General features: G+C 59.1%; 50 protein-coding genes, 1 tRNA gene and 1 pseudogene (1 of these 52 only partly in view). 21 read left to right on the forward strand and 31 right to left on the reverse strand.

What is annotated here, in order from left to right:
* Window positions 1–88 precede the first annotated feature (88 nt).
* A complete protein-coding gene (locus tag ACYU70_RS03485) occupies window positions 89–298 on the forward strand; it encodes a hypothetical protein (RefSeq protein WP_342301482.1) in 210 nt (69 codons plus the stop codon).
* Window positions 299–327: 29 nt separating this feature from the next.
* Here ACYU70_RS03485 and ACYU70_RS03490 read toward each other — a convergent pair whose 3' ends face one another.
* Both ACYU70_RS03490 and ACYU70_RS03495 read right to left on the reverse strand, forming a co-directional pair.
* Window positions 328–960, reverse strand: a complete 633-nt coding sequence (locus ACYU70_RS03490) for a M23 family metallopeptidase (protein ID WP_342301484.1) — start codon at window positions 958–960, stop codon at window positions 328–330.
* A 252-nt stretch (window positions 961–1,212) separates the two neighbouring features.
* Window positions 1,213–2,208 (reverse strand): tryptophan 2,3-dioxygenase family protein, encoded by a 996-nt coding sequence (locus ACYU70_RS03495; protein WP_342301485.1) that lies wholly within the window; start codon window positions 2,206–2,208, stop codon window positions 1,213–1,215.
* A gap of 269 nt (window positions 2,209–2,477) precedes the next feature.
* Here ACYU70_RS03495 and sdaAB point away from each other — a divergent pair, with 269 nt between their 5' ends.
* From sdaAB to ACYU70_RS03530, 7 genes are all read left to right on the forward strand, one after another.
* Window positions 2,478–3,158, forward strand: coding sequence for an L-serine ammonia-lyase, iron-sulfur-dependent subunit beta (gene sdaAB, locus ACYU70_RS03500; protein ID WP_342301487.1), 681 nt, complete (start codon window positions 2,478–2,480; stop codon window positions 3,156–3,158).
* Window positions 3,159–3,231: 73 nt separating this feature from the next.
* Window positions 3,232–4,776 (forward strand): TolC family protein, encoded by a 1,545-nt coding sequence (locus ACYU70_RS03505; protein ID WP_460615886.1) that lies wholly within the window; start codon window positions 3,232–3,234, stop codon window positions 4,774–4,776.
* 115 nt (window positions 4,777–4,891) lie between these two features.
* Entirely contained in the window at window positions 4,892–6,301 is a 1,410-nt protein-coding gene (locus ACYU70_RS03510; protein ID WP_342299804.1) for an efflux RND transporter periplasmic adaptor subunit, read from the forward strand.
* Between the two features lie 237 nt (window positions 6,302–6,538).
* Complete coding sequence (locus ACYU70_RS03515; RefSeq protein ID WP_342299806.1) at window positions 6,539–7,528, forward strand: NAD(P)H-dependent glycerol-3-phosphate dehydrogenase; 990 nt, start codon at window positions 6,539–6,541, stop codon at window positions 7,526–7,528.
* An 84-nt stretch (window positions 7,529–7,612) separates the two neighbouring features.
* Window positions 7,613–7,924, forward strand: a complete 312-nt coding sequence (locus ACYU70_RS03520) for a GIY-YIG nuclease family protein (protein ID WP_342299807.1) — start codon at window positions 7,613–7,615, stop codon at window positions 7,922–7,924.
* 70 nt (window positions 7,925–7,994) lie between these two features.
* Entirely contained in the window at window positions 7,995–8,867 is an 873-nt protein-coding gene (locus tag ACYU70_RS03525) for a glycosyltransferase family 2 protein (RefSeq protein ID WP_342299808.1), read from the forward strand.
* A 4-nt stretch (window positions 8,868–8,871) separates the two neighbouring features.
* Window positions 8,872–9,303, forward strand: coding sequence for an EamA family transporter (locus ACYU70_RS03530; protein WP_342299810.1), 432 nt, complete (start codon window positions 8,872–8,874; stop codon window positions 9,301–9,303).
* A 3-nt stretch (window positions 9,304–9,306) separates the two neighbouring features.
* On the opposite strand, the gene ACYU70_RS03535 is transcribed toward ACYU70_RS03530, so the two are convergent.
* The 4 genes from ACYU70_RS03535 to pdxH form a co-directional block, all read right to left on the reverse strand.
* Window positions 9,307–11,073 (reverse strand): hypothetical protein, encoded by a 1,767-nt coding sequence (locus ACYU70_RS03535; protein WP_342299812.1) that lies wholly within the window; start codon window positions 11,071–11,073, stop codon window positions 9,307–9,309.
* Between the two features lie 56 nt (window positions 11,074–11,129).
* Complete coding sequence (locus ACYU70_RS03540) at window positions 11,130–11,720, reverse strand: Maf family nucleotide pyrophosphatase (protein WP_342299814.1); 591 nt, start codon at window positions 11,718–11,720, stop codon at window positions 11,130–11,132.
* A complete protein-coding gene (locus ACYU70_RS03545; RefSeq protein ID WP_342299816.1) occupies window positions 11,717–13,045 on the reverse strand; it encodes a DUF1015 domain-containing protein in 1,329 nt (442 codons plus the stop codon). Before ACYU70_RS03545 ends, ACYU70_RS03540 begins: the two co-directional genes overlap by 4 nt.
* A gap of 95 nt (window positions 13,046–13,140) precedes the next feature.
* Window positions 13,141–13,791 (reverse strand): pyridoxamine 5'-phosphate oxidase, encoded by a 651-nt coding sequence (gene pdxH, locus ACYU70_RS03550; RefSeq protein WP_342299817.1) that lies wholly within the window; start codon window positions 13,789–13,791, stop codon window positions 13,141–13,143.
* A gap of 240 nt (window positions 13,792–14,031) precedes the next feature.
* On the opposite strand from pdxH, the gene ACYU70_RS03555 reads away from it, so the two are divergent.
* From ACYU70_RS03555 to ACYU70_RS03565, 3 genes are all read left to right on the forward strand, one after another.
* Window positions 14,032–14,586: a YqgE/AlgH family protein gene (locus ACYU70_RS03555; protein ID WP_342299818.1), complete on the forward strand. Its 555-nt coding sequence runs from the start codon at window positions 14,032–14,034 to the stop codon at window positions 14,584–14,586.
* A gap of 90 nt (window positions 14,587–14,676) precedes the next feature.
* A complete protein-coding gene (locus ACYU70_RS03560) occupies window positions 14,677–17,145 on the forward strand; it encodes a DUF349 domain-containing protein (protein ID WP_342299820.1) in 2,469 nt (822 codons plus the stop codon).
* A gap of 122 nt (window positions 17,146–17,267) precedes the next feature.
* Window positions 17,268–17,343: transfer RNA gene (locus ACYU70_RS03565), tRNA-Thr, on the forward strand.
* A gap of 185 nt (window positions 17,344–17,528) precedes the next feature.
* Here the strand turns inward: ACYU70_RS03565 and ACYU70_RS03570 are convergent.
* The gene (locus ACYU70_RS03570) at window positions 17,529–18,353 is read right to left on the reverse strand and encodes a phosphatase PAP2 family protein (RefSeq protein ID WP_342299821.1); all 825 of its coding nucleotides are present in this window, start codon (window positions 18,351–18,353) and stop codon (window positions 17,529–17,531) included.
* 136 nt (window positions 18,354–18,489) lie between these two features.
* Between ACYU70_RS03570 and ACYU70_RS03575 the strand changes: the two genes are divergently transcribed.
* From ACYU70_RS03575 to ACYU70_RS03595, 5 genes are all read left to right on the forward strand, one after another.
* A complete protein-coding gene (locus ACYU70_RS03575; protein ID WP_342299822.1) occupies window positions 18,490–19,137 on the forward strand; it encodes an HD domain-containing protein in 648 nt (215 codons plus the stop codon).
* A gap of 67 nt (window positions 19,138–19,204) precedes the next feature.
* Window positions 19,205–19,435 carry a hypothetical protein gene (locus tag ACYU70_RS03580; protein WP_342299823.1) on the forward strand — a complete coding sequence of 77 codons (231 nt, stop codon included), beginning with the start codon at window positions 19,205–19,207 and terminating at the stop codon, window positions 19,433–19,435.
* A 225-nt stretch (window positions 19,436–19,660) separates the two neighbouring features.
* The gene (gene gyrA, locus ACYU70_RS03585; RefSeq protein WP_342299825.1) at window positions 19,661–22,306 is read left to right on the forward strand and encodes a DNA gyrase subunit A; all 2,646 of its coding nucleotides are present in this window, start codon (window positions 19,661–19,663) and stop codon (window positions 22,304–22,306) included.
* A gap of 185 nt (window positions 22,307–22,491) precedes the next feature.
* Entirely contained in the window at window positions 22,492–23,649 is a 1,158-nt protein-coding gene (locus tag ACYU70_RS03590) for a tetratricopeptide repeat protein (protein ID WP_342299826.1), read from the forward strand.
* A 912-nt stretch (window positions 23,650–24,561) separates the two neighbouring features.
* Window positions 24,562–25,608: a hypothetical protein gene (locus tag ACYU70_RS03595; protein WP_342299828.1), complete on the forward strand. Its 1,047-nt coding sequence runs from the start codon at window positions 24,562–24,564 to the stop codon at window positions 25,606–25,608.
* 49 nt (window positions 25,609–25,657) lie between these two features.
* Here ACYU70_RS03595 and hisIE read toward each other — a convergent pair whose 3' ends face one another.
* The 9 genes from hisIE to rpe form a co-directional block, all read right to left on the reverse strand.
* Window positions 25,658–26,326 carry a bifunctional phosphoribosyl-AMP cyclohydrolase/phosphoribosyl-ATP diphosphatase HisIE gene (gene hisIE, locus ACYU70_RS03600; protein ID WP_342299830.1) on the reverse strand — a complete coding sequence of 223 codons (669 nt, stop codon included), beginning with the start codon at window positions 26,324–26,326 and terminating at the stop codon, window positions 25,658–25,660.
* Between the two features lie 27 nt (window positions 26,327–26,353).
* Window positions 26,354–27,109 (reverse strand): imidazole glycerol phosphate synthase subunit HisF, encoded by a 756-nt coding sequence (gene hisF / locus ACYU70_RS03605; protein WP_342299831.1) that lies wholly within the window; start codon window positions 27,107–27,109, stop codon window positions 26,354–26,356.
* Window positions 27,110–27,148: 39 nt separating this feature from the next.
* Window positions 27,149–27,865, reverse strand: a complete 717-nt coding sequence (locus tag ACYU70_RS03610; protein WP_342299833.1) for a 1-(5-phosphoribosyl)-5-[(5-phosphoribosylamino)methylideneamino]imidazole-4-carboxamide isomerase — start codon at window positions 27,863–27,865, stop codon at window positions 27,149–27,151.
* A 32-nt stretch (window positions 27,866–27,897) separates the two neighbouring features.
* Window positions 27,898–28,485 carry an imidazole glycerol phosphate synthase subunit HisH gene (hisH, locus tag ACYU70_RS03615; protein ID WP_342299834.1) on the reverse strand — a complete coding sequence of 196 codons (588 nt, stop codon included), beginning with the start codon at window positions 28,483–28,485 and terminating at the stop codon, window positions 27,898–27,900.
* Between the two features lie 87 nt (window positions 28,486–28,572).
* On the reverse strand, window positions 28,573–29,679 hold the full coding sequence (gene hisB, locus ACYU70_RS03620; RefSeq protein WP_342299836.1) for a bifunctional histidinol-phosphatase/imidazoleglycerol-phosphate dehydratase HisB: 1,107 nt from the start codon (window positions 29,677–29,679) through the stop codon (window positions 28,573–28,575).
* A 50-nt stretch (window positions 29,680–29,729) separates the two neighbouring features.
* Entirely contained in the window at window positions 29,730–32,135 is a 2,406-nt protein-coding gene (gene hisD / locus ACYU70_RS03625; protein WP_342299838.1) for a histidinol dehydrogenase, read from the reverse strand.
* An 11-nt stretch (window positions 32,136–32,146) separates the two neighbouring features.
* Complete coding sequence (gene hisG / locus ACYU70_RS03630; RefSeq protein ID WP_342299840.1) at window positions 32,147–32,998, reverse strand: ATP phosphoribosyltransferase; 852 nt, start codon at window positions 32,996–32,998, stop codon at window positions 32,147–32,149.
* A 446-nt stretch (window positions 32,999–33,444) separates the two neighbouring features.
* A complete protein-coding gene (locus ACYU70_RS03635; protein WP_342299842.1) occupies window positions 33,445–36,015 on the reverse strand; it encodes a TonB-dependent receptor in 2,571 nt (856 codons plus the stop codon).
* A gap of 72 nt (window positions 36,016–36,087) precedes the next feature.
* Window positions 36,088–36,801 (reverse strand): ribulose-phosphate 3-epimerase, encoded by a 714-nt coding sequence (rpe, locus tag ACYU70_RS03640; RefSeq protein WP_342299844.1) that lies wholly within the window; start codon window positions 36,799–36,801, stop codon window positions 36,088–36,090.
* A 143-nt stretch (window positions 36,802–36,944) separates the two neighbouring features.
* On the opposite strand from rpe, the gene ACYU70_RS03645 reads away from it, so the two are divergent.
* Window positions 36,945–37,541, forward strand: coding sequence for a hypothetical protein (locus ACYU70_RS03645; RefSeq protein ID WP_342299845.1), 597 nt, complete (start codon window positions 36,945–36,947; stop codon window positions 37,539–37,541).
* A gap of 91 nt (window positions 37,542–37,632) precedes the next feature.
* On the opposite strand, the gene trmB is transcribed toward ACYU70_RS03645, so the two are convergent.
* The 10 genes from trmB to holA form a co-directional block, all read right to left on the reverse strand.
* Window positions 37,633–38,298 (reverse strand): tRNA (guanosine(46)-N7)-methyltransferase TrmB, encoded by a 666-nt coding sequence (gene trmB, locus ACYU70_RS03650; protein ID WP_342299847.1) that lies wholly within the window; start codon window positions 38,296–38,298, stop codon window positions 37,633–37,635.
* A gap of 42 nt (window positions 38,299–38,340) precedes the next feature.
* On the reverse strand, window positions 38,341–39,654 hold the full coding sequence (locus tag ACYU70_RS03655; protein WP_342299849.1) for a bifunctional folylpolyglutamate synthase/dihydrofolate synthase: 1,314 nt from the start codon (window positions 39,652–39,654) through the stop codon (window positions 38,341–38,343).
* Window positions 39,655–39,768: 114 nt separating this feature from the next.
* The gene (locus ACYU70_RS03660) at window positions 39,769–40,653 is read right to left on the reverse strand and encodes a hypothetical protein (RefSeq protein ID WP_342299851.1); all 885 of its coding nucleotides are present in this window, start codon (window positions 40,651–40,653) and stop codon (window positions 39,769–39,771) included.
* 33 nt (window positions 40,654–40,686) lie between these two features.
* The gene (locus ACYU70_RS03665; protein WP_342299853.1) at window positions 40,687–41,106 is read right to left on the reverse strand and encodes an ExbD/TolR family protein; all 420 of its coding nucleotides are present in this window, start codon (window positions 41,104–41,106) and stop codon (window positions 40,687–40,689) included.
* 115 nt (window positions 41,107–41,221) lie between these two features.
* Window positions 41,222–41,920 (reverse strand): MotA/TolQ/ExbB proton channel family protein, encoded by a 699-nt coding sequence (locus ACYU70_RS03670; protein ID WP_342299855.1) that lies wholly within the window; start codon window positions 41,918–41,920, stop codon window positions 41,222–41,224.
* A gap of 8 nt (window positions 41,921–41,928) precedes the next feature.
* On the reverse strand, window positions 41,929–43,158 hold the full coding sequence (locus tag ACYU70_RS03675; RefSeq protein WP_460615887.1) for an HU domain-containing protein: 1,230 nt from the start codon (window positions 43,156–43,158) through the stop codon (window positions 41,929–41,931).
* A gap of 152 nt (window positions 43,159–43,310) precedes the next feature.
* Window positions 43,311–45,113 carry a TonB-dependent receptor gene (locus ACYU70_RS03680; protein WP_460615888.1) on the reverse strand — a complete coding sequence of 601 codons (1,803 nt, stop codon included), beginning with the start codon at window positions 45,111–45,113 and terminating at the stop codon, window positions 43,311–43,313.
* 36 nt (window positions 45,114–45,149) lie between these two features.
* Window positions 45,150–48,410, reverse strand: coding sequence for a tetratricopeptide repeat protein (locus ACYU70_RS03685; protein ID WP_460615889.1), 3,261 nt, complete (start codon window positions 48,408–48,410; stop codon window positions 45,150–45,152).
* Window positions 48,411–48,656: 246 nt separating this feature from the next.
* A complete protein-coding gene (locus ACYU70_RS03690; protein ID WP_460615890.1) occupies window positions 48,657–48,866 on the reverse strand; it encodes a hypothetical protein in 210 nt (69 codons plus the stop codon).
* Window positions 48,867–48,923: 57 nt separating this feature from the next.
* On the reverse strand, window positions 48,924–49,985 hold the full coding sequence (gene holA / locus ACYU70_RS03695; protein WP_460615891.1) for a DNA polymerase III subunit delta: 1,062 nt from the start codon (window positions 49,983–49,985) through the stop codon (window positions 48,924–48,926).
* 159 nt (window positions 49,986–50,144) lie between these two features.
* Between holA and tyrS the strand changes: the two genes are divergently transcribed.
* Window positions 50,145–51,452, forward strand: a complete 1,308-nt coding sequence (tyrS, locus tag ACYU70_RS03700; protein WP_460615892.1) for a tyrosine--tRNA ligase — start codon at window positions 50,145–50,147, stop codon at window positions 51,450–51,452.
* A gap of 218 nt (window positions 51,453–51,670) precedes the next feature.
* On the opposite strand, the pseudogene ACYU70_RS03705 reads toward tyrS, so the two are convergent.
* Window positions 51,671–51,841: pseudogene (locus ACYU70_RS03705) on the reverse strand (histone H1); the annotation flags it as partial.
* 252 nt (window positions 51,842–52,093) lie between these two features.
* A complete protein-coding gene (locus ACYU70_RS03710) occupies window positions 52,094–53,341 on the reverse strand; it encodes an aminotransferase class I/II-fold pyridoxal phosphate-dependent enzyme (RefSeq protein ID WP_342301037.1) in 1,248 nt (415 codons plus the stop codon).
* Between the two features lie 289 nt (window positions 53,342–53,630).
* On the opposite strand from ACYU70_RS03710, the gene accC reads away from it, so the two are divergent.
* A complete protein-coding gene (gene accC / locus ACYU70_RS03715; protein WP_342301035.1) occupies window positions 53,631–55,142 on the forward strand; it encodes an acetyl-CoA carboxylase biotin carboxylase subunit in 1,512 nt (503 codons plus the stop codon).
* Between the two features lie 63 nt (window positions 55,143–55,205).
* Here the strand turns inward: accC and ACYU70_RS03720 are convergent, their stop codons facing one another.
* From ACYU70_RS03720 to parS, 3 genes are all read right to left on the reverse strand, one after another.
* Entirely contained in the window at window positions 55,206–55,436 is a 231-nt protein-coding gene (locus ACYU70_RS03720) for a hypothetical protein (RefSeq protein ID WP_342301034.1), read from the reverse strand.
* Window positions 55,437–55,474: 38 nt separating this feature from the next.
* Window positions 55,475–55,927: an RES family NAD+ phosphorylase gene (locus ACYU70_RS03725; RefSeq protein ID WP_342301033.1), complete on the reverse strand. Its 453-nt coding sequence runs from the start codon at window positions 55,925–55,927 to the stop codon at window positions 55,475–55,477.
* A gap of 123 nt (window positions 55,928–56,050) precedes the next feature.
* Complete coding sequence (gene parS / locus ACYU70_RS03730) at window positions 56,051–56,494, reverse strand: type II RES/Xre toxin-antitoxin system antitoxin (RefSeq protein ID WP_342301032.1); 444 nt, start codon at window positions 56,492–56,494, stop codon at window positions 56,051–56,053.
* A gap of 172 nt (window positions 56,495–56,666) precedes the next feature.
* Here parS and ACYU70_RS03735 point away from each other — a divergent pair, with 172 nt between their 5' ends.
* Window positions 56,667–57,086, forward strand: a complete 420-nt coding sequence (locus ACYU70_RS03735; protein ID WP_342301030.1) for a secondary thiamine-phosphate synthase enzyme YjbQ — start codon at window positions 56,667–56,669, stop codon at window positions 57,084–57,086.
* Between the two features lie 243 nt (window positions 57,087–57,329).
* Window positions 57,330–57,671, forward strand: the 5' portion of a protein-coding gene (locus ACYU70_RS03740) for a Crp/Fnr family transcriptional regulator (RefSeq protein ID WP_342301028.1). The gene runs 255 nt beyond the window's last position; only the first 342 of its 597 coding nucleotides appear in the window; its start codon is at window positions 57,330–57,332; its stop codon lies beyond the right edge, outside the window.

Below are 57,671 nucleotides of genomic sequence, written 5' to 3' on the forward strand. Positions count from 1 at the left end.
TGCTTGCAAACTCGTCGGCAGTGGTTTGATGCTGTTTGCTGGCGTTTGTCAGCTTACTCATTCGTTCTGTCACTAAACTATTTCAGCCATGAAATCCCTAATGAAGTCCCCGTACGTTTCCACCATGCGGCTTTTGCTGGTCACCACGTTGATGTTTCTGGCGGGCATTGTGGCCTGGTGGAGCTGGACGCAAACCGGCCAGGGTGGATTCCGCTACGCCACGATAGGGCTGGTCATAGTTGCCGCAGCGGTTGCTTTTTTTGGCCGGTGGAAAATGTACGGCACCAACCGACGGTAGCGGAAGCTGGTTGGGCATTCGGCCTAATACTAGTGGAAGCGGACGATTTTGTCGTCTACCCGGAAAACGGCCGGCACTGCTATTGGATAGATTGCGCCGGGATATTCCACCGTGAAATAGAAGCCTGCGTTTTGCTTAGTTCCGCCGTAGTAGCTCAGCAAATCTCCCTCGGCCACCTGCTGCCCGATGCGAACGGCCACACTTTCGTGCTTTAGATTTTGATACCACGCGTAGCTGCCGTCCGCGTGGTACACAATGATATAATTTGCCTTGGGCCCTTTATTGCCTTTCAAATCCTGCCTGATGCTGGCTACAATTCCGGCACGGCTTGCGTGAATAGGTGTGCCTTTGGCTAAACTGAAAAAGTAGGGATGCGGGTTTCCGGGAAGGTCTTTATTATTGGTGTTGCAGTTAGGCATTTGCTCGCCAGTTCGCCGCTTGAAAGGCAGCGCGTAGACGTAGCTCGTATCGGGTTGCAAGCCGGTATATGCCCCAATCTGGTAGGGGCAATCGTAGCGGAACGATGACGTTTGATTGGGCTCAGGAGTAAGCCTAGCTAACAAAACCGACTGTTTTCCTGGATATACTACGATTTTGGCGGGCAGTACCACGCTACTGGTCATATGCACCAGTTTGGCATTCAGCGCCACCGTATAGGGCACGAAACCCGCGTTGCTTCCAAATACCGATACGGTTCCGTCCTCGTTATACCGATACGGTTCCGTCCTCGTTATACCGATACGGTTCCGTCCTCGTTTTGCACGTGGTAGACATTGGCAAGCTGCGACTGGCAATGGCCCGGCAGCCGCAGTGCCAATGCGCAAGCAATAGTGAGGATGGTTCGCATAGCCGGAAAATTAGCGAGGGGTTACGGAACTGCCTTGCGGCAGTCCATAACCCCTCGTTTTAGTTTTCTACGCGCTTACGCCGGTTTCTTCCAGCACGCTTTCGACCCAGCCTTTGCCCCAGTCTTCGAGCTCCTGGGCGCTCCAGAGCTGGGGGTAGAAGATGCGGCGCTGGAACTTGGGAGGCAGGTAGCTGCGCCAATTGGTGCCGCCCGTGGCAGCCACGTCGGTGGGGTTGCGCTGCAGGTAGCGCACTGCCGATTTGAAGTGCATCAGCGGCCAGTTCACATTCACGCTGATGTCGAGCTGGCGCAGGGCGCGCAGCAGGCGCGGGTGGTTGCGGTCCTCTTCGGGCAGGCGTTGCACCACGGCCCACACGTTACGGTGGTGGAAGGCTTCGGCGTGGCGCACCAGGTCGGCGGTGTACTTGCGCTCGAATTCGATGAGGGTAAGAGCTTTGGCGCCGCTGGCTTCGATGGTGGCCCCGGCTTTCCAGTAGATGCAGCCCAGCAGCTCGTCGTAGTCGTAGGCCGAGGCCTTGCCCAGGGCCTGGCGCTTGGCCTCGTCGGTGAGGTTTTCGAGGCTGGTGCTGGCAATCTCAATCATGCGGTACTGCACGCTCTGGAAGCCCGAGGCGGGCATCAGGGCCATGCGGAAATCGAGGAACTGCTGCTTGTCCATGCCGTCGACCATCACATCGAACGAGTCGATGAGGTTATCGAAATAGCGGTTGATGCGGCCGATGCGCAGCACAACTTCGCCCAGCGTAGGCTGCTTGAGGTCGCCGATTTGCTCGTATTCACACAGGCAGAGCTTGAAATACAGCTCCGAAATCTGGTGGTACATGATGAAAATCCGCTCATCGGGAATATTGGTGAGCGGGCGTTGGAGGGAGAGTAGCGTGTCTAACTCGATATAATCCCAGTAGTTAACGTATTTGGCGTGGTACAGACCTTCGAGGTAGGCGGCGAGGTCCTGGCCGTCGGGGGCGTATTTCTCCTGGAGCCGGCGCAGCTGCATCAGCACGGCGGGAGAGAACTCCTCCTGGGTGGGAGAGGGTGACATGAAAATGGGAGTGAGGTGGGATGGTGGGAACAGGCTGGGTGGCCCGCAACAAATATCGTTAAAAAGCTGACTTTACAAAGTGGGTTTTTACGCGGCGTGCCGAACAATTCGCAACCAAAACGGTTGGGGCGCATCTTTGCCCTCGAATACCGGATGAAAAGAATTTGCGCCGGAAATTTATTGTGTGAATAGTGCCAGGCTGAATAACCGCATAGTCCGCCACGCAACCGCTACTTTTAGCCTTCCAAACCGACCGAAGGTACCTTTCTATGGCTGAAAAATCCAGCATTTTTGATATGATTGGGCCCGTGATGATTGGGCCGAGCTCGTCGCACACGGCCGGCGTGGTGCGCATTGCGCGGGCCGCCATCCGCATTCTGGGGGCCGTCCCCACCGAGGCGGTGGTCACGTTTTACAACTCGTTTGCTCGCACGTATGAGGGCCACGGCTCGGACCGCGCCATCGTGGCCGGCCTGCTGGGCTACGCGCCCGACGACACCCGCATCCGCACCGCGTTCGACCATGCCGAGGCCGCCGGCCTGCGCTATACCTTTCAGAGTGTGGGCAATGCCTCCACCATGCACCCCAACACCATCAAGCTGAACCTGCTGGATGGGGCCACCGGCCGCCGCGTGGAAGTGGTGGGCCAGAGCCGGGGCGGCGGCGTGATTCGCATTGTGGAAGTGGACGGCTTTCCGGCCGATTTTTCGGGTGCGCTGCACACGCTCATTATCGATGCCGACGATGTGCCCGGCTCCATTGCCTTCATCGCCTCCGTCATCGCCCACGACCAATGCAACATCGCCACCATGATGGTGAGCCGCAAGGGCCGCAACGACGCCGCCCGGCAGTTTATCGAAATGGACAGCCCGATTAAAGAAATAACCCTGGCCTACCTGCGTCAGCTGAGCTGGGTGCAGGGCATCACCTACATTCCAACGCTGGAATAAGGCCTGGCCGTGTAATAAAACGGCCGGCCAATCGATTACACTCCTACCACCGAAGCACCAATTTTTCTGCGCAATGAAACGAAGGAATACGTCATTTTTTCATCTGGCGCGGCCCCGGCCCTTGGGGCTGGTGGTCGTGGGCACGCTGCTGGCCACGGCCAGCGCCCAGGCCCAGACTACGCCCGCGCCGCCGGCGGTGTTGGGCCAGCCCGCCGCCGCCCCCAGCGGCCCCTGGACGCTGCAAGCGGCCGTTGACTACGCCGTGGCGCACAACCTGACCGTGCGCCAAAGCGAGCTCACCGCCCAGCAGCAGGCCGCCGTGACGCGCCTAAACCGCGCCGCGCTGCTGCCCACCGCCGCCCTCAACGGCACCCAGAGCTTCAGCTTCGGCACCAACAAAGACCCCTTCACGAACCAGTTCCAAGCCGTGAACGTGCGGGCCAACAACTTTTCGGCGCAGGGCCAGGTGACGTTGTTTTCGGGCTTCCAGCTTCGCAACACCATTAAGCAGGGCGTGCTTGATGCGCAGGCCACGCTGGCCGACGTGGAAAAGGCGCGCAATGACTTGTCGTTGAACGTGGCCTCGTCGTTCTTGCAGTTGCTGCTGGCGCAGGAGCTTATCCGGGCATCCGAGGCGCGTATGAGCACCGTGCGCGAGCAGGTGAGCCGCAGCGAAAAGCTGCTGAAAGCCGGGGCCGTGGCCGAAGGCAACGTGCTCGACAGCCGCGCCCAGCTGGCCGGTGAGGAGCGCACCCTCGTGACGGCCCAAAACCAGCTGGCCCTGGCCCAACTGGCCCTGGTGCAGCAAATGAACCTCGACCCGGCCACCGCCCGCCGCTTCGAAGTGGTGGTGCCCACGCTGCCGGACCCTTCTACACTCACCACCGCATCGGGCGAGCTGGACCCCAACGCCACCTACGAAATAGCCCGCCAGAAGCTGCCCGAAATCAAGGCGGCCGAGCTGCGTGTGCTCAGCTCGCAGCGCAACCTCGACATTGCCAAGGGCGGCTACTACCCGCGCCTGACCATGGCCGGGGGCATTTCGACCGGTTTTTCGTCGGTGCGGAATCAGTCGGTTTTGCGCACGGATAAGTTCAACCTGACGCCCGTGTACCAGGTGGACCCGGCCGCGCCGCTTGGCTACTCGCCCACCACCTATATCATCCCGCAGCCGGCGTTTGATGTGCTGCCCTACCGGTTTCTGGACCAGCTGCGCGACAACCGGGGCGAATTTCTGCAATTCACGCTGCAGGTGCCCATTCTCAATGGCCTGCAAACGCGGGTGGGCGTGCAGCGGGCCCAAATCAACATTCAGCAAAGCGAGGTGCGCGCCGAGCAGACGCGCTTGCAGCTGCGCCAGTCCATCGAGCAGAGCTATGCTGATGCGCTGGCGGCCCAGCGCCGTTTCGCGGCCAGCTCGCGGCAGGTGGAGGCGCTGGCCCTGGCTTTCCGCAACGCCGAAATCCGCTTCAACAACGGCCTGCTGAACGGAACCGATTTCAACATCGCCCGCAACAACCTTACGGCTGCCGAATCGGACATGATTCAGGCCAAGTACGAATTCTTTTTCCGCCGCAAGGTGCTCGACTTTTACCAGGGCAAGCCGCTGGCGCTGTAGGCTGGTAATCAATCGGTATTGGGTATTCAGTAGTCGGATGACGACTGGCCCAGCCGATGTTTTTCCCCGCCGAAACCAATCTCACTACTGAATACCTGATACTGACTACTTCTTCATGAAAAACAACCGTTTACTGTACATTCTGCTGGGTTTGGTGCTCGTGCTCATCGTGGGCTACACCGTGGCGAAAAAGAAGGGCTGGGTGGGCAAAGTCCCCGGCGTGGAAGTGCTGGTGGCCAAGGCCGGCCCCGCCAATATCGTGGAGAAAGTGAGCGCCTCGGGCAAGGTGCAGCCCGAAACCGAAGTAAAAATCTCGCCCGACGTGTCCGGCGAAATCACCGAGCTTTACGTGCAGGAAGGCGATTCCGTGCGCAAGGGCCAGCTTTTGCTCCGAATCCGCCCCGATAACTACCAGGCCCAGGTGGCCATGCAGAGCGCCCAAGTGGGCACCCAGCGCGCCAACGTGGGCCAGGCACAGGCTCGCCTCCAGCAGCTCATGGCCTCGGCTAAGCAAACGGAGCTGACCTTCCGCCGCAACGCCTCGCTGTATAAGCAGAAGGTGATTTCGCAGGCCGACTACGAAGCCAGCCAGGCCGCCTACAACGCCTCGCAGGAGGAAATCAACAGCGCCAAGCAAACCATCCGGGCCTCGCAAAGCACCGTGAGCGCCGCTTCGGCCTCGCTGGAAGAAGCCCGCAAAAACCTCAACAAAACCACGATTTACGCGCCCGTGAGCGGCACTGTGAGCAAGCTCAACGTGAAGAAGGGCGAGCGTGTGGTGGGCACCACCCAAATGGCTGGCACCGAAATCATGCGCATTGCCAACCTCAACAACATGGAGGTGCGCGTGAATGTGAACGAGAACGACGTGAACAACGTGAGCATCGGCGACTCGGTGGAAGTGGAGGTGGACGCTTACAGCAACAAGGACGAGAAATTTCGGGGCCTCGTGACCAACATCGCCAACACGGCCAAGGACGCTCTGACGGCCGAAGCCGTGACCGAGTTCGAGGTGCGCATCCGCCTGCTGCCCGAGAGCTACCAGCACCTGCTGCGCAACGTGCGCGGCCACATCGTGGTGCCGTTCCGCCCGGGCATGACGGCCTCCGTGGACATCATCACCGACCGTAAGAGCGGTGTGCTGAGCGTGCCGCTGGCCGCCGTGACCACCCGCTCCGACTCGGCCAAAACCGGGGATGCCAAGAACGGACCCCGCGTGAGCAGCAATCGGGGCAACGGTACCGCCACCGTCGTGGACCCGAGCGCAAACGCGAAAAAAGCCGATATCCAGGAAGTGGTATTCGTGATTAAGGATGGCAAGGCCGTGATGACGCCCGTGAAAACCGGTATCAGCGACTTCCAGAACATTGAGATTCTGAGTGGCGTGCCGGCCGGGGCGCAGGTGGTGAGTGGGCCGTTCCGGGCCGTGGCCAAAACCCTGAAAGATGGCGCGGTGGTGGACATCAAGGACGAGAAATCACTAAACAAGGAAGCGCTGAAGGAAGGCCCGGACGAAGGCAAGTAAGAACAGAGACTCCCCTCCTCAGCTGAGTAGGGGACATTTCAGCAAGGCTGAAATTGGGGTGGTTGACCTCGTTGAACGATATCCGAACGATGCTTTTTGCGAGCCGTTCTTTCATCGTTCAACGGGTTCACCACCCCAATTTTGCTTTCAGCAAAATGTCCCTTCCTTAAAAAAGGAGGGGAGTTGCCGTTCTTTGACGCTTCAACTTCCCACCGCAACACTATTTCGCCACCCACTTTGGAAAAAATTGCCATGCTCGGCGGCGGCTCCTGGGCCACCGCACTCACCAAAATCCTCAGCGAAAACGGCGCCCGCGTGGACTGGTGGCTGCGCTCGAAAGACGATGTGCAGCACCTGCTGCGCACCCGCCACAACCCGCGCTACCTCTCGGCCGTGCAGTTCGACCTGAACCGCGTGTACCCGACTACCGACCTAGAAGACGCCATCGAGGAAGCCGACTGGCTGGTGCTGGCCGTGCCGGCCGCCTTCGTGCAGCCCGTGCTCGACAAGCTGGACCGCGACACGCTGAAGCATAAAAACGTGATTTCGGCCATCAAGGGCATGATTCCGGGAAAAAACCAGCTTGTGACCGACTACGTGGCCGAGCGGTTCCGGCTGCCGCGCACGCAGCTGGGCGTGATTGCCGGGCCGTGCCACGCCGAGGAAGTAGCCCTCGAAAAGCAGAGCTACCTCACCATCGGCTCGCCCGATGCGGGGCTGGCGCTGGCCTTCTGCGAGATGCTGCGCAACCGCTTCGTGAGCGCGCACCCGGCCACCGACCTCGACGGCATCGAATACTGCGCGGTGATGAAAAACATCATTGCTCTTACCGGCGGCATCGCCCACGGCCTGGGCTACGGCGACAACTTCCTGGCCGTGCTGGTAAGCAATGCGGTGCAGGAAATTCGCCGCTTTTTGCAGGCCATCAACCCGCAGCCGCGCGACCTGTCGGCCTCGGCCTACCTCGGCGATTTGCTGGTGACGGCCTACTCGCAGTTCTCGCGCAACCGCACCTTCGGCAGCATGGTGGGCCGCGGCTACTCGGTGAAATCGGCCCAGCTGGAGATGAATATGGTGGCCGAAGGCTACTACGCCGTAAAGTCCATCCACGAGCTGAACAAGAAGCTCAAAGTGAGCATGCCGATAACGGAGGCGGCGTATAATATTTTATACGAGCGGATTTCGCCGGCTGTGGAACTGGAGATTCTCAAGGAGAAGCTGCGGTAAAGCTGTCATTCCGAACGCAGTGAGGAATCTGAGTCTAGCTTGCCAGCTCAATCATCCAGATTCCTCACTGCGTTCGGAATGACAATGAATACTTATTACGTCTACCTGCTGACAAATCCCACGCGAACCGTGCTTTACACTGGTGTAACCAACGATTTGGCCCGCCGCCTAGATGAGCATATCGAGAGCGAAAATGGCCGCCGCACATTCGCAGGCCGTTATTTTTGCAACCTGCTTATGCATTGGGAAGAGTTTCAGGATGTAAACCAGGCCATTGCCCGGGAAAAGGAAATCAAAGGCTGGCGGCGGGAGAAAAAAGATGCTTTAGTGGCCAATGCTAATCCTGAATGGAAGGATTTGAGTGTGCTCATATTTGGCGATGATGCAGTTATTTAATCCTGATATTAGACTTGTTTGGTCCTAAGTAGAACTCAGATTCCTCACTGCGTTCGGAATGACACATTGTATGAAAGTAGTCGGTTTTACCTTCGTCCGAAATGCCATCAAGTACGATTACCCCGTACTAGAAAGCATCAATTCCCTGCTGCCGCTCTGCGATGAATTAATAGTAGCCGTAGGCAATTCAGAAGATGATACGCTGGGCCTGATTCAGAAAATCAACTCTCCCAAAATCCGTATTATTGAAACCGTGTGGGACGACTCCCTGCGTGAGGGCGGCCGGGTGCTGGCCGTGGAAACCGACAAGGCGCTGGCCGCCGTGCCGGCCGATGCCGACTGGGCCATTTACCTGCAAGCCGATGAGGTGCTGCACGAGGCCGATTACGCGGCCATCCGGGCCGGAATGGAGCGCTGGAAGGATGATAAATCCGTGCAAGGGCTGCTGCTGAACTACCGGCACTTCTACGGCTCTTACGATTACGTTGGCGATTCCTACCGTTGGTACCGGCGCGAAATCCGCATCGTGCGGCCTGGTATTGGGGTGGCTTCTTACCGCGACGCGCAGGGCTTCCGGCTGGCCGATAACAGCAAGCTGCGCGTGAAGCTGCTCGATGCTACCGTGCACCACTACGGCTGGGTGAAAACGCCCGCTGCCATGCAGCGCAAGCAGGAAACCTTCAATAAGCTGTGGCATTCCGATGAGTGGGTAGCCCAGAACGTGGCCCCCGCCGAGGAGTTCGACTACAGCCAGGTCGATTCGCTCCAGCGCTTTGCCGGCACACATCCGCAGGTGATGCTGGGGCGCATCCGGCAGCAAAACTGGCGCTACGAGCACGACATGAGTCGCAACCAGCACCGCTTCAAGGATAAATTCAAGCGCTTTCTGGAGCAGCTGACGGGCTACCGGCTGGGCGAGTATCGCAACTACAAACTCGTCTAGCCCCATGATGAACTGGCTGCCGCTGGCGCTGCTCACGGCCCTGTGCCTGGCGCTCTACAACTTCTTCATCAAACTGGCCGCCGACCATGTGCCGCCGGCCGTGGGCGCGGTGGTGCTGCAACTGGTAGCTGCCGCCCTCGGGGCCGCGTGGCTGCTGAAACTGAAGCTGCAGGGCCAGCCGCTGGCCGTGTCGGGCAAGGGGCTGGCCTGGGCGGTGCTGGCCGGTTTGGGCGTGGGCCTGGCCGAAATCCTCACGTTCGTGGTGTTTCAGCGGGGGGTGAATTCCTCCGTGGGCACGCCCGTGATTGTGGGCGGCTCGGTGCTGCTCACGGCCGTGCTGGGCCTGGTGGTGCTGCGTGAAGCGCTGACGATGCCCCAGGCCGGCGGCCTGCTACTGATTGTAGCTGGCATCGCGCTGCTGGCGCGAGGACATTAGTTGCTACTCTACCAAATGCCAATAGGAGGGAAGCGCCCCCGCCGCGCTGGCCGAGTCAGCCACAGCCGGGTTTAGCTGGTATATCTCAACCTGCTCATTGTGAAAAACGGGTGGGAAGGTAAACCGGGGCTGAAACCAGCCGTGCAAATCGGGAAAAGCCAGCACGTAGGTGTAAGTGATGCCCGGTTGAGGGAAGTGGTCGATGGGCCAGCGCTGGCCGGGGCGCTCCGAATGCAGGTACATCCGCACAAACAAGCTGTGGGTTGATTCAGGCATGAGCGTGGGCGCTTTGGGGTGCTGGTCGAGCCACTGGAAGGCTTGGTACAAGGCTTCGTTGCGGCGGCGCGGGCGTTGGTTGTCGCGCCACAGGCTATTTATTTCGTAGCCGAACCAGAGCAGCGCCACTAGGCCCAGGGCTGGGCGCAGCCAGCGTTGCAAGGCACTGGGAGCCGTTTCCAGGAGCCATTCCACCACCAGCGCCAGTAGCAGAAAAAAGAAAAAGGCTTTATAGAGCACCGCGCGGCCCGGGGCGAATACCCGTTGCGCTGCCATCATGGCGTAGGGAAAAGCCATGAACCACAGCGCCGCCGGAACCAGCCGCTGCCAAGGCTGTCGGAGTGCGGCTGGCCACTGCGTCACTCGGCGCCAGAGCAGCCCTATTAAAACCAATACGCCCAGTACCAGTAGTCCCCCGACCTTGGCCTGCCCGGCGAGAAATCCCTCCGTTTCCCAGAGGTAAGCCGGCAGGCCGCGCCAAAATTGCCCGAATGCTTTTGGGGCCACAAAACCATTACTGAAGAAAATAGCCGGCCCTGATACGAAAAGCAGCGGCGCGTAGAGCAGCAGGCTGCCCGCCACCACCACCGCCCCCAAAGCCGCGAGTCGCGCAATCGCCGGCCAGTTGCGCTGCTTCAGATAACTCAGTCCCAACCACGAAAAAGCTGACCCTAATACCAGCGCAAACGTGGGCACCGTGTACAAACCTAGCACGCCGCCCACTATCAGCCCTGCCCAAGCGGCGCGGGGCTGACGCGTGCCATTTGCTAGTGCCAGTGAGCCGAAAAAGGCCACCACCGCCATCAGCGTCAGCAGCCAGTAGCCCCGGCCCACGGCTACGTGGTAGAGGCTAAGCTGTGCCAAACTGAACAGCAGCGTACTCAGCCACGCCACCCGAAAGCTGGCCCGCGCCCACAGCAGGCCCATAAATAGCAGCACGGTGGCCACGGTGGCGGCCAGCACCACGGGCAGCCGCATGGTAAACCAAAAGCCTGGGTTCACATGATAAAACATCCAACTGATGGAGTTGGACAGCACATGGTTATTGGGTACCGGGTAGTAGCCCGAAACGGCCAGCAGGCTCTTACTGGCAAACATTTCGTACGACGGCACGTCATCATAGCCCGGCGTCACAGCCGGCAAACTGATGAGGAGCCTAAAAGCCGTGAGGACCAGTAGGAGCAGGGCCGCCCCGCGCCGCTGGGCAGTGGGTAATGCCGCCAAAACGCGGCGCAGGCCGATTACTACAGCGCGCAATTCGTGGCCCCATTGGCGGCACTCGGCCCGGCCGGCGGGAGGAAAAATGAAGGCTGCTGCCGCTAATGCAAACACAGCCGCGACAGCCGTGAGCAGTTGCCCGGCGTGGGAATATTCCTCGGCTGAAAACAGCCGAATGCGCCATTTGTAGAACGGAAAAATGGCATCGAGCTGCCGTGCTTCGGCCCAGGTGGAACTGTGCAGCACCAGCGCCGCATAGCCTGCGCAAAGCGCCAAAAGCCCAACCGACAAAATGCCAAAAAACCTTGCCCCAGGTAGCTTCGCCACCGGACTCATCGTAGCTGCACGCTGCCCGGCAGTGCTCCCAGCGCTTCCAACTCGGCCCAAACGCGGTGGGTGGGCAGGCCCATTACGTTGAAATAGGAACCTTCGAGCCGGGTGATGGCGGCCATGCCCAGCCAGTCCTGTGCGCCGTAGGAGCCGGCCTTGTCGTAGGGCTGGTAGGTGTCGATGTAGTAGCCGATTTCGGCCGGACTCAGCGGGCGAAAGTGCACGGTGGTCTGGTCCGAGAACACGACCTGGCGGCCGTCGCCGGCCAGCAGGCACACGCCCGTGAACACGTCGTGGGCGCGGCCCTGCAGGCGGGTTAGCATGGCGGTGGCTTCGGCGTGGTCGGCGGGCTTGTTGAGCACGTCGTTTTCGAGGCAGACGATTGTGTCAGCGGTTATCACCAGCTCGTCAGGGGCCAGGTCGGGGGCGTAGGCGGCGGCTTTGTGGGCGGCGAGGTATTCGGCGACTTCGGCCCGGCGCAGGTGGGCGGGAAAGTCCTCGTCGACTTCGCGCAGGCGTATTTCGTAGGGCAGGCCCATGTCCGTCAGCAGCTGCCGGCGGCGGGGCGAGTTAGAGGCTAGAATCAGTTTCACGCGGGGGTGGCCTGGAAATGCTCGGCGAAAGCGTTGCCGGCTTCCTCATCGGCAATGCTGCTGAATAGGAAACCGCCAATGGTTTTGGGATAGAAAAAAGTCGATTTCGGCGGCATCACCGCTCCGGAATGGCACACGGCTTCCACCTCGACCATGGTCACCTCGTTCACGATGAACGCGGCCCGGGCCTCGCCCCGGTCCACACGCTGGAGGCATTCGGTGAAATTGCGTACGTAGGCCACGCCCGGCCACGCCCGCTGCGCATCCGGGCCTACGATGCCCAGTACCTTTTCCAGCACGAAAAAGTGCAGCACCGTTAAATCCAGCGCTTTCACTTCCTCGGTCGTGTCCCAGTTCAGCTGCGGGTGCACCTCGGGCCTAAGCCGGATTTTGAACGCTTCTCCATCTATATACAAGCCGAAAGCCCATTGCTTACCGGCAATGATTTCCGGCAAATCACTGGCGTCATCAATTGGTAATACCGTAAAATACGGAGTCAGTCGGTCCAGCAGTTCCCCGGCGCTCAGCTCGCCGGGCAGGTCCAGCATTAGGCGGTGGGTGGGCAGAATGCGCAGGTCGTCGGCCGCCGCGTTGGTGAGGTACATGAGGTGGTAATTCCAGGGCTCGCGGCCGGTGGCGCGGCCATCGGCGGCCAGCTCGCGGGCCTGGCGGTAGGCCAGCGAGCCTTCGTAGCGGTGATGGCCGTCGGCCAGAATCACTTCTCGCCGCGCCAGCACCTCCTGAAACCGCCGGATGATGGCGGCATCCTGAATCACGGCCAGCACATCGCGGGCACCCTGGTAGTCTTCCTCCGTTTCCACCAGCGGCGAGCGCATGGCTTCGTCCAGGTAGGCTTCCAGCTCGAAATCCTCGTCGCGGTACAGCCCATGGGTGGCGCTGGTCTGGAACTGGGTGCGGGCCAGAAGCTCGGCCCGGTCGTTTACCGAGGCGGGCAGCGTGTTTTCGTGACGCAGCACCACGTTTTCCTCCCAGTCATAAGCCCGAATGTGGCACATGAAGCCCTTGCGGCAGTATTTGCGGGGGCTGCCGGGCAGCTGGAAATACTGATAATAGGCGTAGATGCCGGGTAGCTCGTCCTGCCGCAGTACGCCGCTGGCCTCCCATTCGCGTAGCCGCACCAGCGCCGCCTCGGCCGGGTCATCGCCCCGGGGCACCGACAGGTGAATGGAATTGAGCGGGTTGCGATAAAGCGCCTCCCGTTGTTTTGCCGATACTACGTCGAACAGCGGCGAAACATAGGCATCGATGTTGGCGCTCAGCACCGCGTTGTAGCGCCAGCCGCGCAGGGGTTGAATTTCAGCCAAGAAAATAGAAGTGTTGAGTGTTGAGGGGTAAGTGTTGAATGTGCTGAGGCGGGAATATGTCATTCAATACTTAATCCTCAACACTCAACACTTCATTACGGGGCCAGGCGGCTGCGCTTCCACACATTGCCTTCCAGCTCGTACACGATGCGGTCGTGCAGGCGGCTGGGGCGGCCCTGCCACAGTTCCAGCCGCGTGGGCCGCAGGATGTAGCCGCCCCAGTTGTCGGGGCGGGGCAACGGGTCCTGCTCCCCAAATTCTTCAGCTACCGCTTCTTCGCGGGCCTCCAGCTCTTCGCGGCTGCCGATGACCTGGCTCTGCGGCGAGGCCCAGGCCCCAACCTGGCTGCTGCGCGGCCGGCTCTGGAAATATTCGGTCGACAGCGCCTCAGGAGCCTTTTCCACGCGGCCTTCTACGCGCACCTGGCGTTCCAGGCCGGGCCAGAAGAAGTTGAGCGCAGCCAGCGGCTGCGCGGCCAACTCGTGGCCCTTGCGCGAGTCGTAGTTGGTGTAAAACAAAAAACCGGCATCATCCGGCAGGCCCTTCAGCAGCACCACGCGCGACGATGGTTGCCCCGTGGCCGATACCGTGCTCACGGTCATGGCCGTGGGTTCTTCGAGTTGGGCCGCTATTGCTTCTTCCAGCCACGCCCGAAACTGGGGCACGGCCTCGGGCAGCACGTCGGCTTCGGAAAGGGTGCGCTGGGCGTAGGTTTTGCGCAGGTCGGCAAGGTGCGGGTCAGTCATGCGGGGTGAAAAGCAAAGAATGAATTACAAGCGTCCGGCAACCCGTGGCGCGGCGGTTTCACGTAGCTGTAAGAGGAACATTTTTCCGCGAAAGGCAGTCTTACTTATCCCGCCAGTGCGGTTGCCAGAGCATTGCGGGCGCAAGATACGACCCCGCGCAAGGCAGGGCGTTGCGTGCCGGCTCATCGGCTACCGGCTGCTACGACTTCTTTATCCCTCATTCTCCAAATTCTCCTGATAATGCGGCCCGGTACCCTGCTCATCTCCAAGCCCTTCCTCGGCGACCCCAATTTCGAGCGCAGTGTAATTCTGCTCTGCCGCGACGAGCCTGGCGACGGCTCCTTCGGCCTGGTGCTGAACCGTGCCACCAGCCTCGTCCTCGACGATGTGCTCGACCTGCCGCCCGAGGCCTCGGCCGCCGCCATGGTGCCCATCTACGTGGGCGGCCCCGTCGAGCCCAACACCCTGCACTACCTGCACCGCCGCGCCGACCTGCCCGGGGCCACCGATTTGGGGCAGGACGTGTACTGGGGCGGCGACTTTGAAATCCTGCTCGGACTGCTTGGCAGCGGGGCCGTGGCGGCCGATGATGTGCGGCTGTTTGCCGGGTATTCGGGGTGGTCGGCGGGCCAGTTGGCGGGCGAAATGCAGGGGCAGAGTTGGATACGGCACCCCGCAAGCGCCGGGAAAGTGTTTACTTTGGCATCTGATGCGTTCTGGCGGGAAATTCTGCGTGAGAAAGGCGGCAAATTCAAAGTGCTGGCCAACTATCCCGTCGACCCCCGCCTGAACTGATGCAGGTTTTGTCCCGTCGTTTGTTTTATCCCCACACTTTTTTGCTCTCTCCTCTGGCCCCATTTCCCGGGCTGGCTTTTACGAAGATTTATGGCTGCTGAAGAAAACCCCACTGCCCCGCTAGCCGGCGGCACCGACCCGGCCGCCGAGGACCGGATGACCATTTTGCAACGCCGTCTGGCCGAGATTCAGGGCAAATCGGCTCCGGCTGATTCGGCTCCTGCCGCCGCACCCTCGACTACGCCTACGCCCAACGCGGCCGGCGAAACACAGGTAGAACTGTCCGCCCAGGGTACGCCCGATTTGGCCGCCGGCCAGCCCGACGGAGCCGGGACCGCCGAAGCGCCTGCCGCCGCCGTAATCGCCACCGATTTGGGCTCCACCGCGCCCGTGCCCGGCACCCCCGAGGCTGCCGCCGCCGCCGAAACTGCCCAGCACGTTCCCGATTCGGTAACGGTTGATGGCAGTGATATTTCGGCTCCGCAAGCCCGTGCCGTGGCTCATTATGGTGAGGAAATGGCGACCACGCCCAATCCCGACGCGCTGCCTGCTGCCGAACACATCGACAGCGCCACGCCTGCACCCATCGCCGACCCCGAAACGCTGAGTGGCCCGAACACGGCTGCCACCGTTGAGAACCAGACTGCCGAGCTGCCCACTGTGGAGCTGCACGATGCTCCGGAGTTGGAAACGGCGCAGGAGCCGTTGGCCACGCTGCCCACCTCGTCTGAAACGCCGCTGGACGCGGCCCCGGCCGATGTAGCGGCCATTGATGCCGGCGAAGAGCCGACCGGCGTGGAAAGCGAAGAAGCTGCCGAAACCGTTGCCCCCGACTTCACGGCCCTCGACCTGCCCGCCCAGGCCAACTATCTGGTGAGCTTGTTGCGCAGCCCCAACGCCGGCAAAAACCGCAAGCAGATTTCGGACCTCACCCGCCAGTACGAAACCAACGTGGGCCTGGCCCGCACCGCCGCCCGCGAGAAATTCGCCGCCGGTGGCGAAGGTGCCGAAGCCTTTGCCTTCCAGCAGCCCGAGGGCCAGCAGGAGCTCAACAAAGCCTTGCAGGAATTCCGCGAAAGCCGCGCCAAGGACGCCAAAGCCGAGGATGCCAGCCGTGGCGACAACCTCATCAAGAAAAAAGCCCTGCTCGACCAGCTCCGCACGCTGGTTGATGCCGCCGAAACCAAGGACAGCTCGGGCAAGCTGAAGGCCCTGCAAGCCGAGTGGAAAGCCACTGGCGCCGTGCCCCAGTCCGACAGCCAGGGCATTTGGGACACCTACCACGGCCTGCTGGACATCTATTACAGTAAGCAGGGCCAGTTCCTGCAGATGAAGGACCTGGACCGCCGCCGCAACCTGGAGGCCAAAGAGGCCCTCATCAAGCGTGCTGAAGCCCTCGGCTCGGCCCCCGGCATCAACAAAGCCCTTGATGAGCTGACCAAGCTGCACGAGGACTGGAAGAACATCGGCCCCGTGCCGAACGACCAGCGCGAGCCACTGTGGCAGCGTTTCATCGCCGCTTCAGATGTGCTGCACCAGCGCCGCAAGGAGTTCGTGGACCAGCGCTCGACCGTAGAGAAAGCCAACCTCACGGTGAAGCAGGCCCTGCTGGAGCGTGTGCTGCCCTTCGCCACCTTCGACACGGACCGCGTGAACCTGTGGCGCTCGAAAACCGACGAGCTCCAGGAAATCAAAACCGAATGGGAAGCCGCCGGTCTCGTGCCCCGCGCCCAGGCCGATGCCCTGAACAAGCAATACTGGGCTGCCTACAAGGCTTTCTTCAACCGGAAGAACGACTTCTTCAAGTCGCTCGACAACGAGAAGTCGGCCAACGTAAAAGCCAAGCAGGCCCTCATCGACCAGGCCGAAGAAGCCGCTAACAACCCCGATGGCGATGCCGCTCGCCAAGTTGTTATTCGCGTGCAGAAGGAGTGGAAGGACGTGGGTCGCGTGCCCGATAAGCTGGCCGACAAGCTCTGGTACCGCTTCCGCGCCGCCTGCGATGCCGTGTTTGAGCGCCCCAAGCAGGAAGCCCGCTTCCGCGAGGAGAAAACGCAGCAGTCGTCGGTTGAGCAAACCGCCCACCTCGATAAAATCGCGGAGCAGGTCAATGCCCTCACCGCCGATGCCCCAGGTTCGCTGGAAGGCTTCCGCGCCATTCTGGCCGACTGGTCTGCCGAGTTCGATGCCAATGACGAGCAGCCCAACCGCGGCACCGCCGACCGCAGCGAAGAGCAGTTGCTGACGCTGCTCGGCAAGTACCTCGACCACGTCCCCGGCCTGAGCTACGCCGACCGCGCCGACCTGTTGTTCCAGACCGAAGTGGCGCGCCTCAAGGCCCGTCCTCAGGCCCAGCAGCAGCTCACGCGTAAGGAAATGGCCCTGCGTAAGGAAATCAACGAGCTGGAAAACGACGCTTCGACGCTGCAAACCAACCTCGATTTCTTCGCCCGCTCCAAGAATGCATCCCAGCTCCGCGAGGAGTACCAGGGCCGCATCGCCGAAGGCCAGAAGCGCATCGAAGCCCTGAAGAAGCAGTTGCGGATGATTCGCAGCTAATTAGCTTTTTCAAACCCCGAAAAGAAGGCCGGCATCCACGATGCCGGCCTTCTTTTTTTCGATAAATGTGGTCCGGTTGCTGGGAAAGCGGCGTCGGCTGTTTACTTTTGCACCACCAACCCGCCGCCTTAGCTCAGTTGGTAGAGCTTCTGACTTGTAATCAGAGGGTCGTTGGTTCGAGTCCGACAGGCGGCTCCACATGGCAAAAGCCCGTTGCAATCTCTGGATTGCAACGGGCTTTTTGCTGCATTCCCAGTGATGCAGCGTAATGCCTTCAAAGGGAGATATCCGTGGGGCTACGAGATACATGCCCAAACGCAAAGCGGCCCGCCGGAACCATTGGATTTCGGCGGGCCGCTTTGCGTTTATTCAGATTAATGTAGCTACTTAGGCCGCCAGGTCAGGCACAGGCCCGTGCCGCCCGCCGGGGTCCACATGGGCATGAAACTGGTGTCGCCGATGCCGCGGCCGGTGGGCTTGTGGCCCCAGCGGTTGCGGTGGGTGAGGTAGGCCACGTGAGCCGAGAGTATCCCGAAGCCCGCCCCGGCCACCACGTCCGACTCCCAGTGCTTGTTGTTTATCATGCGGAAGGCGGCCACGCTCGTGGCCAGCGTGTACGCTCCGATGCCGTACCACTGGCTTTTGTCCCGAAACTCGGTGTGTACGATGCTAGCCGCCAGAAACGCCTGCGCCGTGTGCCCCGACGGAAACGACAGATTATTGGAGCCATCGGGCCGCTCAATGTTAGCCAACGTTTTCACCACGTACACCGAGGAAAGCATAATCAGCTCACTTTTTACGATGACGAGCCCGAGGTTTAGCCGGTCATTGCTCGATTCTACCCCGGCCAGCAGCACCACGGGAATTTCCAGGTAGGGTGCCCATTGCAAGTAGTCGTCGATGTGGTTGCGGTAGTCGCCAAACATATGGCGAATGTCATTCTTGGCATCGTAGGAGCTGTAAAAGCCGTGGCCGTTGATGGTGCTGACCCCGTAGCCAATCAGCACCGCCGGCACGATGCTGGCCCGAAACCCTTTGCTTTTGAAGAACGATTTTTTGACCGGCGAAGACACCCCGCCGGGGTTCTGATACTTGTGGGTAGTATCGGCCGGCGCGGGCGTGGCCAGGGGCACCTGCGCGGCTGCCAGCTGCGGGGCCGATGCCAGTGGCAGGAGCAGGGCCAGCGAAATAATGTAGCGGGAAATCATGGATATGGGGCTTTGGGAACACGAAGTACGCGACGCAAGGTGTAAGTGTAGTGAAATGTGCCCGTACTTTTGCCCGGCTCCCCGGCGGCAGCTACCCTGGGTAGCGGCTGTGTTTTTAACTTATTTACCAGCTCCCTTGGACGTAATTGCCACTACCGCCCGCTTTATCGAAGACAAGTTTGCCAACGAAGGCAGCGGGCACGACTGGGCGCACATTCGCCGCGTCTGGCTCATGGCCCGCCGCCTGGCTGCCGCGCATCCCGAAGCCGACACTTTGGTAACCGAGCTGGCCGCCCTGCTCCACGACATTGCCGACTGGAAATTCCACGGCGGCGACTACGAAGCCGGCCCCCGCGCCGCCCGCGCTTGGCTGCTCAGCCAGCAGGTTCCCGAAGCCACCATTGCCCGTGTCGAAACCGTCATCCGGGAGGTTTCTTTCAAAGGCTTGGGCGTGGCCACGCCGGTGTCATCTATCGAGGCAGCTTTGGTGCAGGATGCCGACCGGCTCGATGCGATTGGGGCCATTGGCATTGCGCGAGCGTTTGCCTACGGCGGGCACGCCGGCCGGCCCCTGCACGACCCCGCCATTGCGCCCGTGGCCCACGACAGTTTCGCCAGCTACCAGAAAAACGCGGCCCCCACGCTCAACCACTTCTACGAAAAGCTTTTTCACCTCAAAGACCGGATGAACACCGATGGTGCCCGCGTCGTTGCTGCCGAACGCCACGCCTTCATGGAAGCCTATGTGGCCCGCTTCCTGGCCGAGTGGGACGGCGAAGACTAAACCGCGCCCGCCGACGTTTGGCCCGGTGCGGGCCTGTGCCGCCTGTCCTATGCGTTACCTTTGCCCCATGAAGCTGTTTTTTCGCTCGTTGTTCTGCCTGCTGCTGGTAGCTGTGGCCAGCTGCCGCACCTGTCCCATTGAGTCCTGCCACACGCGCAAGGTGCACATGCACAGCGGCGTGAAATACCGGGGCCAGCCGCTCTGGAAGAAGCAGAACCCCGCCATCGGCGAGAAAATCAAAGTCTACAATTCTAAATCGGCCAAGCACGACAACGACCGTAGCAAGTCCATCCGGTAAGCCGGTTTCGGCAGCAGGAGGGAAGGTGCTGGTTTGGTGGTTTTACTGGTTGGGCAGTTGGAATCCCATCAACTCTGGCCCCATCCGATTTAAGCCCGAAAAAGGCCGCAGCGCTTGCCGTTGCGGCCTTTTTATTGTATCTTCGCACGCATATAAAGAACCATTCACCCTGCGGCTGAAAACCACCTTATTTGGGTTTTTTCAAGCCGCCTATCAACCCCCTCAATGGCGGAAGGCGAAAAAATCATTCCGATTAACATCGAAGACGAGATGCGGGGTGCCTACATCGATTACTCGATGTCGGTTATCATCTCCCGGGCCCTGCCCGATGTCCGCGACGGCCTGAAGCCCGTGCACCGCCGCGTGCTCTACGGCATGAGCGAGCTGGGCGTGGGCTACAACAAATCCTACAAAAAATCGGCCCGTATTGTGGGCGAGGTGCTGGGTAAATACCACCCGCACGGCGACTCCTCCGTGTACGACACCATGGTGCGTATGGCCCAGGACTGGAGCCTGCGCTACCCGCTGGTAGACGGCCAGGGTAACTTTGGCTCCGTCGATGGCGACTCACCGGCCGCTATGCGTTACACCGAGGCCCGCCTCAAGCGCATTGCCGACGAAATGCTTGGCGACCTGGACAAAGACACAGTTGACTTTCAGCCCAACTTCGACGACTCCCTCGAAGAGCCCAGCGTACTGCCCGCCAAATTCCCCAACCTGCTGGTAAACGGCACGTCGGGTATTGCCGTGGGTATGGCCACCAACATGGCCCCGCACAACATGACGGAAGTCGTGAGCGGCATCATTGCCTACCTCGACAACCCCGACATCACGGTGGCCGAGCTCATGCAGTACGTCACCGCACCTGACTTCCCCACCGGCGGCATCATCTACGGCTACGAGGGTGTGAAGCAGGCCTTTGAAACCGGCCGCGGCCGCGTGGTAATGCGCGCCAAAGCCACGTTCGAAACCTCGAAAACCGGCAAAGAGCAAATCGTCGTCACCGAAATTCCCTACATGGTGAACAAGGCGTCGATGATTGAAAAGACCGCCGCGCTCATCAACGACAAGAAGATTGAGGGCATTTCGGACATGCGCGACGAGTCGGACCGCGACGGTATGCGCATCGTCTACGACCTCAAGCGCGATGCCATGCCCAGCGTGGTGCTCAATAACCTGTACAAGTACACCCAGCTGCAAAGCTCCTTCGGCGTCAACAACGTGTGCCTGGTCAAAGGCCGCCCAATGACGCTGAACCTGCAGCAGCTCATCCAGTATTTTGTTGAGCATCGCGCCGAAGTCATCGTGCGCCGCACGCGCTACGAACTGGCCGAAGCCCAAAAGCGCGCCCACATTCTGGAAGGCCTGCTCATCGCCCTCGACCATCTGGACGAGGTAATTGCCCTCATCCGTGGTTCGCGCGACCCCGAGGTGGCCCGTGGCCAACTCATCTCGCGTTTCGCGCTGAGCGAAGTGCAGGCCCGTGCCATTCTGGATATGCGCCTGCAGCGTCTCACCGGCCTGGAACGCGACAAAATTGTGGCCGAGTACAATGAGCTGATGAAGCTGGTCGACTACCTGAAATCGGTGCTCGAATCAGAAGTATTGCAGCGTGGCATCATCAAAACCGAGCTCGAAGACATCCGGGAGCGGTACGGCGATGCCCGGCGCACGGAAATCAACTACATCGGCGGTGATTTCTCGACCGAAGACATGATTGCCGACGAGGCGATGGTTATCACCATTTCCCGCGAAGGCTACATCAAGCGTACCAACCTCGACGAGTACCGGGCCCAGGGCCGTGGGGGTGCTGGTTCGCGTGGGGCCATCTCCAAGAAGGACGACTTCACGGAGCACCTCTTCGTAGCCACTACTCACGAGTACCTGCTGTTCTTCACCGAGCTCGGCCGCGTGTTCTGGCTCAAAGTTTACGAAGTGCCGGAAGGAGGGAAGGCAACCAAAGGCCTGCCCCTGCAGAATCTCATCGAGATTCCGCGCGAAGACAAAGTCCGTTCCGTACTTAACGTGCGCGGCCTGAAAGACCCGGATTATTTGGAGAATACCTTCCTGATGTTCTGCACCGAGCAGGGCACTGTGAAGAAGACCCCGCTCGAAGCGTATTCGCGCCCCCGTACTGCCGGCATCAACGCCATCACTATCAACGAAGGCGACCGGATTCTCGATGTGCAGTTGCTGGCTCCGAATGCGGAAGTTATTCTAGCCTCGCGTTCCGGCCGAGCCGTGCGCTTCAACGAAAGCCAGGCCCGTTCGATGGGCCGGGCCGCCGCCGGCGTGCGTGGTATCCGCCTCGAAGATGTGCCGGGCAACCGCGTGGTAGGGATGGTATGTGTATCCGACCCCACCCAGGAATTGCTGGTGGTGAGTGAGAACGGTTTCGGCAAGCGCAGTGAGCTTGATGGATTCCGCGTCACGAAGCGTGGTGGCAAAGGTGTGAAGGCCATGAAACTTACCGATAAAACCGGTAGCCTGGTGGCCATCAAGGATGTTAATGACTCTGATGACCTGATGATTATCAATAAGTCGGGCATCACCATTCGTCTGCGCATGAGTGATTTGCGCACCATTGGCCGCGCCACGCAAGGCGTTCGGCTGATTAAAATCAGCGGTAACGATGAAATTTCTTCGGTAGCTAAAGTGGCCGCTGAAGAGAAGGAAGAAGAAACCGAAGCTGCACTGCTCGCCACCACCGAGGAAGGTGGGGCCTTGAGCATAGCCGCCATCAACGGTGCTGATAACGAAATCGTTGCTGATGATGCCGACGAGGCTGACGAAGCCGATGATGAGTTGGAAGAAGACAGCGATGACGAGGAAGATTCGGAGGATGAATCAGAATCGGACGACTTGGCATAATTGCTGAATAGGAGCGGGGCGGTCCATTTGGGTCGCCCCGTTTATTTTTGACGAACCCAAGGCCGGCAGCCATCGTTTCCGGATAAGGGTTTTGCCCCAAAACTCACTTTTTTTTCATTTTTCCCGCCATTATCAAACTAGGTGATTTCCGCCAAGTCCCTGAATCCCGGCATATTCCCGAACTCATGAAGAAGACATTTCTGACGATTGCCGTCGCCGTAGCCCTGGCCGGTGGGTTGCCCTCGCTGGGCTACGCCCAAACTTCAGCCGTCACCAACGCCATTCTCAACCAGCGCTCCGGCCTTTTGGACAAAGCCCGCACGGACATTGACAAAGCCATTGTGAATGAGAAGACCATGGGCAAAGCCAAAACCTGGTACACTCGTGGCGAAATTTACCAAGGTATGCTGGAGAGCCCTATTTACGGCAAGCAGCTACAGCCGGGCGAAGGCGTTCAAAAAGCTTATGAGTCTTACAACAAGACCATTGAGCTCGACACCAAGGATGGAGAATTTGGCAAGCAGGCAGTCGCTAAAATGGACGGCCTCTATGGCCGTGCATTCAACGATGCCGTGAATAGCTACAATGCCAAGGAGTACGACAAAGCCATTGAGAGCTATAAGCTAGCCTCCAAGATTAAGCCCCAGGATACCACTGCGGTGCTCTACTCGGCATATGCCTCGGAAGCCAAGCAGGATTATGCCGGTGCAAAAGCCAGCTACAATCAGCTGTTGGGCATGAATTATAAGTCGGTGACGATGTATTCGCGCTTGCTCCAAATGGCTAAGCAGCAAAACGATAATGCTGAAGCTGCTAAAGTACTGCAGCAGGCTCTGGCGGCATATCCCACAAACAAGGCCTTCATGCTGGAGGATTTGAACATGTCGCTTGCCAGTGGCAAGGGCGAAGATGCGCTTGCTAAAATCAATAAGTCCATCATTGCCGACCCCAGCAACTCGAATCTGTACGCGGTTCGCGGTTCGATGTACGACCAGCAGAAAAAGACTGATTTGGCGTTAGCGGACTATAAGAAAGCCGTGGAACTTGACCCTAATAACTTCGATGCACAGTTTAACCTCGGGGTATACAATTACAACAAAGCAGCAGATGCGTACACCAAAGCCAGTAAAATGGACCTGAAAACGTACCAGGCTTCGGGGAAGAAATTTGAAGCGGAAGGCAAAAAGTATTTTGAAGCCTCGGTTCCTTATTTTGAGAAAGCACTTCAATTGCAGCCTGATGACCGCAATACGTTGGCCTCGCTTCAGAAAGTGTATTTCCGTCTCGGCCGTACTGCTGATTCCGAAAAACTCAATGCAAAGTTGCAGAGTTTGAAGAAGTAGGGGAGATTGATTATTGAAAAAGGGCCCGCATTCTAATGCGGGCCCTTTTTTGTTGGCATATCAGGGATAGGAGCCCATTTTCAAAACTTAATTTAACATAATATAAATTATAGGACATATTCTATCGGCTATCAATAGCTTATTTAACAGGTCATTTATCCACGAGTTGGTAACCAATGGGTTTGCTTGTCCTTTTTGGTGTGCTACACACGGGGACTTTATTTCGGTTGGTCTGGTGAGTGTTCGGTATCATGTTTTTCGACTCGTAATCAATTGCAGCTCGTGATGAACCTCGTGAATGATATGCTTCGGTTATTGGCAAGACTTATTCTTATAGGCTTCGCCTCTGGTCACAGACTCTTGCTCTATAATTTCCTTTATTTTACTTGGTTTATTTGCCTGTAATTAGCTGTTTCACTTACGTCTTTGATATCGTTTTGAAAATTGTTTCGAGGTTTTAGTTACTAGAGGATTTGAATGTAATGGCTTATCGGGCATGTTAGAATAATCGGTTTATTAGTGTGGCCGGATAGTTTTTAAAATACGATAAATAAAAGTACAAAAACGTAGAAATTTATATACTTTATAATACTATTTCATGTCTTAGAATATTCCACCCTCTCCTATTATATAAGCAATAAGTTAACATTTGCCTGGTATAAAACTTATTCCCTTTGAATCTTAAGAAACAATTGCCTCTTAAAGAAACTAATGCTTCTAAGAGTTTTAAACTTCGAGAAACTTAGACAAAACACCAAATGCCTTTAAATTTTATATACTGTCGTGACACTCCTACTACTCCACAGATATAATACACCCGGATTAATTAGTCTAATAAAGTATATAAATTCCTTGTGTTATTTACTTTTTTAGACTATTTTTGTAATCTGAAAAAACAAATCCCTCAAGACAATGCCTAAGCTTATAGACTACCCCCGAACAAGTTATACCGGAGCATGGGAACTGGCCGAGATAACCGACGACACTGGCGGAAAATGTACCATAGAGACCGCAGCAAGAAAACTTAATAGAAAGGTTAGCGGCTCTTTCAAGGCCATTATTGGCTCTGCTGTCAAGTTTGGACTCATAACCAGCAAACGTGAGTTACTAACAACTACCACGCTATTTAAGCGGATTAAACACGCATATGATAAGCAGGAGGAACTAGCCTTCCACCGGGAAGCATTCCTGACTCCCCCCCTGTTCACACAGATTTGCCGAAAATTCCGCTCACGTGAATTACCCGTTCAGATGCTGGACGTAATGCTAATCCGGGAATTTGGTGTTGAGGAAATCAACTCGCAAGGGGTTGCAAAGGCATTCGTGGATGGCTGTCGAATGGTGGGGCTGCTAGATGAGCACAACACGATAGCCGACATTGATTCATTGTCGGCAAAACAGACTCCACGACAGCAACTGGCTAGCCCAGTCCCAAGAGCAAGCACGTTCAGACCAGAAAACGAACTTTCAGCCACTTCATTATTCATAGACCCAACGGAAACTGTCGAAAGGGCGCAAAGCTCTGTAAGTAGTTCAACACAAGATGATATCTTGTCAGAATACCAACCAATCAGGCCACTAGAGCAGTTACAGAAATCCGCTACTCAACCGATAGCACCGGTAAGTGAAGTACTCAAAAGAGATACCGATGCTATTGCCAGCCTATTTGGATTCACAACAGACCCTGCACTAACAACTGACCAACCCAGAAAAGAAGCTCAACCACTAGCAACACCGCCGACAATTAGCTCAACTCCTTCTGATACAAATGGCAAAATCGAAGTAGAAAATCAAACTACACCAATAGGAATCCCCACAAACTCATTTATCACCAGAATAGCCTATCAAATCCAAATAAGTGGCCCAGGGGTTAATACCGAACTTTCGATTACGGAAGAAGAAGACATAATACTTGCCATGGCCTTGCTCGAAAAAATCCGGCGGCAGATTAAGGCGTAGATATCTGTCTAAAAATGCATAGATTCAGCAGAATGACCAAACCTGACAATTAAAGCTCGGTCAAATGACGGGTATTGGGCAGACGGTGACGTTCTTGCAGCACGTCGATTACCTGCGCAGTGGTAACACCAGAGGCTTCCAGGAGCACCAGAAGATGATACAGTAAATCGGCAACTTCACCGGGCAGAGTGGCGTGACTACCGGAAACTGCATCGATTACGGTCTCTACGGCCTCCTCACCCACCTTCTGGGCAATTTTCGCTATGCCTTTGTTGAATAGTGAAACCGTGTACGAAGTCGGTGCGCGTTCCGGGAAGCGGTGACGCTCAGCAATAAGGCGCTCAAGACTGGCCAGAAAACCGATGGGAGCCGCTGGCGGGACCACCTCATCAGCCTGTACAAAGCAGCTAATCGTGCCCCGATGACAGGTAGGACCTGCCGGTAGTGCCCGAATGAGAACAGTATCCGCATCGCAATCAATATGCGTGCTCACTACTGTGAGGAAATTGCCGCTTGATTCGCCTTTGGTCCAAAGGCGGTTTTTCGACCGTGAGAAAAACGTAACCCGTCCCTCCTGTTGGGTTTTGGCCCAGGCCTCAGCATTAAAATACCCTAGCATCAGCACCTGTCCGGTGTCAGCGTCCTGAATGATTGCCGGGGCCAAACCGGTAGAGGCATCAAATTGAAGGCTAGTTGAGGACGTGGAAGCAGCAGACATATTAGGTTAATATCGTTACACAGATAATTACAGGCGCACGGCGACACCAGCCGCGTGCAGGTACTGCTTGAGTGCGGGCAAAGCCGTTTCGTTGAAGTGAAAGATACTGGCGGCCAGAGCGGCATCGGCCCCACCAGCTTCAAAAACGGCCGTGAAATCGGAGGGTTGTCCGGCTCCACCGGAGGCAATAACGGGCACGGATACGGCATCACTGACAGCGCGGGTTAGCTCTAGGGCAAAACCGGACTTGGTACCGTCGTGGCTCATCGAGGTCAGCAAGAGCTCACCAGCTCCCGAATCGGCGGCCATGCGGCACCAATCTACCGCCTGATGGCCGGTGGGCGTGGTGCCGGCCCGCGTCATTACCTGCCATTCGCCTTGCACGAGGCGGGCATCGACGGCGACCACCACACATTGGGAACCGAAACGCCGCGCCAAATCCGAGATGAAAGCCGGCCGGGCCAGCGCGGCCGAGTTGATGGAAACCTTATCGGCTCCGCTGAGCAGTAGGGCTTCTACGTCGCCCACGGTGCTGATACCACCGCCCACGGTGAAGGGAATATCCAGCACCCGGGCCACATCGCGAACCAAGTCCGTGAGGGGCTGGCGGCGCTGGTTGGTGGCGGTAATGTCGAGAAAAACCAGCTCGTCGGCACCTTCCTGGGCGTAACGGGCAGCCAGGGCCACCGGTTCGCCGGCATCGCGCAGGCCTTCAAATTGAATGCCCTTCACGGTGCGGCCGTCGCGCACGTCCAGGCAGGGAATGAGTCTTTTCTTAACCACAGTGGTAGCCGTTTAATGGATGCCGGGCATCTGAATTTACTACAGGAATCGCTGCAAATCGGCCAAGGCAATAGTGCCTTCGTAAAGCGCCTTGCCGATGATGGCACCGTGCATACCAGCTTCCGCCAGCAGCTCAAGGTCGGCAATGGTGGTTACGCCCCCGCTGGCTATAAACCTGGCCGCGGGGAACTGTTGCACCAGCAAACGATAGGTGGACAGGGACGGTCCCTGGAGCAGCCCGTCTTTGCTCACGTCGGTACAAATAAAGGTGGTGCCACCGGACGCCAGGTAGTCCGCAATGAAACCACTGAGGGTCAGTGCACTCTGGTCAACCCAGGCATTGATGACAATGTGCGCGTCTTTGTAGTCAGCTCCCAGAAAAATGGTGTCGGGCCCGTACTGTGCCAGCCAGGCCTTCACAGTAGCAGGCTCACGCACGGCCAGGCTACCGGCGGTGGCGTGAGAGGCCCCAGCAGCAAGCACCTGTGTTAGCGCAGCTTCTGTCTGAATGCCCCCACCGGCATCGATGTCGAGGCTGGTTTGGCGGGCAATGGCTTCCAACACGGCCAGATTAACGGGTTGGCCGGCACGGGCACCGTCGAGGTCAACCAGGTGCAGGCGACGCAACCCTGCATCGGCAAAACGCCGGGCGACGGCGACTGGGTCGGCATCGTAGGTGGTTTGCCGGGCAAAATCACCGGCGCTCAGCCGCACGCATTGGCCATTGATGAGGTCGATAGCGGGAATAATTTCCACTGGGTATTGATTTTGTGATGAGTTGTCGACGACTATAGCGCCAGGAAATTGGCCAGAATGCGTGTGCCCACCGGCCCGCTTTTCTCCGTGTGAAACTGCACGCCGTAGAAGTTTTCGTGCTGCACCGCCGCGCTAAATGGGCCGGGATGCGCAGCCTGGGCAATAGTATAGGGCCCCACGGCAGCGTAATAGCTATGCACGAAGTAGACGTGGTCGGCTTCGGTAAGGCCTGCCAGCAAGGGCCCGCGCAAGGCCTGGAGGTTATTCCAACCCATGTGGGGAACTTTATGGGCAGCATCAGGAACGAAGCGCTGGACCTTAAAAGGTAGCAGCCCGAGCATGGGCGTATCGTTCTCGTCACTGTGCGTGCCGAGCAGCTGCATTCCCAGGCAAATGCCCAGAAACGGTTGGGTCAGAGTGGGCAAAACCAGGTCCAGTCCTGATTCGCGCAGGGCTTGCATGGCGGATGATGCTTCGCCTTCACCCGGAAAAAGCACTTTGTCGGCGCGTCGCAATACTTCGGGGTCGGCAGTCAGGGTAGCCTGGGCACCTAGTCGCTCCAGGGCGAAGAGGACCGATTGCACATTCCCACCTTTATAGTCTACCACTGCAATTTCCATAACACGAACTAAATTAACCCAAATGGGTAATATCAAATATTAACCATTTGGATATAAAATCATTGCTTAAACTTTTCTGCCGGCTAATTACAAAATCCCTTTTGTACTGGGAATAGCCGCTGATTCGTCGCGTTGCAAAGCCATTTTGATGGCCTTGGCCACAGCTTTGAAAATGGCTTCAATCTTATGGTGTTCGTTATCGCCTCGGCAGGAAATATTGAGCGTTGCCCGCGCATTGTCGGTAAAGGACTTAAAGAAGTGGAAGAACAGCTCAGTAGGCAAGTCCCCTACCCGCTCACGCTTGAATTCGGCATCCCACACTAACCAGGGCCGGCCGGAAAAATCGATGGCCGCCTGGGCCAGGGCTTCGTCCATGGGCAGCAGGAAACCGTAACGGGCTAGGCCGCGCTTGTCGCCCAAGGCCTGGGAGAAGGCGGTACCGAGAGCTAGGGCCGTATCTTCCACGGTGTGATGTTCATCAATGTGCAAATCGCCTTTTACACTAATGTGTAAGTCGATTCCACTGTGACGCCCCAACTGCTCCAGCATGTGGTCGAAGAAACCCAAGCCCGTATGAATATCGGTTTGGCCGGTGCCGTCCAGGTTTAAGCGGATGGCAATCTGGGTTTCGTTGGTGTTGCGCTCGATGACGGCTACACGGGCCGGGTAGCGCAGAAAATGGTAGATGGCATCCCAGCTGGTGGTAGTGAGTGCGGCGCGCGGGTCGGGCTCCTCTCCTATCAGAATGGATTGGCTGCCGAGATTTTCCGCGAGCTGGACATCGGTGAGGCGGTCGCCGATTACGTAGGAGTTGCGCAGGTCATACTCGTTGGCGGGGTCGAGGTACTGACGGAGTAAGCCCGTGCCGGGCTTGCGGGTGGGCAGGCCTTCGTGTGGGAAGCTGCGGTCGACGTGCTCAGCGGCGAAATGGACGCCTTCGTTGGCGAGAATATCGCGCATTAGCTGATGGGCCGGCCAGAAGGTGTCCTCGGGGAAGCTGGCCGTGCCCAGCCCGTCCTGGTTGGAAACCAAGACCAGTTCGTACTCGGGCAAATCGCGGGCAATGCGGGCCAGTGCGCTGATGGCTCCGGGTAGGAACTGGAACTTATCGGGCGTGAGGCCGTCGATTTGCTGGCTGGGCTGCGGCTCCACGAGAATGGTGCCGTCGCGGTCGATGAAAAGCGCCTTTTTCAACTCAATAGGGATTTAACGAGGTACGAGAAAACAGGGACTGGCCCGGTAATTTATTGGATGTGGGACGCGGCAACCGAAGATTGTTCGGCCCCGATTTCAGTAAGGGCCTGCACAAGCTGTACGTTTTCTTCCGCAGTACCAACCGTGAGGCGAAGGCAGCCGGCGCAGCCGGGCTGGGTGGTGCGGTTGCGCACAACAATGCCCCGACTGCGGAGCTGGTCATACACGCCAGTAGCATCGACGGTGAAGCGCACCAACAGAAAGTTTGCATCGGAGGGAAAAATATGCTCCACGATGGCCAACTGCGCCAGCTTTTCAACGAGCCAACGACGGCCGTCCAGCAATTCTGCGCGCATTTCGGGCAACTGTGGCGCGGCAGCCAGGGCGGCCAGCGCATGCTGCTGGGTAGCGGCCGAGATATTATACGGCGGCTTGATTTTGTCGAGGTAAGCAATGAGCTGAGCCGATGCATACGCCACACCCAGCCGCAAGCCGGCCAGGCCCCAGGCTTTGGAGAAAGTCTGCATTACTACCAGGCGCGGGAATTCGGCCAGGCGCGTAATCCAACTGGGCGCATCGGCAAAGTCGGCGTAGGCTTCATCGACGACGACCAGGCCCCGGAAGTTGCGCAGGATGGTTTCGATGGCCTCCTGCGCCAGCAGATTGCCGGTAGGGTTATTCGGCGAGCACAGGAAAACCAACTTGGCGTTGGAAGCGGCTAGTTTTTCGGCGGCATCGGGGGGCAGCTGGAAATCGGCGTTCAGCGGCAGACGTTCCACGCGCACATCGTTGAGATTGGCGGCCACCTCGTACATGCCGTAGGTGGGCGGGCAGATTACGATGCTGTCCTGGCCCGGCGTGCAGGTGAGGCGCACGAGCAGGTCGATGGCCTCGTCGGAACCGTTGCCAAGGAAAATCTGGTTCGGCGCTACGCCTTTGAGGCGGGCCAAATCGGCCTTGATGGCACGCTGGTGCGGGTCGGGGTAGCGGCTGAAATCATCCGGGCCGACGGAACCCAGGCTGTTCTCATTGGCATCGAGCATGACCGGGGCCATGCCCTCAAATTCGTCGCGGGCCGAGGAATATGGCTGCATCCGCTCCACGCTGGGGCGGATGAGGCCGGCGTAGGGATTCGCCAGCGTAACGGCAGCAGCCGGGGAAGCACTAGAATTCAGCGCAGCCAGTCGCAGGGTGACGGCGCGGGCGTGCGCGGCCAGGCCTTCGGCTTCGGCCATGGTTTCCACTACCGGGCCGATGACTTGTAGGCCCTGAGCCGACAGGCGCTGGAAGGTGATTTTTTTGACGAATGAATCGAGCGACACGCCGCTATACTGGCGGGCATAGCCACTGGTGGGCAGCGTGTGGTTGGTGCCGGAGGCGTAGTCACCCACAGCTTCCGGTGTGAGGTGGCCCAAGAATACGGAGCCGGCATTGGTGACCTGGGCGGCGAGAGCATCCGCGTTGTCGGTGGCCAGGATGAGGTGTTCCGGGGCGTACTGGTTGGAGAACTCCAGCATGCTGTTAGCATCCGGCAGCAGAATGGCGCGGCTGCTTTCCAGCGCCTGCGCGGCCACGTCGCGCCGGGGCAGCAGGGCCAGCTGGCGGGCTACTTCGGCCTGCACCTGCTCTAGTACCGCGCTGGAATCACTCAGCACCACCACTTGCGAATCGGGGCCGTGCTCGGCCTGCGACAATAAATCGGCAGCGACAAAAGCTGGGTTGGCACTGGCATCGGCAATGATTAACACCTCCGAAGGGCCGGCGGGCATATCGATGGCCACTCCGAATTCGGCGGCGGCCAGTTGCTTGGCGGCGGTGACGTAACGGTTGCCGGGACCGAAGATTTTATCCACGGCGGGCACGGTGGCCGTGCCCAGCGCCAGCGCCGCCACGGCTTGCGCCCCGCCGGCTTTCACTACTTTATCGATTCCCAACAGCTGCGCTACGAATAGGATGACCGGGCTCACCGAGCCGTCGGCTTGCGGCGGGGTGCACACCACTACCTCCGGGCAGCCGGCCAGCCGGGCCGGCACGCCCAGCATCAGCAGCGTGCTGAACAAAGGGGCTGAGCCGCCGGGCACGTATAAACCTACGCGTTGCACCGGCACCGCCCGGCGCGAGCACACCACGCCCGGCATGGTTTCAACCCGCAATTCGGGCTCACGCTGGGCGGCGTGGAAGGCTTCAATGTTGGTTTTGGCCTGGCGGATGGCGGCCTGTAAATCGGCCGGAACCAGGGTGGCAGCTGCGGCAAATTCAGCTTCGGAAATCAGCAGGCTGGCCAGCGTGGCTTTATCTAATTCGGCGGCTAACGTCAACAGCGCGGCATCGCCACCGGCGCGAACCTGCTCAAAGATGGCCCGGACGCGGGCGGCTACCTGGGGCGCTTCGGCGGCGGCAGGGCGCTGCTGGAGCGCGGGCCAAGTGCTGGGGTCGGGATAGGAATAGAGCTGCATGGCGAACCGGGCTAGGCAATCATCTTTTCGATGGGCAGCACGAGAATGCCCTCCGCACCCACGGCTTTAAGCTGGCTGGTGATGTGCCAGAACTCATCCTCCTGCACCACCGACTGCACCGAAACCCAGCCGGCCTCGGCCAGCGGCGTGACGGTGGGCGACTTGATGCCCGGCAGCAGGCGGCGCACTTCCTCCAGGGCCGACACGGGAGCATTCAACAGAATGTATTTGCTGCGCTTAGCACGACGCACGGCCTGCATCCGGAACTGGAGTTGCTCCAGCAGGTCCTTTTGCTCGGCGGTGAGGTTGGGCTGGGCAATGAGCACGGCCTCGGAACGGAAGACGGTTTCAACTTCGCGCAGGCCGTTGCCGAGCAAGGTCGAGCCGCTGCTCACGATGTCGCAAATAGCCTCAGCTAGGCCAATGCTGGGCGCGATTTCAACCGAGCCGCTAATGGTGTGCAGGTTGGCCTGCACGCCGTGCTCGGCCAGGTAGCGGCCGAGGATATTGGGGTACGAGGTAGCGATGTTCTTGCCCTGCAGCGCTTCGATGGACGGATAAGCATCGGCGCGGGGCACGGCCAGGCTCAGGCGGCACTTGCTGAAACCAAGGGTTTCGACTTCGAGGTTGGGATAGCCGGCTTCCACTAGCACGTTCTGGCCCACGATGCCGAGGTCGGCCACGCCGTCCTTCACGTAACCGGGGATGTCATCGTCGCGCAGAAACAGGATTTCGAGCGGGAAATTGGTGGCTTCCGTTTTGAGCTTGTAGGACGTGCTCAGGAAATTGATGCCGCACTCGCGGATAAGGGCAAGAGAGTCCTCGCTCAGACGGCCGGACTTTTGAATAGCTAAACGGAGCATGAAATGGGGTAACTAGCGGGCGCGGCCCCGATGGGGCACACATTGGATATAGCCCTAACGCAATTTAGACGGCGTATGGCTGAATTTCCCGCAAAGTGAAATGGTGAAGCCCGGGGCACGCACCCCGAACGCGGCGGTGGAGACTCGGGCAACCGGTGCTAAGCTAGCACCCGGCACACAACCCGGCCTCCCACAGATGGTGGTGATGATGACCGTGGCCCACAACGGCGCAGCTGCCAGCCGAAGCGGGAAGCGAAACCAGTGAAAACGAAAAGGCGAAGGCGGTCATTGCGGCTGCAAAGGTAATTCGGAAAGCCAAACGGGCAAGTCCGGGTAAAGGTTTCAGGTGTAGCGTGGACTTTGTCGTCCGCGCCCTCACTCCTGTGGTCCGGCCTGCCTGACTCAGGGCTGCGGACTACAAAGTCCACGCTACACCTGAAACGGCGCTAAAAGCGCGCAATCATCCGCAGATTAATTATGCGCTGCGAGAGGTAGTTAGGCACGGAATACGTCACCCCATTCACGTCCTGCAAATAGCTATAGCCGGCCACGTTGTTAGCGCCAAATACGTTGAGTATTTCCAGGCCCAGCCAGAGGCTTTCGAAGCTGTAGAAATGGGCTTTGGGCGCGTTGTTATTTTTCAGGCCAACTACTTTGGAGAAGCCCAAATCGACACGGTTGTAGCTGCGGGTGAGGTCGGCGGTACCGCGCCGGTCGGGCAGGTTGGGCGGGCTGAACGGCAGGCCGGTGCCGAATACAAAGTTGACATAGCCGCGCACCGATGGATTATTCGGGAGGTGGTCCTGAAAGAAAATGCCCACGTTCAGACGCTGGTCCTGCGGACGGCGGATGTAGCCCTTGGGCTCACGGCCGGTCACCTTGCCATTGGCATCGACTACGTTCATCGAGTCGCCATCCACATTTTCGCGGGTCGTGAGTACGCCGAGGCTGAACCAAGATTCGGCCCCCTTCACAAATTCGCCGCTGATGCGGGAATCGAAGCCGGCGGCGTAGGCGCGGGCATTGTTCTTAGCAAAGTAGCGCAGACGCACGTTGTCCACGTCGTAGGGTACCACGTCGGTGAGGTACTTATAGTAGGCTTCGGCCGAGAACTTGAACGGCCGGCCGTACTGCTGGAAGCTGATTTCCTTGCCCACGATGAAATGGTAGGATTTCTGGGCGCGCAGCTCCACGTTCAGGTTAGCGGTTTGGATGAGGGGCTGGGTGGGGTCGGTGCGGTCGCCGGCCTGGTTGCGCAGCTCGCGGTAGAACGGCGGCTGGTAGTACACGCCCACCGCCGCCTTGAACGAGCGGTTGGGGTGTGAGCGGCTGATTTGCGAGAACTGCACCCGGGGGCTGATAACCAACTGGCCGTTGGTAGTCCAATAGTGCGCCCGCGCCCCGTAGGTGAGCGTGGTCAGCGAATCGAGGTTCCAGGTGTCCTGCACGAAGCCCTGGGTGCGGGTGCTTTCCAGGCTCAAGTCCGATATCAGACGGGTGCGGCGGGCATCGGGCACGAAATCGGCTGAGTCGGCGAAGCTATACTCGTCGAGCTTGTCAGTAATTTTTTCGCGGCCGATTTTAGCGCCCCAGCGCACGGTGTGGTTGGCGGCGGGCGTCCAGCGGCCCCGGGTTTCGGCCGTGAAAATCCGAGCTGTGAGATTGTTGCGCGAGTGCTTGAACTGTGAGCCGATGTCGCGTTGGCGCACGGCTTGGTTGAAATCGGGCGAATTAGGGTCGCGGTTGATTTCGGCGAAGGTGTAAGCCGCTTCCACGTCGCGGTACTCAAACTCGCGCGAAACCAGGGCCGAGCCCAGAAGCTCCATTTGCAGCTTCGAGGAGAAGTCGTGCTTCAGGTTCAGGCCGGTTTGGTAGGTATCGAACTGCATCCGCTCGCGGCCATCGTAAGCGATGAACACGCGGGTGAACTGGTTGGTCCCGGTCGAGAACGTGGCTTGGCCAGTTTCGGGCGAGAAACGGTAGTCGTTGTGGGCCACCACGCCGAGCAGGCCCAGCGTGGTGCGCTGCATGTCATCCTTCTTGCCCAGGCCGATGTTCACGAAGGCTTGCGCGTCGTAGAAAGTCGGGTTGTAGCCGCCCTGCGCTTGTTTCAGCGAACTCAGCACGTACTGCGCATTTTTGTAGCGCACCCCGGCCAGGTAGCTGACGCGGCCATTGGCCGAGCGGGCTTCGGCGTGGGCCGCGCCGCCCACCAAGCTGGCCGTAAGCGAGGCCGCAAACTTCTCCGGCGTCTTGTAATCCACGCTCAGCACCGAGGCCAGCTTGTCGCCATACTTCGGCTGCCAGCCGCCGCTGCTGAACTCTACCTGCTTCACCAAATCGGGGTTGATGAAGCTCAGTCCTTCCTGCTGGGCTGAGGTAACGAGAAACGGCCGGTAAATCTCGAAACCATTGACGTACACCAGGTTCTCATCGTAGTTGCCGCCGCGCACATTGTAGGTGCTGCTCAACTCATTATTCGACACCACGCCGGGCAGCGTCTTCAGAATGGCGTTGAAATCGCCAAACGGCGAAGGGAGCTCCTTAGCCGAGCGCGGGTCGATGCGCGTGATGCTGACCTGCTCACGGGTATCGGCTTGGTTGGAACGGCCGGTCACGCGCACGTTACTCAACGCCTTGGTATCAAGGCGCATGGTCAAGCGAAAGGGCTTGTCAGCATCAGCAGGCAGCCGGAGCGGCTGCCGCAGCGTGATAAAGCCCAGGCGGCGCACCACCAGCACCACATTCTGGCCCGCCGCCGGCACCCGGACGGGCAGCGAAAACGTGCCATCGGCATTGGTATTGGTGCCGCCGGGCTGGCCCTCCACTCCCACCGCCGCCAGCTCCAGCGGCTGCCCGCTGGCATCGCGCAGCGTGCCCGTGAGGGTCACCAGCGTGCCCGGCGTGGTTTGTTCCGGACTGGTGACCTGCGCCTGAACCGTAGTTACCAACAACGGCCCCAGGGCCAGGCTGCCCAGCAACGCCAGGCGGCACTCAACTTTCCTAATAACTGGCACTGACGGCAACGTGGTTTGGGTTGGGCGGCGTAGAGGGTTGTTTCACGGGGCTAAAACGAGCAGGTCGCCCAACTATTGCCGGCGGCCGGCGGCTACCGCGTCCATTTCCAGGCCGGTCAGGTGGTCGCGCAGCCTGGCCAGCGTGGCCACCGGCCCCTCGGGCGCGCTGAACACGAAATTGCCTGCCACCAGCACATCAGCCCCGGCTTCCACCAGCGGGCCGGCGTTGTCCATGTTCACGCCGCCATCCACTTCAATCAGCGCATCCGAGCCGGTATCAAGCAGCAGCTCTTTCAGCATGGCCACTTTTTTCAGCGTATTCGGTATGAAGGCCTGCCCGCCGAAGCCCGGGTTCACCGACATCACCAGCACCACGTCGAGGTCGGCGGCAATGTCTTCGAGCAATGACACCGGCGTGGCCGGGTTCAGAGCTACGCCGGCCCGGCAGCCCAGCTGCTTGATTTGCTGCACCACGCGGTGCAGGTGCAGGCAGGCTTCGTAATGCACCGTGATGCTGCTGGCCCCCGCGTCGCGGAAAGCGGCCAGATAGTGATGCGGCTCCTCAATCATGAGGTGCACGTCAATTGGTTGTTTAGCGTAGCGGGCCACGGCTTGCAGCACGGGCAGACCAAACGAAATATTGGGCACAAACCGGCCGTCCATCACATCAAAGTGCAGCCAGTCGGCGGCACTGGTCGCGAGACGCTCGGTTTCGGCTTGCAGGTTGGCCAGGTCGGCGGCCAGAAACGATGGAGCCAGCAAGGGCGTGCGGCGGGATGCATTCATGGGCACGAAGATACACAACCGTGCGCTCCTTAAATACGGGCAGGCGCCCACTTCGGCGCTACTTTTGTGGCGGGCCACCACGCCTGCTTCCGTTCCCCGCGCAGTGCTTGCCGGGTGGCTTCTTTTCACCTCCTCGTTTCTCCGTGCCTCACCTCGTCCCCCTCCTTATTCGCGGCATCAACAACCTTTCCGATGCCCGCTACTGCGCCGGCATGGGTGCCGATAAACTGACCTTTATTCTCGACCCCAGCCTGCCCGGGCACCTCGACACCAAGAGCGTAAAAGAGCTGGCCGGCTGGATTGCCGGAGTTGAACTGATAGGTGAGTTCGACCATCTCAGCGCCCATGAAATTAACGCAATATCCGCCGAATGCAGCCTGGATGCCGTGCTGCTACGTACCCCACGAACCGACGAGGAATTAGCCGAAATCGCTCCGCCGGTGTATATAGAATTAGCAGCAAATTCTACGGCCTTGGCTAAGCCCCTGCCCGCTTCGCCCGTTGGTTTTTTACTGGAATTACCCGCGGCCGAAACGCCGGAAACACTCGCCGCGCTGCAACATCTCAGCTCACAAAATCCGCTGTGGCTCGGCCCAGGTCTGCAACCAGACCGCGCCCGCGCCCTAGCCACTTCCCTCCCATTAGCCGGCCTCGTGTTCCCCTCGGGCGACGAAGTGAAGCCCGGGCTGCGCGATTTCGACCAGTTGGAGGCCGTATTTGAGGCACTGGAAACTGAATAAATTGGCCCCGTTTCTAAGCGAAACGCCCCCGCAGTACCATTCCATAATGGTTTCTGCGGGGGCGTTTCGTTTGACGCTAAGCCGGGCTAGTTTATGTCAGCCGAAACTGCACGTATTTGATGGGCACCCCAATGGCACGGTACTTTCCTTCAAAATTGGTCTGAATAGCCTGCGCTTCGGTGAATTCCGGAGCCGTTTCCGCGTACAAATCCCACGTAAACCGCTCAACGGTAGTGCCGGGACGGGCCGCCAATGTTTCGAGCGTGTATTCAAAAAGACCCTCATTATCAGTCTTCAAGTGCAGCAGGCCGCCCGAGGTTAACAATTGTTCATAGAGCCCCAAGAAGCGTGGCGAAGTCAGCCGGCGCTTGATATCGCGGTCGCGGGGCCGCGGGTCGGGAAAGGTTATCCAGATTTCATCCAGTTCGCCGGGGCCGAACTGCGCGGCCAAAGCCTCAGCCCGCATCCGCACAAAGCCGACGTTGGTCAGGCCCATTTCGGCGGCGCGGGTGCTGCCCCGCCAGATGCGCTCGCCTTTGATGTCGAGTCCCAGAAAATTGCGGCTGGGATGGCGCTGGGCCAGGCCTACGGTATATTCGCCCTTTCCACAGCCCACTTCCAGGGTCAGCGAATGGGGCTCGCGGAAGAAATCGGTACGCCAGCGGCCACCCAGCTGTTCGTATTCGGGCTTACCCGGCTCAATGATGTCGGGACGGGAGGCGTTATCGGTAAAACGCTGAAGCTTAACTCGGGGCAAATCAGTAGGTATGTGTTGTGGTACAAAGGTAAAGCAGACCGATTAGGCGGTGGCGTATAGTTCCTCCACCTCGGCTACCACGAAGGTGCTGCCGCCAATGAAAACTACATCGGCCGGGCCGGCGGCGGCTCGGGCTGCCGCTACCGCCGCCGCTACCGAGCCGTAGGCCTGCCCATGCAGGCCTAGCAATGCTCCTTGCTCAGCCAACTCGCCAGCAGGCAAGGCCCGGGGAATAGTAGCCGCGCAGAAATAATAAATACCCTCCTTTGGCAATAAAGCCAGCATGGAAGCCACGTCCTTATCGTTCACCGTGCCGATTACCAAATGTAAACGCTCATGCGGAAGCCGTTGTAATTGAGTGACTACTGCTTTCAAGCCGGCTGCGTTATGCCCCGTATCACAAACCACCAATGGCTGGCGACCGATGATGCTCCAGCGCCCGCGCAAACCCGTAAGCGCCGTTACCTGGCGCAGGCCGGTGCGCACGGCCGCTTCCGTGATGCGGAATCCCAAGGCCCGTAGCTCATCCAGAGTGGCCAGCACGCCGGGTAGGTTGAACTGCTGGTAGTCGCCGGGCAGACCCAGTTCGGCATCGGGCAGGTAAGGGCGGCCATGCTGGCTGATTTTCAATGGGCGCAGGCCAGTTTCAAGCGAAGGCTCGGCAGCAAACGTTGCCTGATATATTTGGTCGGCAAAAACGAGGTGCGCGAGCTTCGCGGCGGCTTCGTTCCGGAATACCTGCGCTACTTCGGGCTGGGTCTGGCTTACCACTACCGGCACGCCGGGCTTTACGATGCCGGCTTTCTCGCCCGCAATTTCGGGCAGTGTATTGCCCAGCAGCGCCTGGTGGTCGAAGCTGATGTTGGTGATGAGCGACACCAGCGGCGTGATGATGTTCGTCGAATCGAACCGCCCGCCCAGGCCAACTTCCACAATGGCAATGTCTACTCGCTGCTGCGCGAAGTAGTCGAACGCCAGCGCCACGCACATCTCGAAGAACGACGGCTTGATTTCTTCGAATAGTGGCCGCCAGCGGGCCACCCACTCCACCAGATACGCTGGAGTCAGCTCCTGCCCATTCACCCGAATCCGCTCCGTGAACTCGCGCAGGTGGGGCGAAGTGTACAGGCCCACCTTATAGCCGGCGGCCTGAAGCACCGCCGCCAGCAGGTGCGAACTGCTGCCTTTGCCATTAGTGCCGGCCACGTGCACACTCCGGAACTTCCGCTCCGGATGCCCCAGCGCTTCAGCTAAGGCCAGGGTATTGCCGAGGCCTTTTTTGAAGCCAGCCGCGCCCACCCGCTGAAACATGGGCAGTTGCTCGTAGAGATAAGTAAGGGTTTCTTGATAAGTCACAGGGTAGTGAAAACGAGGAGAAAGCACAAATTAACGGCATTCCGGGCTTATGCCCACAAAAAAGCCCCGCCGTCTGCTAACAGACGACGGGGCTTGTATCGGCTTTCAGAAAGGCTATTTAACCGAAAATTTAAACGTATAAAAACCCGTTGCGCCCCCGGGGGCCGAATTGGTTTTGATAAAATTGGTATCGAGAAGTTTGTCGCGGCACAGCTTTTCCTGCGCGGGCGATACGTTGCCCGACACCTTGGTCACTGACTCCACTTCGCCATCCGCCGTAATCTTGATTTTGAAGCGAATGACGCCCGAGTTGTCATCCACCGATTCAACGACCGGCTTGCTCTCGAAGCGCCAGCCGCTCATTTCGAGGCCGCCGCTGCCCGGGCTGCTGCCACTACCACCCCGGCCGGGAGCCCCGTAAAGCGCGGTAGCATCGAGCGTACCATTCGGGTCGCCCTGGTCGCCCACGGTGCCCGGATGGTCGCCGTTATTGTTGCCCGTGGGGGCATTGCTGGTGCCATTTACGCCATTGCCGCCGCCGGTAGCGCTGCCTTTGGGAGCGAAGGTCACGGCTACTTTGCGAGGCACTTTCGGGGCAGCTTTTACTTCCTCTTTGGGTGGCGCGGGCGTTTCAACCGGTGCGGCCGATACGGGGCTTTCTTCAGCCTCGCTGGTGATTATCTTCTCCTGCGAGGGCGGCGTGGGGTCGGGCGTGGCCACAGCTACGGGGCGTGGCTGCGGGTCGGGGCTGGCCTGGGGCGGGCGGCTGTCTTCGCGGGTGGGCGAGTTATTGGCCGTAGCCATGCTCTGCACATTGCCCGAGCCCGCCTCGTCGAGGCCGTAGTTCAGTTCCACGCCATCGCCGCCCCCCAAGGGGGCCAGTGGCGGGTTCGGGCCTTTGAAAACGGAGAAAATGAACAGCAGCAACAGCACCCCATGTACTACCAGGGTGCCAATCAGGCCTTCGCGGCGGTGCGGTTCTTGATAGTCGATAGCCATGATGCAGTGTGCGCTTTACCAGCTAAAAACGGATTATTTACCGGCCGCCTGCTGGGCCTGGGTGGCCATCACCATTTTCAGCTTGAGCCGGTTGCCAATCTCTAAAATGTCAACCAGCTTCTGAACGTTCAATGAGGCATCGACGCGCAGCACGACGGTAGGCTGCTCGGTGGTTGGGGCATTGCCGACCAAAGCCACCAGCTCGGGCTCCACATTGCCGGGCGCGACGGGCTTTTTGTTCACAAAATACTGCCCGGCCGCATCCACCGAAATGGTGATGGGCTGCTTCATCACCTGCTTGCTGGATTTAGCATTCGGCAGCAACAGCTTAATTACGTTGGGGTTAACCAGCGTTGAGGCAATCAGAAAGAACAACATCAGGAAGAACATGATGTCATTCATGGCCCCGGTTTCGACGTGCGACGTGAGACGGTGACGGCGGGAAAGATTCATAACTATTTGAGTTATGAGTTAAGAGTTAGGAGTTAAGCGTTAAGAGTTAACGAAGCGAATCCGAAGACTCAGGCGACGCCAACCCTTAACACTTAACTCCTAACTCTTAACTCAATTAGTTGTCCTGCAGAATGTCCATGAACTCAATGGCCGAGTTTTCCATACGGAACACCATGCGCTCAACCAGAATGCTCAGCCAGTGGTAGCCAACGTGGGCAATGATGCCAACGATGAGGCCGGTAGCTGAAGTCACGAGCTTGACGTACAGGCCATCAGCCACCTGGGGGATACCAAACTCCTTGGTAGCGGCAATGGAATAGAAAATCTTGATTACCCCGATGATGGTACCCACGAAGCCAATCATCGGCGCGATGCCGGCGATAATGCCCAGGATGCTGATGTTTTTTTCGAGGCGGGCGATTTCAATTTTGCCCACGTTTTCCACGCTGGTTTCGATTTCCTTCAGCGGCAGGCCGATGCGGCGCAAGCCTTTCTCTACCATGCGGGCCAGTGGCGAGGAATTCTGCGCACAATAGAGCTTGGCCCCGGCCAAGTCGCCCTTCACCATAAGCGAACGGATGCCGGCCATGAAAGCATCGGGGTTGCCGGCGGCCCGGCGGATGGTGAAATAACGTTCAATAATAATGTAAACCGAGAGAAGCGAAAGGGCTACCAGCGGAATCATTATCAGTCCACCGCGTAGCAGCAGGTCGATGACGGGGACACTGGTATCGGCAATTGGAGCAGCAGCAGCGGCGGCAGTATTAACAGTATCGGCAGCGGCAGGAACCACTTGCAGGAGGAATACGGACATGCGGACGGTTAAAATTTCAAGGTATTGTAGTCACAGTGCGTGCTCACGCGCAGGCGCTGGGCTTCGCGCTGGGCAGAGGCCATGTCGGGGTAGTCAGCGGCAGTGAGGCGGAACAGCCGGCTGCCAAAGGGCGGCAGAATGATGTGCGAGGCGTGGCCACTTTTGGCCAGCAGCTTGCGCCCCTGCTCGGCACCGGCCAAGCTGCGGTAAGCCCCAGCGATGACGTAGAAACGACCCGTGCGGCTTTTAATTGTAACGGCGCTGGCTGTGGCGGCCGGGGCTTTGGCCCGAACAGGGGCCACGGCCGGCGCTACCGGTGCGGCGGCGGCAACCGCAGGAGCCGAATTGACAATTTCTTTGGGTGCGGCCGGAGCTGCTTCAGTTACTGCGGGTGCAGCGGTGGTTACGGCTTTCGGGGTTTCCTTTTTAAGTGGCAGGCTGGCCGGGGCGATGCTGTCGCTTACCATTTCCGGCACTGGCTGCGCGGTGGTATTTTCTACCGGCGTCATGCCTTCCGCGGGGCTGGTGCTGCTGTTGGCGGTGGTGCTGTAATCCTGCTGGCTCAGCGTGGCCTGCTGGGGCTCGGTGATAACTGGAGTGATATTGCCGGATTGGCGCTGCGCCCACTCCCACTGCGGCATGGCAGCCTGCCAGCTCACGGGCAGGTAGCCGGTTTTCAGCGCGACCTGATAGTTGGCCAGCAGCAACAGGCTTGCGGCCACGGCAATGATGCTGGCCGGCAGCAGCCGCGCCAGGGTGGAACGACGGGCTCCACCGCTGCGCAGGATGGGCTGCGCGCTTTTGACGCGTGCATCGGCCACGCGCACGGGGCGGGCGGCCAGCTCCGGCAAGCCAAAAGCGGCGGCCAGTAAATTATCGGTGCCGGTATATTCGAATGCGAGACCCCGGCCGGCGGCACGGCGGAAAATACCAATGCCAGGCAACTCGGTCCGGTTGGTTTCGTCGAGCTCCTGCTGGAGGCCGGCCACGGCGGTGCGCACGGCTTCACGGGCTTGCGCAATAGAGAGACCCAGGTGCTGGCTCAGGGCATCGACGAGCAGGCCGTCGTTGCGGGTCAGGGCTTGGTTAAAGGCCACCAGTTTGGTGGGCGGACTCAGGGCTTGGCGGCCGGGTTGCGCGCGAGCCGACGACACATCGGCCACCAATCCCCCGAAGTCCGGAATAATCACGCAATCGTGGTCACGGAGCAAGGGGCGGATGTGGTCGGCGAGGTGCATATGCGGGACTTGGGAATTCTGAGACGTGGGCACCCGGCCTTCTCAAGTATTGAGAAAGTTGAATATCCAAAATCAGAAGCGCCAACCCGAGGCAGGCCTGCTTCAATTCCTAACATCCAAGTTCCCAAGACCCTAAGACCTCAAGTTCCCTATCAAAAGGTGTAAGTAGCTCCGCCCAATACGTTAATACCTTTCACGGGATAGCCGTAGAAACGCTGGTACTGCCGATTGGCGAGGTTATTACCCATTGCAAAGATGGATATTTTTGGCGTAATGCGGTAATCGGCGCGCAGATTCAGGTCGATAATCGGGTCGGAGGCGCGGTAATAATCGGCTACCCGGGCGGCTCCGGCGGTGGTAGCCGGCCGGTAGCTGATGCCGTAGCTGGCCGCGAAGAAGTAGCCTTCCACACCTAACATCAGCTTGTCGAAAACATTGTAGGTACCGAACACCGAGCCCTGGAATTCGGGGCGATGAAACGGCAGCGGCAGGTTTTTGAGGGCATACTTATTATAGTCGAGGCGGGTTCCGAGGCGGAATTTTTCAGCCGCATTATACAGCAACTCGCCGTGGATGTTCAGCACGCCGGTGGCGTTCTGGTCATACACGAGGTCGAACTTGGTGGGGTCGATGGGATTGTTGAGGTAGAAGTACAGGTTGCGGTCGCGGGCGTAGGTGGCCTTCACGTTGAACTCCAAGCCTCGGGCGGGCGTGGACGTGAAGCCGGCGTAAACCGTGGGGCCACGGTGGGTATCGGCCACGTTCAGGCCACGGTTCAGCCAGGGGTTTTCGGTGCTGAGGTCGTAGCGGGTCACGCGTTGCAGGGCCCCACCGAGGCCGGCGTACACCATGAATTTCTCAGGCTCAATGGTGTAGCCCAGGCGCACGGCGGGGTATATCACGCCCTTGCTCACATTGGTGGTGGTGTCGGACGAATAGCCCAGCGTGGCTCCCACCGTGAAGGCGATGTTGTTGCGCAGAAACTCATACGCCGGCGTGGCCTGCACGAAAGTGCGTGTGCGGCTGGTTTGCAGCGGGCTGGGCGTTTTGAGGGAAGGCGCAGCTTGGTCCTTATCCGAAATAAAGGAGGCATCGGCGGCCACCGTGAGGCGGCTCGATTCACCCAGGGCGTAGCCGACTTTGGCATTCAGGCGCACGTCGTTTTCAGAAGCGGCGAAATTATCGGCCCAGTAGCGGTAGCCAATGCCGGCATCGTAGGTCAGCTGCTGCTCGGGGTCGCGGTTGTGGGCATAGGCTTTTACGGCGAAGCGGTTGAAGGTCTGCTTGATATCGCCGGACTCCGGTGCTACTACTGGGCTGCCGTTGGCGGCTTTCTCATAGCCGTAGAAGTTGTAGCGCTCCCGGCCAAAATCCAGCGTGGCCCCAAAGGCCCCGGTGCCCCGGTAAAGCTCGCCCATAAGGTGAGCGCTGGTTTCCGACATCCGGGAATTCTTGCCGTCCACCGGTCCCTGGATGGAGCTTACGTGTTTGATATCCAGCCCGTAGGCGTGGTCGGTATTGCGGGTGCTGTGGAAATAGCCGCGCCCGTAAAACGTACCGTAGTTGCCGATGGCCGCCTTTACGAAGTTGCCGGTGAGCGGCGTGGGCTCCTCGGCCCGGATGGTGAGCACCTTCACCGAGGGCGTGAGGCGGTCGGCGGGCAGACGGAAATCGGGGAAGGTGTAGGCCACCTTACGCTCGACTTTGGGCGGGGCGGGCAGCTTGATTTTATCGTAGTTGCGGGTGGCTTCGGGCAGTTGGTTCACCCGCTCCTTCACAATCTCAATCTCGGCCTCCTCAATATTGCCCTTGTACTTGCCTTTAGTGGGTTGGGCCTGCGCGGTGGCAGCAGGTGCCACGCCGCCCACGAGCACGGCCGCCAGGGCCAGGCCAGTGGCCAGCTTAGCGCCAGCAGGGTTAGCAGAACGGCTTTTATCTATCGTCAAACGCTTCATCAGCAAATGGTTTTCTTTGGAAAAATCGCGCCGTTCCTAGCGCTGAGTGGTATCGGCCGGGGCCGTGGTGGTGCCGCGCAGGTTGGTGCGGGGGGCCGGAGCCTTGCCTTTGGTGGGCGTGGTGGCCGGTTTGGCGGGAGTACCGGTTGGGGCAGCCGGAGCTTTGGTCGGAGTGGGCGTTTTAGCCGGGACCTTGGTTGGCGCTTTCACCGGCGCTTTGGTGGGCGGTGCGGTTTCCTCGGGCTGGTCGGCCCCCAACGTTTTGAGGCGCTTCTTGGCAGTTTCCAGGACTTCCGGCACTGGGAAGTTGTTGTCGATGAGTGAATTCAGCGTGCCGCGTGCCTGGAAGTTGTCGCCTTCCGAGGCGTAGATGTCGGCAATCAGCAGGAAGGCGCGGCCCAGCCACAGCGAGTAGCTGCTGAAATCGGAGTTTACTTTAAGCGCTGCGGCTTTGGCCTCCTCGTTCTTTTTCTGTTTGAACAGGGTTTCGGCTAGGTAATACTGCGCTTCGGCCCCGTTGATGTCGTTGGGCGCGGCCGTGACGGCGGTAGCCAGCTCGGTTGCGGCTTGGTCGTAGCTCTCGGCGCGCAGACTGGCCTTGCCTAAGTAGAGCAGGGCGGCATTGGTGGCGTTGGCGGTGGCTCCGGCCTGGGCGCGTAGCTCCTCGGCTACGCGGCGGGTGCCGGGGTAATCGCCGCTCTCGTACAGGCTGCGCATCTGGCCGAGGGTGGCGTTGGCCACTTCGCGGCGGTTGGTGCTGGCCCCGCGCAGGCGCTCGTAGAGCTTGGCGGCTTCGGTGTAGTTCTTGTTTTCGAATTCGAGGTCGGCGAGGCGGCCCACGGCGCGGTTCACGAACTCGCTTTTGCCCTCCGTCACCACGGCGCGCAGGCGGGTCAGGCCCTGCTGCTTGTCGCCGGTTTTCAGGTACGAATCAGCCAAGAAGAACCGGGCATCAGCTCCGAGGGCGGACTCCGGGTACTGCTTCAAGTAGGACTCCAGACGTAGGATTGCAGGCTGGTATTTCTCAGCCAGATACAACGACTTCGCGGCTTCAAACTCCACGCTTTCGGTGGCCTTGCTGGCAGGATTATTGGCTTTAAAAGCCGCCAGCGCCGCATCGAATTCCTCTGTGCGGCCCAGTGCCGTCAGGCTTTCCTGCAGGTTATAGAGCGCCTGCGAGGCGGCTTCGCTGCGCGGGTAGCTGGTGAGCACCTGCTGGAAATCGGCCACGGCCTTGTCCTGCTGCTCCAAGTTGGCATAGGCCACGCCGCGCTTCTGCAGCGCCTGCGGAATCAGGGGGCTGGTGGGCCGGCCTTCAATCAGGCGCGTGAAGCCCGCCACGGCCGGCTGGTACTCGCCGGCCTCAAACGAAAGCTGCGCCTGCTGAAACACGGCATCCTCCGCGTAGCGCGAATTGGGGCTGGCTTTGAGCAGTGCGGCCAGCGTGCTGGTGGCTTCCTCGCGGCGGCCCATCAGGCCCAGCGTGCGGCCTTTTTGGTAGTAGGCGTAGTCCTTATCGGCGGCGTTGGCCTTGATGACTTTGTCGTACTGGTCAAGGGCCTGCTGGTAGCTTTTCGATACGTAGTTAATATCACCCAGCCGCAGGGTTGCATCGTAGTAGTTCGGGTCCGAAGGCTTAGCGTCGGTATCGTTTAGGAAGGCGGTGAACTGCGGGCGGGCCTTGTCGTACTGCTTGGTGTTGTAATAGGCATAGCCCAGGCCGTAGCGGGCCTTTTGCTCAAAATCAGCTTCTTCAGGGCTCACGCCGCCCTGCCGGGCCGAGCGGGCCGCCGCCGCATACGCTGTAATGGCATCGGGGTACTGCTGGCCCACGCTGAAAATCTCGCCCCGCAGCACCTGCGCCGCCGCCCGCAGACCATCATCGGACGGGAATTTCAACGACTTATCCAGCAGCGGCAGCGCCTGGGCGTAGTTGCCGTTGTTGTACAGCAACGCAGCCTGCGAATAGGCCACGCGCTGGTAGGTGGCATCCAGCTTTTCGCTGCGGTCGTCGATGCCTTCGAGGTAGGTAATAGCCTGGTTGTAGTCGGTAGACGCTAAGAAGCTGTTGCCCAACAGGTCGTCAACTACGGGCTGGTTTTTCGAGCGCGGGAATTTCTTGCGGAAGTCGCGCAGCACGTTGATGACCTCGGGCAAATTGCCCAGCTCGTACTGCACCTGGCCCAGCTTGAGGGTGGCGTTTTCGGCAATGGCCTTGTCGAAGGTGCTTTGGCGGGCTGCCTCGAAAGCCGTTACGGCCTGGGGTTTCTGGTTGGCCTGCACGTAGCTCAGGCCAAGGTGGTAGGCGGCGTTCTGGCCCAATGAATCGCGGCGCACGGCCACGTTCTTCAGGTTGGCGATGGCCCCCTTGAAGTCACCCATCTTGTAGTTGGCGAAACCAATCTTGTACTGCAGCGCCGGCTCAATCCGGTTCTGGTGCACGGCGGCGTACTTATCGAAGTACTCGGCGGCCTCTTTGTATTGCTGCTTCTGGTAGTACGCATCGCCCACCAGCAGCTGAATTTCGTCGGAATTCTGGGGCGGCGGCGTGTTTTGCAGCGCCTTGGTGGCGTAGCCAATCAGCCCGTCGTAGTTGCCCTCCTTGTAGTAAATCTGGGTTACGATGGCGGGCACCACCGGCTTGTAGGCGTCGTTCTGCTCGGCCACGCCGAGGTCGGCGCGGGCGGCGGCATAGTCGCCGGCGCGGTAGCCGAGGTAGCCGGCGTAGTACGAGCTGGCGTACTTGTACTGGCTTTGCACCTGCTTGTTGCGGTCGAACAGCAGACGGGCTTTTTCGTAATCCTTTTGCTCGAAGTAGCTGTAGCCGAGCTTGAAATCGGACTCGGCTCGCTGGTCGTTGCTCAGGTTGTCGGGTGCTACTTTGGTGAAGTAGCGGATGGCCGCCTCGTAGTTTTTCTGGTCGAAGTAGAACTTGCCCAGCTCGAAATAGGCGGCGGCGGCCTGCGGATGGGCCGGGTGTTTGGCCGCGAAATCCAAGATGAGGCCCTCGGCATCGGGGTGCGAGAGGTAGAGGCCGCTCACGGCGTAGTAGTACTCGGCATCGGCGGTGCGGTCGCCGGCGGCGGGTCCGGCCTGGCTGCTGTGCACCGGCTCAATGGCCAGAAACTGCCGAAAGGCCTCTTGGGCCGCGCCGTACTGGCCGCGGTCAAACAACTCCAACCCTTCCTGAAAGTGCCGCTCATCGGAGGCGAAAACCTGGGTTTGCTGGGCCTGGGCTGCCATGGGTGCCGCGGCACTCAGAGTGGCGGCCAGCGCCAGCCGGGGAAATAGCTTCATGTAAATACCTGTCGTGGAGGGGCCGCACCGGGCCCGAGAACTCGCCAAAAGTAGCGATAAATGCCCGTAGGTTGCCCAGCCAACGCGGAAATGCGGGTTTCATTGCCAGCGGCACCGGCCCGACTTGGCTTCGCATCTACTTCAGCAGTGAGATAAACGGGCGCTGATTCCCGTTCATGTAAGCAAACAAAAGCCCCGTCAGCTACTGCCAACGGGGCTCAAACCATCCATGCGTTAGACGCAGGCTTATTTTGGCGTGATGCCGGGCACATTCAGGTTTCCGCTTTTATAGCGCTTGTACAGGTAAGCGGCGCCGGCGGCCAGCAATGCGCCGCCTACCAGTTTGCGTGACGGCGAAGCACCCGTCCGCTGCGTACCATCTTCATTGGTTTTGTTGCCGCCGAACAGGCCGGCAATCAGGCCCCCGAGGGTGCCACTAGGTTGGTTATCGCTCATGAGTGAAATCGAATTAAGGTGAAATACTCCCTTATTACGACCAGAGCCCGCCTGGCGTTACCCCAGCACGCCGGCCGGCACGTTGTGCAGAATCAGCCACACCAGCTCCCGCAAAATCTCGGCATCGTCCATCGAACCGCTTTCGATGCCCTTGCTCTGTGCATCGGCCCGCCGGATGTTGTGGATGAGGCCCACCACCCGCTCGGCCGGGTACACGCGCATGGCCTGCTGGTATTCTTTTTGGGCGAAGCTGTTCATGATGCCCAGGCTCTTGAACACGCCATCCGATGGGTTCGCGCCGGCCTGGTGCAGGACCAGCAGCTTGGTGAAGAAGTTAAACAGCAGCGTCAGGTTTGGGATGAGCGGGTTGGCCTTGGGGTTGGCGGCAAAGTAGGCCAGAATGCGGTTGGCCTTGAGCACGTCGCGCTGCACCAGCGCCTTTTGCAGCTCGAAAATGTTGTAGTCCTTGCTGATGCCCACCAGCCGCTGCACCAGCTCCTCATCAATGGGCTGGCCGGGCTTCAGGTTCAGCACCAGCTTGTCTACTTCATTCGCCAGCCGGCCCAAATCGGCCCCGATGTACTCGGCCAGCATGGCCGTAGCCTGTCCTGTAATTTGCTGGCCGCGCGCCCGCACGTTGGCCGTGAGCCACTGCGGCACTTGGTTGTCGTAGAGCTTCTTGCTGGTCATGAGCACCACCGGCGAGTCTTTCCCAGAAAGCAGCTTACCCAGCTTCTTGCGGCTATCCAGCGTCTTGTGCTTGTAGCAAAACACTAGCACGGTGCTGGGCAGCGGGTTTTTCAGGTAAGCCTCCAGGAAAGGCCAGCTCCGCTCCTGCTCCAAATCGGCAACAGTCTGGGCTTCTTTCACGATGACGACCGAACGCTCCGCCATCATCGGAAACCGCTTGGCCTGGCCCAGAATGGCCGTCACGTCCACGTCCTTGCCATACACCACCACTTGGTTGAAGCTGCGCTCGTGCTCCGCCAGCACGGTTTTTTCAATCAAATCGGCCACTACATCGATGTAGTACGGCTCCTCGCCCTGCAAAAAATACACGGGCTGAAACTGGCGCTGCTGGAGCTGCTTAAGTATCGCGTCGGCTTCGAGAATGGGCACAGCGGGAGGGCTAGGGTATTTTGAAACGGCGGGACAAGGCGGCCCCACTGCAAAATTAGGGCTTGCCTGTGCCCGCCCCTACCTTTGCGCCTCTTTATTATCGGCGGCGGACCGGGAACTCAACTCCCCCGAAGTCCGCGCCCCAGTACCCAAGTACGTATGTCCCTGATTGAAGAACTCACCTGGCGCGGCATGTTCCACGACGCCATGCCCGGCACTGCCGAACACCTCGCCACCAACGCGCCCATCACCGGCTACATCGGCTTCGACCCCACGGCGGCCTCGCTGCACATCGGCAACCTGGCTACCATTATGCTGCTGGTGCACTTGCAGCGCGCCGGCCACCGCCCCGTGGCCCTCGTAGGTGGCGCTACCGGCATGATTGGCGACCCCAGCGGCAAATCGGCCGAGCGCAACCTGCTCGACGAAGCCACCCTGCGCCACAACCAGGCCGGCATTCAGGCCCAGCTGGAGAAATTTCTGGACTTCAGCGAAGGCCCCACCGGCGCGCTGGTCGTGAATAATTATGACTGGTTCAAGGAAATCGGCTTCCTGGGCTTTCTGCGCGAAGTGGGCAAGCACCTCACCGTAAACTACATGATGGCCAAGGATTCGGTGAAGCGCCGCATCGGCGGCGAGGAGGGTAATGATAGCAGCGGCATCAGCTACACCGAGTTCAGCTACCAGCTGCTGCAGGGCTACGACTTCGTACACCTCAACAAAACGCTGAACTGCACCCTGCAAATGGGCGCCAGCGACCAGTGGGGCAACATCACGACCGGCACCGAGCTCATCCGCCGCCTTGCCAATGCCGAAGACCGCGAAGCCAAAGCCTACGCCCTCACCGGCCAGCTCATCACCAAAGCCGACGGCACCAAGTACGGCAAGTCCGAAACCGGCACCGTCTGGCTCGACCCTGCCCTCACCTCGCCCTACCAGTTTTACCAGTTTTTCCTGAACTCGGCCGATGCCGACGCCCCGCGCCTTATCCGCGTGTTCACGCTGCTGAGCGAGCCGGAAATCCTGGCCATTGAAGCCGAGCACGCCTTAAATCCGGGCCTGAAAACGCTGCAAAAAGCCTTAGCCAAAGACGTGACTATTCGCGTGCATTCCGAAGCTGCTTTTGAAGCTGCTTTAGCCGCATCTCAGGTACTTTTTGGTGGCGGCGACTTTCTTGCCCTCGATGAGGCAACTCTGTTGGATGTATTTGCTGGAGAAATTCATGTGCGAGTGCCCCTTGCAGATGCGGCCGATATGAATGTAGCTGTACTTCTCAGCGAGGCCACCGACAAACAGATTCTGCCATCCCGTGGCGAAGTACGAAAGCTCATTCAATCCAACGGCATCAGCATCAACCGCGAAAAAGTGGCTTCGCCAGAAGTAGCGGTATCTGACTTAGCGCTGCTTCACAACAAGTATCTTGTGGTGAAGAAAGGCAAGAAACATTACCTGATTGAGTTCGTCTAGTCGCGTTTGCTTAGCCAAGCTGCACAATAAAAAAGGCCCTACCAATCGGTAGGGCCTTTTTTGTCGTCCACAGAATCCGCGAAATCCGAAGAATCCGAGCGAATCCGTGGTATGGATTACTTCTTCTTAGCAGGAGCAGCTTTTTTAGCAGCCGGAGCAGCAGCCTTCTTAGCAGCGGGAGCGGCTTTCTTAGCAGCGGGAGCAGCCGTGGCAGCACCAGCGTTTTTGGTGTTCTGCACTTCGGTGCGGAACGCCTGGGCCATCGTTTTCAGCTCCTGCATGCCTTTGCGCACGCGGGTGCCAGCAGCAGCGTTCTGCTTGTCGTAGAATTTCGAGAAATCGTCTTCGAGCGACATCACGAGGTCCTTCAGTTTGCCAAAATTGTTCATTGGAAGTTGGGGTTGGGGGTGAAAAATGAGTTTGTGGTGGTGTTAATCCGGCCCTAATATACAGGGATTTCAAATGCAAGCAAGTTTTTCACTTTTTTTTAAAAACCCCTCTCCGGCTTTCAGAGGCAGATTTCGCCAAAAAAAAGGCCATTTGCGCAAAATGCGCAAATGGCCAACCCATTAGAATAGTCCAAAAACAAAAACGCGGGCCGCCTTCTCAGGCAGCCCGCGTCAGCACTTGGCGAGGCAGTTTTAAACCGCCTCCGGAATCGCAGTCGTGCGGCTGTAGAGGCCCTTTTTGAGCTTCTCGGCCACGGCGGTAAACGCCACAATCGTTTCCTCTACATCGGCAAGCGTGTGGGAGGCCGTGGGGATGATGCGCAGCATAATCACGCCTTTCGGCACCACCGGATACACCACAATAGAGCAGAAAATACCGTGATTCTCACGCAAATCCAGCGTTACCTGCGTTGCATCGGCCACTGTGCCCTCCAGCAGCACGGGCGTTACGCACGAGGTAGTGGTACCCAGATTGAAGCCTTTTTCGCGCAGGCCGCTCTGCATGGCGCGCACAATCGTCCAGAGATTTTCCTTAAGCTGCGGTTGGGTGCGCAGCAACTCCAACCGCTTTAGCGCGCCCACTACGAGGGGCATGGGCAGCGATTTGGCGAAAATCTGGCTGCGCATGTTGTAACGCAAATAGTCAATTACGCTTTCGGGCCCGGCCACGAATGCGCCGATGCTCGCCATGCTCTTAGCAAAGGTCGAAAAATAAAGGTCGATACCGTCCTGCACGCCCTGTTCTTCGCCCGTTCCGGCTCCTTTGGCGCCCATCGTGCCAAAGCCATGAGCATCGTCAACGAACAGACGGAAGTCGTACTTTTCCTTCAGTGCCACCACACCGCGCAGGTCACCCTGGTTGCCCGACATACCGAAAACGCCCTCGGTAATGACGAGGATGCCGCCGCCGGTTTCGTCGGTCAGGCGCTTGGCGCGCTCCAGCTGCTTTTCGAGGCTGGCCATGTTGTTGTGGTTATACACAAACCGCTTGCCGGCGTGCAGGCGCACCCCGTCGATGATGCAGGCGTGCGACTCGGCGTCGTACACAATCACGTCGTGGCGGTTCACCAGCGCGTCGATGATGGACACCACGCCCTGGTAGCCGAAATTGAGCAACGTGGCGGTGGGTTTCATCACCATTTCGGCCAGCTCGTCTTCCAGCTGCTCGTGCAGGGTGGAGTTGCCGCTCATCATGCGTGCGCCCATGGGCAGGGCCATGCCGTAATCGGCGGCAGCGTCGGCGTCGGCTTTGCGCACCTCGGGGTGGTTGGCCAGGCCGAGGTAGTTATTCAGGCTCCAGGTGAGCACTTCTTTGCCCCGGAAAATCATGCGGGGCTTGATTTCACCTTCCAGCTTGGGGAAAGCAAAGTAGCCGTGCGCGTAGCTTGAATGCGAACCCAGAGGCCCGCGGTTGGCCGAAACCCGGTCAAAAATATCCACTGAAAAAACGGTATAGGGTGAGAAAAGAGCGGAAGAACAGCCGCTTTGGGAATTGCTATTGACTTTACAACCCAAAACAGGGCTATCCACAAAGGTAGCCACCGCGTCGCGGATGTACATAATTTGGGCTAATCAACCGGGGAATGGCCCAAGGGTTTGCCGATGGGCTGTGGTTTCGCAGTTTCTTTGTGGGCGCTTTGTGCAGAATAGCACAAACCCGGCCGTCATACAGCGCGCTGCATGACGGTCCTTCTCCCAGAAATCCCTCCTGCGCCTCACTCCCACCCACATGAAAAAAATCTCCAAGCTGCTCGTCGCCAACCGGGGCGAAATTGCTTTGCGCGTGCTGCGCTCCGCGAAGGAAATGGGCATTGCCACCGTGGCCATCTACTCCGAAGCCGACCGTAACGCCTTGCACGTGCGCTACGCTGATGAAGCCGTGTGCGTAGGCCCGCCCGCCTCAAAAGACAGCTACCTGCGCGGCGACAAGATTCTCGAAGTCTGCAAAGAGTTGGGCGTTGATGCCATTCACCCCGGTTACGGTTTCCTTTCCGAGAATGCTGGTTTTGCCCGCGCCGTGCGTGAGGCGGGGCTGATTTTCGTGGGTCCGAGCCCCGAGGCAATGGAAATCATGGGCGACAAGCTCTCGGCCAAGCAGGCCGTGAAGGCTTACAACATTCCGCTGGTGCCCGGTACCGATGAAGCTATTTCCGACGTAGCCGCCGCAAAGGTGATTGCGCATGAAGTGGGCTTTCCGATTCTGATTAAGGCCTCGGCCGGCGGCGGCGGCAAGGGCATGCGCATTGTTAATAATGCCGACGAGTTTGAGGAGCAAATGCAGCTGGCCATTAATGAGGCGGTATCGGCCTTTGGCGATGGCGCGGTTTTCATTGAGAAGTTCGTGACTGGCCCGCGCCACATCGAGATTCAGGTGCTGGGCGACGAGCATGGCAACATCGTGCATCTGTTCGAGCGCGAGTGCAGCATCCAGCGCCGCCATCAGAAGGTGATTGAGGAAGCGCCCTCCTCGGTGCTCACGCCCGAGCTGCGCGCCCAAATGGGCCAGTGCGCCGTGGACGTGGCCCGTGCCTGCGACTACACCGGCGCCGGCACAGTGGAATTTCTCCTCGACGACAAGCACAATTTCTACTTCCTGGAGATGAATACCCGCCTCCAGGTGGAGCACCCTGTGACGGAACAAATCACCGGCCTCGACCTGGTGAAGGAGCAGATAAAAGTGGCCCAGGGCGAGCCCCTCGCCTTCTCACAAGCCGACCTCACCATCACCGGTCACGCCCTGGAGCTGCGCGTGTACGCCGAAGACCCGCAAAACAATTTCCTCCCGGATATCGGAACGCTGACCACCTACGTGCGCCCCCAAGGCCCCGGCGTGCGCGTGGACGACGGCTTCGAGCAGGGAATGGACATTCCGATTTACTACGACCCGATGATTGCCAAGCTGGTCACCTTCGGGGCCGACCGCGCCGAGGCCATTGCCCGCATGCTACGCGCCATCGAGGAGTATCAAATCACGGGCATCGAAACTACGCTGGGCTTCGGCCGCTACGTGCTCACGCACCCCGCCTTCGTGAGTGGCAACTTCGATACGAACTTCATCCGCGACCATTTCACGCCCACCACCCTCGCCCCCGCCGCGCCGGACGAGGCCACGGCCAAAATAGCCGCCGCGCTGGGTGCCATGCTCCTTAGCGACAAGAAACCCAAAGCCGCTGCCGCAACTGGCGAAACTGGTGGCACAGACGCATCGGGCTGGCGGCGGAACCGATTGGGCGTGCGGTAATGCCCTCAACTTTAACAGAAAAGAGAAGCCTGGCTGATGCCAGGCTTCCCTTTTTTAGTGCGCCTACATCTTCGTTAATCTGTCACCATTAATAGTATCCCAAAAGCATTTGCACGCTTCAGATTCGCTGGCAAAGATTTTCAAATTAGATTTCTGCCCCCTCTCGCTGTAATAAATTTCCCATCCACGAGCTGTTTTGCCAATGGTGTAAGTCTCATTCAGTAAGCCACCGCTTAGGTGCCAGCCGCGAAACTTTCCTGTTACTAGTGCTTCTTCTAACGTTTTTAAATCCATTTATCGTCTGATTAAGGGAGTTTAAGTAACTGCGTTTTTTATTGCTCCTTAATTCGCGGGTCAAACTCAAAATCCTCCCAGCCCACGATGCGAATTTGCGCGAAATCCGGGTGGCGGGTGTTGAGCACGTAGTTGTGCTCGTGGGCGATGATGGAGGATGGCACCCGCAGGATGGCGGCGGTTTGGCGCTGGTACCAGGCGGTGCCCAGGGGCTGGCAACGGGCGTAGTGGCGCGGTAGCTGCCACTCGGGCGGCATCTGGGCCAGGGTTAGCTCTTCGATGGGCAGGGCGTCGGGCACGTCGATGCGGATGACTTTGAAGAGGCTGTTGAGGCCTTCGCCGCTGCGGTGCACCACGTTTTCGAGGCAGGCCAGGGCGCGGCTGCCGGCGGCGTAGATGACCAGCTGGCCGCGCAGATTCCAGCGGCCGGGGTTGCCGGAGGCGACTAATTCACCGGCGTATTTGGCCAGGCAGATGCGGTAGATTTCCACTTATTGAACGTCAGCAGAGCGCAGCGAAGCATCTCGCGTGCAGCATTAATCAGTCGTAGTAGTTAGTGGCGGCACGCGAGATGCTTCGCTGCGCTCTGCATGACGTTCTTATCTTAAAAGAAATTAAGCCAAGTCACCGTGGGCAATGCGGTCGACTTCATCGGCCACGAGGTCGATGCCACCGCTGGTTTCGAGCAGGGCCAGCGGGGGCTGGTTATCGAGGCCGTAGGCGGGCTTATCGAGCCAGCGGCGGAAGGCCGGGAGCGAGCCGAATACTTCCTCGCCCTGACTAGCCAAGGCCAGTAGTTTCAGGATTTGCTCGCTGGCGGCGGGGCCGAGGCGCTTTTTGCCTTCGCGGTAGGCGCGCAGGGTTTTGGTGGTGGTGTGCAGGAGGTCGGCCAACTCGTCGGCGGTGAGCTTGAGGAGGGCGGCCACGTCGAAGGCGGTTTTGGCGGGGATGCCGGTGCGGGCTTCCATCACGAGGGCGAAGGAATCGGCGACGGTGGCTTGCAGGCCCAGCAGAGCGGGCGAGTAAACTGCGGCGGGAGGTGTGGCGGTGGCAGTCATGGGTATGGGAGTTAATTCTTACCCAAATATGGGAAATATTTCCCTAATAACGGAGAAATATTTCCCTTTGTTCCATTGGCACGTTGGCAGAGTACAGGAGCGAATATCGGCTACCTCTGTTACCAGTAGGCCAGGGCCACGTATGCCTACCGTATTTCCTACGTCACTACCGATGATTTTTCAGAAACAGCTGCGACTGCCGGCCATGTACCGGGGCTTCCACCTCATCACTGATTACGTACTTCAGGAGCTGCCCCAGCTGGCGCGGGTGCGGGCCGGCCTGCTGCATGTTTTTATCCAGCACACCTCGGCCAGCCTGTGCATCAACGAAAATGCCGACCCCACGGTGCGCCACGATTTCGAGCAGTTTTTTAACCGCACGGCACCCGAAAATGCCCCCTACTTCCACCACAAATCCGAAGGCCCCGACGACATGCCGGCCCACCTGAAAGCCGCCATGCTGGGCAGCAGCGTCAGCATCCCGGTCACGAACGGCCGGCTGGCCCTAGGTACCTGGCAGGGCATCTACCTGGGCGAGCACCGCGACCACGGCGGCCGGCGCTCGCTGGTGCTCACGCTGATGGGCGAGTGATTAAGAAAACGTATTGTAGCATCAGGGAAATAAGCGCGGGTGCTGAAATGAGAAACCGCCCCGGTCGCAAGCGCGGCCGGGGTAGTTTCTCATTTGTCATGTTATGAGGACAATAGTTTACCTGCCTCGGCTCCGCGCAGGCAAACTATTTTTCCTACTGAACTACCAACTTACTTTCTTCGAAGGTTCTACGTTGGCTATTTTTATGAAATTAAAAACGTTAATACCGTTTTTGTCGCCAGCATGCTTCACCCCCTCCGCGCCTATCTCCAACGCTTCGTGCCCACCCTTAGCGATGCCGAGTGGGCCCCGCTGGCGGCGGCATTGAGGCCGTGCCACCTGGTCCGGGGGGCGCACTTTGTGGAGGCCGGGCAGCGGCGGCCCGAGCTAGCCCTGCTGCTACACGGAGCCTGCCGCCTCTACTATCCACGGCCCGATGGCGAGGAGCGCACCACCTACTTCTTCTTCGAAAACCACCTGCTGGGCGACTACCCCGGCTGCCTCACTGGCCAGCCCAGCCAGCTCAGCATCCAGGCGCTGACGGACTGCGAGTTGGTGGTGTTCGACTACGCGGTGCTGCGGCGA

This window comes from Hymenobacter segetis, from assembly GCF_054776495.1.

Excerpts from the sequence above, each read along its gene's own strand:
- ACYU70_RS03485 (WP_342301482.1), top strand. The coding sequence starts at position 89 with ATGAAATCCCTAATGAAGTCCCCGTACGTTTCCACCATGCGGCTTTTG.
- ACYU70_RS03495 (WP_342301485.1), bottom strand. The coding sequence starts at position 2,208 with ATGTCACCCTCTCCCACCCAGGAGGAGTTCTCTCCCGCCGTGCTGATG.
- sdaAB (WP_342301487.1), top strand. The coding sequence starts at position 2,478 with ATGGCTGAAAAATCCAGCATTTTTGATATGATTGGGCCCGTGATGATT.
- ACYU70_RS03505 (WP_460615886.1), top strand. The coding sequence starts at position 3,232 with ATGAAACGAAGGAATACGTCATTTTTTCATCTGGCGCGGCCCCGGCCC.
- ACYU70_RS03510 (WP_342299804.1), top strand. The coding sequence starts at position 4,892 with ATGAAAAACAACCGTTTACTGTACATTCTGCTGGGTTTGGTGCTCGTG.
- ACYU70_RS03520 (WP_342299807.1), top strand. The coding sequence starts at position 7,613 with ATGAATACTTATTACGTCTACCTGCTGACAAATCCCACGCGAACCGTG.
- ACYU70_RS03525 (WP_342299808.1), top strand. The coding sequence starts at position 7,995 with ATGAAAGTAGTCGGTTTTACCTTCGTCCGAAATGCCATCAAGTACGAT.
- ACYU70_RS03530 (WP_342299810.1), top strand. The coding sequence starts at position 8,872 with ATGATGAACTGGCTGCCGCTGGCGCTGCTCACGGCCCTGTGCCTGGCG.
- pdxH (WP_342299817.1), bottom strand. The coding sequence starts at position 13,791 with ATGACTGACCCGCACCTTGCCGACCTGCGCAAAACCTACGCCCAGCGC.
- ACYU70_RS03555 (WP_342299818.1), top strand. The coding sequence starts at position 14,032 with ATGCGGCCCGGTACCCTGCTCATCTCCAAGCCCTTCCTCGGCGACCCC.
- ACYU70_RS03560 (WP_342299820.1), top strand. The coding sequence starts at position 14,677 with ATGGCTGCTGAAGAAAACCCCACTGCCCCGCTAGCCGGCGGCACCGAC.
- ACYU70_RS03570 (WP_342299821.1), bottom strand. The coding sequence starts at position 18,353 with ATGATTTCCCGCTACATTATTTCGCTGGCCCTGCTCCTGCCACTGGCA.
- ACYU70_RS03580 (WP_342299823.1), top strand. The coding sequence starts at position 19,205 with ATGAAGCTGTTTTTTCGCTCGTTGTTCTGCCTGCTGCTGGTAGCTGTG.
- gyrA (WP_342299825.1), top strand. The coding sequence starts at position 19,661 with ATGGCGGAAGGCGAAAAAATCATTCCGATTAACATCGAAGACGAGATG.
- ACYU70_RS03590 (WP_342299826.1), top strand. The coding sequence starts at position 22,492 with ATGAAGAAGACATTTCTGACGATTGCCGTCGCCGTAGCCCTGGCCGGT.
- ACYU70_RS03595 (WP_342299828.1), top strand. The coding sequence starts at position 24,562 with ATGCCTAAGCTTATAGACTACCCCCGAACAAGTTATACCGGAGCATGG.
- hisIE (WP_342299830.1), bottom strand. The coding sequence starts at position 26,326 with ATGTCTGCTGCTTCCACGTCCTCAACTAGCCTTCAATTTGATGCCTCT.
- hisH (WP_342299834.1), bottom strand. The coding sequence starts at position 28,485 with ATGGAAATTGCAGTGGTAGACTATAAAGGTGGGAATGTGCAATCGGTC.
- hisD (WP_342299838.1), bottom strand. The coding sequence starts at position 32,135 with ATGCAGCTCTATTCCTATCCCGACCCCAGCACTTGGCCCGCGCTCCAG.
- hisG (WP_342299840.1), bottom strand. The coding sequence starts at position 32,998 with ATGCTCCGTTTAGCTATTCAAAAGTCCGGCCGTCTGAGCGAGGACTCT.
- rpe (WP_342299844.1), bottom strand. The coding sequence starts at position 36,801 with ATGAATGCATCCCGCCGCACGCCCTTGCTGGCTCCATCGTTTCTGGCC.
- ACYU70_RS03660 (WP_342299851.1), bottom strand. The coding sequence starts at position 40,653 with ATGGCTATCGACTATCAAGAACCGCACCGCCGCGAAGGCCTGATTGGC.
- ACYU70_RS03665 (WP_342299853.1), bottom strand. The coding sequence starts at position 41,106 with ATGAATCTTTCCCGCCGTCACCGTCTCACGTCGCACGTCGAAACCGGG.
- ACYU70_RS03670 (WP_342299855.1), bottom strand. The coding sequence starts at position 41,920 with ATGTCCGTATTCCTCCTGCAAGTGGTTCCTGCCGCTGCCGATACTGTT.
- ACYU70_RS03675 (WP_460615887.1), bottom strand. The coding sequence starts at position 43,158 with ATGCACCTCGCCGACCACATCCGCCCCTTGCTCCGTGACCACGATTGC.
- ACYU70_RS03680 (WP_460615888.1), bottom strand. The coding sequence starts at position 45,113 with ATGAAGCGTTTGACGATAGATAAAAGCCGTTCTGCTAACCCTGCTGGC.
- ACYU70_RS03685 (WP_460615889.1), bottom strand. The coding sequence starts at position 48,410 with ATGAAGCTATTTCCCCGGCTGGCGCTGGCCGCCACTCTGAGTGCCGCG.
- ACYU70_RS03690 (WP_460615890.1), bottom strand. The coding sequence starts at position 48,866 with ATGAGCGATAACCAACCTAGTGGCACCCTCGGGGGCCTGATTGCCGGC.
- tyrS (WP_460615892.1), top strand. The coding sequence starts at position 50,145 with ATGTCCCTGATTGAAGAACTCACCTGGCGCGGCATGTTCCACGACGCC.
- accC (WP_342301035.1), top strand. The coding sequence starts at position 53,631 with ATGAAAAAAATCTCCAAGCTGCTCGTCGCCAACCGGGGCGAAATTGCT.
- ACYU70_RS03720 (WP_342301034.1), bottom strand. The coding sequence starts at position 55,436 with ATGGATTTAAAAACGTTAGAAGAAGCACTAGTAACAGGAAAGTTTCGC.
- parS (WP_342301032.1), bottom strand. The coding sequence starts at position 56,494 with ATGACTGCCACCGCCACACCTCCCGCCGCAGTTTACTCGCCCGCTCTG.
- ACYU70_RS03735 (WP_342301030.1), top strand. The coding sequence starts at position 56,667 with ATGATTTTTCAGAAACAGCTGCGACTGCCGGCCATGTACCGGGGCTTC.